The sequence below is a fragment of the Catellatospora coxensis genome, assembly GCF_016862635.1.
Classification (GTDB): domain Bacteria; phylum Actinomycetota; class Actinomycetes; order Mycobacteriales; family Micromonosporaceae; genus Catellatospora; species Catellatospora coxensis.
The window spans coordinates 56,448-113,214 of sequence record NZ_BONI01000008.1; the positions used below are offsets into that span (position 1 = coordinate 56,448).

Consider the following 56,767-nt stretch of genomic DNA (forward strand, 5'->3'; position numbering starts at 1 on the left):
TTCACCCCAGCGGAGCCTGCCGCCCGCCTGCGGTGATCGTATGACGCCGGGCGGCCTCCTCCGCGGTCCTCGATCCCGTGTGTCAGGAGAAGCGCGACATCATGTCTGCAACCGAGTCTGTGAACGTACCGGTGACCGGCACCGCCCGCGTGAAGCGCGGCATGGCCGAGATGCTCAAGGGCGGCGTGATCATGGACGTCGTCAACGCGGAGCAGGCGAAGATCGCCGAGGACGCCGGCGCCGTCGCGGTCATGGCGCTGGAGCGTGTGCCCGCCGACATCCGGGCCCAGGGCGGCGTGTCCCGCATGAGCGACCCGGACATGATCGACGGCATCATCAGCGCCGTCTCCATCCCGGTCATGGCCAAGGCCCGCATCGGCCACTTCGTCGAGGCCCAGGTGCTGCAGTCGCTCGGCGTCGACTACGTCGACGAGTCCGAGGTGCTGACCCCGGCCGACTTCGCCAACCACATCGACAAGTGGCAGTTCACCGTGCCCTTCGTCTGCGGCGCGACCAACCTGGGCGAGGCGCTGCGCCGGATCACCGAGGGCGCGGCCATGATCCGCTCCAAGGGTGAGGCCGGCACCGGTGACGTGTCCAACGCCACCACCCACATGCGCAAGATCCGCGCCGAGATCAAGAAGCTGACCTCGCTGCCCGCCGACGAGCTGTACGTCGCGGCCAAGGAGCTGCAGGCGCCGTACGAGCTGGTCAAGGAGATCGCCGAGACCGGCAAGCTGCCGGTCGTGCTGTTCACCGCGGGCGGCATCGCCACCCCGGCCGACGCCGCGATGATGATGCAGCTCGGCGCCGAGGGCGTCTTCGTCGGCTCGGGCATCTTCAAGTCGGGCAACCCCGCGCAGCGCGCCGAGGCGATCGTGAAGGCCACCACCTTCTACGACGACCCGGACGTGATCGCGAAGGTCTCCCGCGGCCTGGGCGAGGCCATGGTCGGCATCAACGTCGACGAGATCCCGCAGCCGCACCGCCTGGCCGAGCGCGGCTGGTGAACCCGCCGGTCCCGGCGACGGGACCAGCCCGGTGAACGCATCACCTCGCGACCCGTCCGCTGCTCAGCGGGCGGGTCGCTCGCTTTTCTCGCAGGCCTCGCCGTCGTGGTCGGTGTCCAGGCGGTGCCGGTCCGTGCCGCGTACGAGCAGGCGCGGGGCCGTGCCGTCCGAGGCCGGGTCGAAGTAGGCGTGCCCGCGCAGCCAGTCGCAGCGCGCGCGCACCCCGGGCGGGAACCGCCACGGCACGCACAGGCCCGGCCGCTGCGGCATGTGGTAGCCGTGGTCGCAGCCGTCGATCCCCACGGGCACCTCGGGCGGCCGCTTCGGCTTCGGCAGCGCGCGCTGCGGCCTGGCCTGCGGCTTGCGGGCGAACGACTGCACGAACGGCCGCACCTCGGCCGGCCGCGACGGGTGGAACGCGACCCAGGCCGCCGGCCCGGCGGTGGCGGTGGACGGCCCGAGGCCGGTGGCGACGGTCAGCAGGACGGCGGCGGCCGCGAGCAGGCGCAGCGCGGTACGCGTGGACGTGTTCACGAGACGTGCACCCACTTGGCGACGGACGGCACCCCGTTGGCGCCGACGACGAAGAGCATGTACCAGCCGGGCGGCGCGATGTTCGGGTTGCTGGTGAGGTTCAGGCCGATGGAGGCGCCGTCCACCGTCATCGGCAGGTCGACGTAGCGCTGGTTGGGATCGGACGAGTGGGTCACCGCGGCCGGGCGGATCAGGGCCGCCTTGAGCACCGGCCCGTCCACGGTGATCTGCTGCGTCGAGCCGTACGCCCACTGCGTGCTCGCCACCGACCGGATCTGCGGCCGCGCTCCGCGGAACAGGTACGGCGGGGAGTAGATCGAGAGGTGGGTGGCGAACGAGCCGTCGCCCGGGTTGTCGCCGAACGCCATCACCCGCCCGTCGGGCAGCAGGAACGCCGACGAGTGGTACGTGCGCGGCATCGGGTCGGTCGCCATGCCCGCCGTGAACGTGTTCGTGGCCGGGTCGAACATCGACGCCTCGTAGACCGGGTCGGCCCGGTTGTGCAGGCCACCGCCGGTCTCGAAGACCAGACCGTCGGGCAGCAGCACCGCCGAGACGTACATCTTGCCCTGGGTCGCGGTCTGCGGCACGCCGCCGGTGAGCGTCCCGGTCGGGATCGGCGGGCCGGGGGTGTAGCGCGGATCGGCGGCCTTCAGGTCGATCACGTCGGTGAGGCGGTTGGCGTCGGGGTTGGCGACGTTGTTGCCGCCGCCGAGGGTGAGCACCCGCTGGTCCTGCGCGGGCGGCAGCAGCACGCTCATCGACTGGTCACGTTCGTCCTTGCGCTGCAGGCCGGGCACGTCGACGACGGTGCCCGCGGCGTAGTCGTAGATGGACGCGCCGGTGCCGGGCAGGTTGTCCCCGAAGACGTGGCTGCCGGTGTAGAACAGCCGGCCGTCCTGCATCAGGATCATCGACGGGTACAGGCCCCAGAAGCGCCAGGTCTGGTTCGTCTCGTTCATCCCCAGCCAGCGGCCCTGCGCCGCGGACCAGTACTCGGTGACCACCGTGCCCCCGGAGTCCTCGCCGAGGCCGCCCAGCGAGATCACGTCACCGTTGCCCAGCAACGTCGCCGACGGATACCAGTGCCCGGCGCTGAGGTCGTTGAGCCGGGTGTACGCGCTGGTCGCGGGATCGAAGACGTAGGACTCCTTCAATCCCCGGTAGCCCGTCGCGCCGTCCGCGCTCGGGTAGTCCTTGTTGCCGCCCATGATCAGGACCCGGCCGTCGGAGAGCTGCACGTGCCCGGAGCAGAACAGGTCCGCCGGGGTCGGCACGCTCGTGAACGTCCCGGAGTACGGCTGATACAGCGCGGTCGCGAAGCTGCCCGCCGCGAACGCGTCCGCGTCGTTGCCGGAGCCGGCCACCAGCAGCACGTTCCCGTTGTGCAGCACCACCGCGTGCATGGCGCGGGCCGGGGCGGTGAACGGCATGACCTGCCACGCGCCCTTCGTGCAGGCCTCGCCCGCGCTGCACGCCTGCCCCGGCGCCGGCTGGGTGGCGTCGACCATCCGGTAGTCGTCGGTGACCAGCGTGCCGGTGTCGTAGACGGTCACGCCCCAGGTGATCTGGTCGGTGTGCGGCGGGATCGGCGGGGTGCGCACCGTCTTCTCGGTGAACTCCGCCGTCACCGGCAGCGACGCCAGGTCCGTCCAGTACTGCCAGCCCGCGGCCGTGTCGTGCCGGAACATCGTCATCACCGTGCTGGTGGTGGTCGTCTTGTACCAGACCGACAGGTCGTACTGGTGGCCCGGCGTGACGTTCGGGGCGCACGACGCGTCCTCCACCATCATCGCCTTGCGGTCGCCTGAGCCCCGGTCGGCGAGCGTGATCGCCATCGCGGACGCGCCGCTGTGCGCGTCCCCGGTGACCGCGAACGTGTACGAGTTGTCACCCCAGCCCGCGGCGTTCCAGCAGAGCGGGAAGCCGCCCCCGTCCAGCGCCTCCAGACCCGGATTGGCGACCAGGTTCGCATCGGCGTACGCGGCCTGCGCCGTGAGCCCCGCCGCGGCCAGCAGTGCGGTGAGCAGCAGCGCCGGCCGCCGCCGGCGTGCCCGTAGCCACGGGATCATCTTCACGTCGCTCCCCGGGATCGGTGTGTCATGCGGTCAGCGCCGGTCGCCGGCGGAGTCGGGCACCCGGCGGATCTCGATCCGATCAGGCCCCGCGCCGAAGGTCGCCACCACGCGGGTGTGCTCCAGCAGCGCGTCAACGGTCGGCAGCGGGGCCCGGTCGCCGCGCATCGCCGGGGTGGAGACCACGTAGTCGACGTCGCGCCAGCCCCGGGGCAGCCCGGCGGCGACCTTGGCGTCCAGGTCGACCTTGTAGAACCACAGCACGTTGTCGCGCGGGAAGCCGTCGCGGACCAGGTCGAGCCAGAGCACGTCGTCGACCACCACCCGGGTCCCGGCCCGGTCGGGCAGCTCGTCGCGCAGCCACGCCGCGGCCGCCTCGTACGGCGTGTTGTCCTGGGCGGTCAGCGCCCGCTGGGTGCCCCCGGCCCAGCGGATCCCGACCACGGCGACCGCGAGCACGGCCAGCCCGAGCAGCACCGTCCGCCGCCAGCCCGGCGCCGGCTCGCCCGGCGGGCCGGTGAGGGCGTGCCGGACCGCCAGCGCCAGCACCCCGGCCAGGCACAGCGCGAGGAAGGGCAGCGCCTGGATCACGTACATCGTCGGCAGGTAACCGCCCGGACGCAGCGCCACCACCGCCAGCAGCGCCACCGCGACCGCGGGCACCCGCAGGCGCCGGACCGCCAGCCCCACCGCCGCGGCCAGCACGCCGCCGGCCAGCAGCACCGCGTCGTAGTACAGCCACGAGCCCACCACCGTGTTGGCCGCGCTGCCCGCGCTGAACACGCTGCCCGAGCCGGTGCGGTGGTGCAGCTGGAACTGCCACGCCCCGAGCAGCGACACGTGGCCCGGCCCCGGCAGCAGCTCGCCGTTGAGCATCGCGAACAGCGGGTAGAAGCCGCCTACCAGCAGCAGCCCGCTGCCGAACCCGGCGAAGGAGAAGGCCCGCACCCCGTTGCGGGCGGTGCCCTGCCACAGCGCCAGCACCACCGCGGGCAGCGCCACGATCATGGTCTCCTTGCACAGCGCGGCCACCGCCGCCGCCGCGCCCGCCGCGACGTGGTGCCACAGGTGCCGCCGGGGCGACAGCGCCAGCACGAGCGCGCCGAGCAGCCACGCCACCGCGAAGCTGTCCAGGTAGATCTGCCGCTGGGTGGTCACCGCCAGCGGCGAGAGCCCGTAGCAGAGCACGGCGACCGCCGCCGCCCAGCGGGGCAGCCCGAGGCGGCGGCCGAGCAGGTAGGTGAGCAGCAGGATGGCGGCGGTGACGGCGAGCATCGCGTACCGCCCGGTGGGCACCGCGAGCCCGTCGGACAGCGCCGCGGGCAGCCAGGACAGGGCGGCGAGCTGGATCCAGGCCAGCGGCGGATGGTCGTACCAGTAGGTGTAGTGGCCCAGCCCCAGCCCCTGCTGCACCGCCCAGGCCTGGGCGAGGTAGGTCCCCTCGTCGTCACTGGCGGCCGGGAACCCGGTGATGTTCCAGGCGTGCACGAACAGCACGATCGCGGTCACGCCGGTGACGAGCAGGCTGCCGGGCGACCGCAGCCGCCGCAGCAGCCGGCCGAGCACCGGCTCAGGCCGCACTGCCTGCTCGACCTCGACCTCGACCGCCTCCACCGCGACCTCGACCTGCTCGTCGGTCTCGGCGTCGACTTCGTTCCCGGCCTCGGTCTCAGCCTCGGCCTCGGTTTCAGCGTCGGCCTCGACCGCGTCCGCCTGCTCGACCGGCGCCTCGGCCGCAGCGGCGTCGGGCTCGGCGGCCGGTGCCGTCTCGTCGGCCGCGGTCGCGTCGGGGATCGGCTCGTCCGTGGAGGTGGTGGGCTCGGGCGGGGCGGCCGTGCGGAAGTCGATGGTGATGTCCCGGGGCGGGTCGGCCGGTTTCGGGACGGAGCGGGAGCGGGAGCGGCGGCGTGACGAGGTGGTCATGAGGCGCCCCCGTCCGTGGCCGGGGTGTCGGTCAGGTGCGCGCCGACGTGCCGGGTCAGCTCCCAGTTGGTGCGCCCGGTCCACTCCCGCCAGATGGCGCGGACCGCGGCCACCGACAGGATCAGCATGTACGGGAAGGTGCCCAGCACCAGCTGCGCGTAGTGCACCGGGCGCACCCGCAACCCGAACTGCAGGCCGAAGTCGCGCAGCCCGGCCACCTGGAAGGCCAGGGTCGCCACCGTCGGCAGCGCGGGCAGGAAGGTGAGCATCGCGACCGCGACCGGCACCTGCGCGAACAGCGCCACGTAGAGGCCGATCGGCACCGCGATCGCCGAGAACGCCTGCACGAACGGGCCGGTCAGGGTGTACCGGGCGAGCATGCGCGACCAGAACGTCGGCAGCCCGCGCCAGTCGCCCTTGCGCAGCACCTGCAGGAAGCCCTGGTTCCACCGGGTGCGCTGCTTGAGCAGACCGGACACGGAATCCGGGGTCTCCTCGCGGGTGACGATCGCCGAGTCGTACGCGACCACGACCCGCTCGCCGCTGCTGGACAGCCGTACGCCCAGGTCGCAGTCCTCGGCGAGGCAGGCGCCGTCCCAGCCGCCGGCGCGGCGCAGCACGTCGGTCCGGACGAAGACGGTGTTGCCGCCGAGCGGGATGAATCCCCGGCGGGCGTGCAGGTGCAGGCGGCTGCGGAACCAGAAGAAGTACTCCAGGCAGTTGTGCAGGCTGTACCAGCTGGAATGGAAGTTGATCAGCTGGACGCCGCCCTGCACCACGGTCGCGCCGCTGCGCCGGAAGGCGTGGTCGACGTGGGTGAGCAGGGCCGGGTGGACCTGGTCCTCGGCGTCGAACACCCCGACGACGTCGCCGCGGCAGTGCGGGAGCGCGCTGTTGAGCGCCTTGGGCTTGCTCTTCACCTCGTTGGTGTCGACGACCACGCGCACGCGGTCCGGGGTCTGGTCGGCGAGCTGCCGGGCGACCGCGGTGGTGCCCTCGTCGTCGTGGCCGGTCACGAGGATCACCTCGTAGTGCGGGTGGCTCGATTCGAGCAGCCGGCGCACGGTGTGCGCGAGCACCTCCTCCTCGTGGCGGGCCGGGACGAGCAGCGAGAAGGAGAGGGTGTGCGCGCCGTCGGGCGCGGCGAACCTGGTGGCGGCGAGGGTCTCCGGGGTGCGCCAGGCGTGCATGGTCCACCAGAGCGTGACCACGGCGAAGGCGAACAGGGCGAGGGAGACGGCGGTCATCGTGACGGCAGCCATGACCCGCCCGTCCGGCTGTTGAGCAACAGGGGCATACGTTCCCTTATCTGTATAAAACGGACATGAGAGGCACGTGGATGCCACGTGAGGATTCCGTGTCCGCCGGTCGTATGCCTTGGGTAACCGGTGCCGCGAGCGAATGGCTACGCGGAAAAAACCTGGTGAGAGCACGCTGTCGGACGTGCCGTGTCAACGGCCGTCGCGGCGTGACACGGCTGTACTCCTCCGGTTGTCGGCCGCCCCGTGGAGCACCTCGTCACAAGGGGCTGATGTCCCACTTCCGGATGTGGCTGAAGATCAGTTGGGTCTCCAGGTGGGCCACCTCGCGGCGGGAGGTGAAGCCGTCCAGCAGCAGCCGCTGCAGGTGGGCGGCGTCGCGTACGGCGACGTGCACCAGGAAGTCGTCCGCGCCCGCGATGTGGCTCAGTGCCAGCGTCTCGGGCAGGTCCAGCACGAAGCGGATGAACGGCTCGACCACGTCACGGTTGTGCGGGCGGACCCGTACCGCGATGTAGGCCTGCAGCGGGCGGCCCAGCGCGGCCGGATCGGCGTCGGCGTGGAAGCCGGCCAGCACCCCGCGGCGTTGCAGCGCGCGTACCCGCTCCAGGCAGGTCGAGGCGGCGACATTGACGCGCGCCGCCAGATCCTTGTTCGAGATCCGCGCATCGTTCTGCAACTCGCGCAGGATCGCCGCGTCGATCGCATCAAGCACGGTGTTTCCGGTCATACCCCGAAGAGTATTCGGACCCTGTTTACCAGGGCCGAAGAAGGCCCGAAGATCACGCCCATGACCTACTCCGTCGACACCCGTGCCGTGCACGCGGGCCGTGCCGACCTGGCCGAGCTCGGTGTGCACGCGCTCCCGCTGGACTTCTCCACCACGTACCCGATGCACGACCAGGTCGCCGCCGGCGCGGCCCTGGGCGCGTTCGCCGACGGCGCGGCCACCGCCGCGACCCCGGTCTACCAGCGGCTCTACAACCCGACCACGGCCCGCTTCGAGCAGGCGCTCGCCGAGCTGGAGGGCACCGAGGCCGCCGTCTCGTTCGCCTCCGGCATGGCCGCGATCACCGCCGTGCTGCAGGCCGCCTGCCTGATGACCGAGCGCCGGCACGTGGTCGCCGTACGCCCGCTCTACGGCGGCACCGACCACCTGCTCTCCATCGGGCTGCTCGGCCTGTCCGTGACCTGGGTCGAGCAGGACGAGGTCGCCCGTGCGATCCGCCCCGACACCGGCCTCGTCGTGGTCGAGACCCCGGGCAACCCGACACTGAACCTGGTCGACATCGCCACCGTCGTCATCCAGGCCGGGGACGTGCCGGTGCTGGTCGACAACACGTTCGCCACCCCGGTGCTGCAGAACCCGGCCCGGCTGGGCGCGGCGTACGTGGTGCACTCCGGCACGAAGTACCTCGGCGGGCACGGCGACGTGCTCGGCGGCGTCGTCGCCTGCGCCGAGCAGCGAGCCGGCGCGCTGCGCCAGGTGCGCATCCTCACCGGCGCGGTGCTGCACCCGCTCGCCGGCTACCTGCTGCACCGCGGCCTGGCCACCCTGCCGCTGCGGGTACGCGCCGCGCAGGCCACCGCCGCGACGCTGGCCGTCCGGCTGGCCGTGCACAAGGGCATCAGCAAGGTCCACTACCCGGGACTGCCCGGCAACGACCCGCGCGGCCTGATCGGCCGGCAGATGCGCGGCCCCGGCGCGATGATCGCGTTCGAGACCACGGGTGACGCGGCCGCGGTGGTCGCCGCGCTGCGCCTGATCACCCCGGCGGTCAGCCTCGGCTCCGTCGACTCGCTGATCGAGCACCCCGCCCTGCTCACCCACCGCCTGGTCGACGCCGAGGGCAAGGAGACCGGCGGCATCACCCCGAACCTGCTGCGCATGTCCGTCGGCCTGGAGGACCCCGAGGACCTGTGGGCCGACCTGGACCAGGCCCTGCGTGCCGCCGGGACCCGGGCCACGGTCGCGGTCGACGCCCACGCCGCCACCGCGGCCGTCCCGGCGGAGCCGACCGTCCCGGCGGAGCCTGCAGCCGTCGCGGTGGCTGCGGACCCGCACGCGGCCGTGCTCGCCGCGCCGGTCATCGCGGTGCCGGAGCCGGAGGCGTTCGCCGAGGCGGTGTCCGCCACATCGGCGCAGGCCGTGAACGGGAGCGCGCCCGTACCGGCATAGACTCGACCTACAGTGGATGATCTTCTTGGGAGGACCCGTGCCAGACCTCGTCATCGGTGTGCTCGCCCTGCAGGGTGACGTGCGCGAGCACCTGGCCGCGCTGGCCGAGTGCGACGTGATCGGCCGGCCGGTGCGCCGCCCCGAGGAGGTCGCCGAGATCGACGCCCTGGTCATCCCGGGCGGCGAGTCCACCACCATGAGCAAGCTGGCGCTCGCGTTCGAGGTGTACGAGCCCGTGCGCAAGCGACTCGCCGAAGGCATGCCGGCGTACGGCTCGTGCGCCGGCATGATCATGCTCGCCGACGAGGTGCTCGACGGGCGGCCGGACCAGAAGACGTTCGGCGGCATCGGCATGACGGTGCGCCGCAACGCGTTCGGCCGCCAGGTCGACTCGTTCGAGGCCCCGGTCGACATCGCGGGCGTCGAGGGCGAGCCGGTGCACGCGATCTTCATCCGCGCGCCGTGGGTCGAGTCGGTCACCGCGGATGTCGAGGTGCTGGGCCGGGTCACCGCAGGCCCCGCCACCGGTAGGATGGTCGCGGTCCGGCAGGGCAACCTGCTGGCCACCTCGTTCCACCCGGAGCTCACCGGGGATCTGCGGGTGCACCAGCTCTTCGTCGACATGGTGCGTGACCAGGCCTCCTGAACCCGGGCCAGGAAGCTTCACCAGCGCGCTGACGGAGGATCTGATGTCCGGCCACTCAAAGTGGGCGACGACCAAGCACAAGAAGGCGGCGATCGACGCCAAGCGGGGCAAGCTGTTCGCCCGCCTCATCAAGAACATCGAGGTGGCGGCGCGCACCGGCGGCGCGGATCCGGCGGGTAACCCGACCCTGTTCGACGCGGTCCAGAAGGCCAAGAAGAACTCGGTCCCCAACGACAACATCGACCGGGCGCTCAAGCGGGGCTCCGGCCTGGAGGCCGGCGGCGCCGACTGGCAGACCATCATGTACGAGGGCTACGGCCCCAACGGCGTGGCGATCCTGATCGAGTGCCTGACCGACAACCGCAACCGCGCCGCGACCGAGGTGCGCACCGCGCTCACCCGCAACGGCGGCAACCTGGCCGACGCCGGCTCGGTGTCGTACATGTTCTCCCGCAAGGGCCAGGTCATCGTGCCCAAGAACGGCCTGACCGAGGACGACGTGCTCGGCGCGGTGCTCGACGCCGGCGCCGAGGAGTGCAACGACCTGGGCGAGTCGTTCGAGGTCATCAGCGAGGCGGGAGACCTGCTCTCGGTCCGCAACGCCCTGCAGGCCGCGGGCATCGAGTACGAGTCGGCCGAGTCGACCTTCGTGCCCAGCGTGCAGGTGGCGCTGGACGAGGAGGGCGCCCGCAAGGTGCTCAAGCTGATCGACGTGCTCGACGACTGCGACGACGTCCAGGACGTCTTCGCGAACTTCGACATCTCCGACGACATCATCGAGAAGATCGAAGCCTGATACACCACGCCGCAGGGCCCCGTCCGCTCCCGGACGGGGCCCTGCGGCGTCCCCACCCTGACCGGCCCGGCCCGGGGCCCGTCAAGATCGTCCGACTTGCCTGGCACCCGTGCGTATCTTGAAGCCCGATTCCCCGAGGTGCCTGGCAAGTCGGGCGACCTTGGCCGAGGAAGTCGGTCTTCTTTCCGCTATTCGGGTGACGGAGGGCGAATTCTGGGCATCATGGTCTCTATGGTCGAAGTCCTCAACCCCGGGGAGCTGGAGCAGGGCCTGTCCGCCCTGCGCGGCTGGACCGGCGACGTGCACGGCATCACCCGCACCGTGAAGCTGCCCAGCTTCCCCGCCGCGCTGGCCGTGGTGGCCCAGGTGGGGGAGGCGGCGGAGAGCATGGATCACCATCCGGACATGGACATCCGCTACCGCCATCTCACCTTCACGTGCTGCACCCACGCGGCCGGCGGCCTCACCGACCTGGACCTGCGCCTGGCCCGCATGATCGACGACATCGTCGCCCGCGCCACCGCCGACCAGCCCGCCAACCACTGACGAGTCCGGCGGCCCGCAGCCCTGCGGCCACCGTGCCCGGCTCGGCCCGGCTCGCGGTCCGGGCTCGGTGGGCGGCGCGCGTCTGCGCAGGTCGCGGGCTTGCGATGTTAGGAAGGGCACCTTCTTTAACGCGGAGCGTTAAGAAGGTGCCCTTCCTTTGTTCGCGCGGGTTCAGTCGGTCAGGCGGTCGGGGGTGACGGTGATGATGGAGAAGAAGGCGCCCTGGGGGTCGGACAGGACGGCGAAGCGGCCGGGTGGGATGTCGGTCGGCGGGATGGAGACGGTGCCGCCGAGTTCCTGGGCGCGGGCGGCGGCGGCGTCGCAGTCGGCGACGTGGAAGTACACCATCCAGTGCGGGGGCAGGTCCTCCGGCCACTCGTCGCCCTCCATCGGCATCATGCCGGCGATGCGGGCCCCGTCGAGCTGGAACTCGGTGTAGATGACCGGGCCCAGGGGCATGTCCTGGGGCTTCCAGCCGAACACGCTGCCGTAGAAGATCTTCGAACCCTCGGGGTCGCGGGTGGTCAGCTCGTTCCAGGCCAGCGTGCCGGGCCTGCGGAAGATCTCGCCACCGCCGTGGGTGCCGGGCTGCCAGACCGCGAACATCGCCCCGGCCTGGTCCAGGAAGACCGCCATCTGGCCGTATCCGAGCACGTCGAACGGCTCCAGCAGGACGCTGCCGCCGAATTCGACGACCTTGGCGGCGGTGGCCGCCGCGTCGGTGGTCTCGATGTACGTCGTCCACATCGGTGGCTGGCTCTCGCCCTGGATGGGGCCCGCGCCGGCGACCTGCCTGCCGTCGATCAGGTATGTCGTGTAGCCGCCTGCCTCGGGTTCCGGGGTGACCTCGGCGTCCCAGCCGAACAGTTGGGTGTAGAACTCGGTCGCGCTCTTCAGATCTGTGGTGCTCAGGTCGACCCAGGTGGGAACGCCGGGTGCGTTGGCCATGCCGATACCCCTCTGTTTCGTGACACGGACCGGTTTGTCCGCTTCATCCGATGGTGGCAGACGAGGGGAGCGGAACCGCGCGAATCGCACATCGTCGACGTGTCGATTGTGTGGGCGGGTTACATGGCTGTTGCCGCCTCGTGAGTCATACGTTTCCCGGGCATTCGCAGTGACGCTGGTCACGTGGCACGAAGCATCCCAAGGAGCAGCAGATGAGCCCAGATCCCCCGGCGTTGCGCGCCATCGGGCTGACCAAGGAGTTCCGCGGCTTCCGCGCTGTCGACGGCGTCGACCTCGCCGTGGCGGCGGGCAGCGTGCATGCGCTGGTGGGGCCCAACGGGGCCGGCAAGACCACACTGTTCAACCTGCTCACCGGCTTCCTGCCGCAGACGGCGGGGCGTATCGAGGTGGCGGGCGTGGACGTCACCGGCCTGGCGCCGGAGGGTTTCGCCGGCCGCGGCGTGGCCCGCTCGTTCCAGATCACCAGCCTGTTCGGGCAGCTCACGGCGTTGGAGCACGTCGAACTGGCGCTGCAGAGCGGATCTTCGCTGGGCTGGAAGTTCTGGCGGTCGGCGAAGCTGATGCGCCGCTACACCCCGCGGGCCATGGAGCTGCTGGACATGGTCGGGCTGGCCGACCTGGCCGGCACCACGGCCGACGCGCTCGCGTACGGCCGCAAGCGGGCCCTGGAACTGGCGCTGGCCCTGGCCCTGGACCCGTCGGTGCTGCTGCTGGACGAGCCGACCGCCGGCATGGGCCTGGAGGACGTCGACCGCACCGTCGCCCTGATCGCCGCGATCCGCACCGGACGGACCGTGGTCATGGTGGAGCACAACATGTCCGTGGTCGGCGCGCTGGCCGACCGGGTGACCGTGCTGCAGGCCGGAAAAGTGCTGGTGGAGGGCCCGTACGACGAGGTGCGCGCGGACGACCGCGTGATCACCGCCTATCTCGGTGAGGGAGCGGTCCGTGCTGCGCATTGACGATCTGTCGGCCTGGTACGGCGAGGCGCAGGTGCTGCGCGGGGTGAGCCTGGAGATCGCCGCGGGCGAGGTGGTCACCCTGTGCGGGCGCAACGGCGCGGGCAAGACCACGCTGCTGCGCTGCGTGATGGGCCTGCACCCCGGCCAGCGCGGCACCGTCGAGCTGGCCGGTCGCACGCTGTCCGGGCAGCCCGCGCACCGGCGGGCGCGGGCCGGGCTGGGCTGGGTGCCCGACGACCGTGGCTGCTACGCGACGCTGACCGTCGCCGAGACGCTGTCGCTGCCGCCCGTGGTCGGGCCGTCGCCCTGGTCGCTGGAGCAGGTGTACGACGCCTTCCCGCACCTGCACGCCCGCCGCAACGCCCCGTCGACCACGCTGTCCGGCGGTGAGCAGCAGATGCTCGCGCTGGCCCGGGTGCTGCGCATGGGCGCGCGGCTGCTGCTGTGCGACGAGCCCACCGAGGGCCTGAGCCCGCTGCTGGTCGCGCAGGTCGGCGACATCCTGCGGCAGGCCAAGCAGCACGGGGTGGCCGTGCTGCTGGTGGAGCAGAACCTGCACTTCGCCACGACCGTCGCCGACCGCCATCACCTGCTGGCCGAGGGGCGCGTCGTGGAGTCGCTGGAGAACTCCGAGGTCGCCGCGCGCGAGAAGGACCTGCTGGCTTACCTCGGCATCTGAAAGGCACCACCCACACCCCAGGGAGATGTCATGCGTACCAAAGCGTTTGTGATGTTGTGTTCCACCGCGCTGCTGGCCTCGGCCTGCGGCGGGGGCGGCCCGAAGTCGGATGCCGCCGGCGGCGGGCTGTCCGACGGCAAGGTCGTGTTCGGCGTGCTCAACGACCAGTCGGGCGCGTACTCGCAGCTGTCCGGCAAGAACTCGATCAAGGCCGTCGAGCTGGCCATCGCCGACTACAAGGAGAAGTACGGCGACAAGGCCGTGGTCAAGGAGTTCGGCGTGGAGACCGCCGACCACCAGAACAAGCCGGACGTCGCCAACGCCAAGGCGGCTGAGCTCTACGACCGCAAGGCCGTCGACGTGATCCTGGACGTGCCGACCTCCTCGGCCGCGCTGAAGGTCGCCGACGTGGCCAAGGAGAAGAAGAAGCTCTACTTCAACATCTCCGCCGCGACCACCGACCTGACCGGCAAGTCCTGCAACAAGTACACGTTCCACTACGCGTACGACACGTACATGCTGGCCAACGGCACCGGCCGCAACACCACCGAGGAAGGCAAGAAGAACTGGTACATCGTGTACCCGGACTACGCGTTCGGCCAGGACATGGAGAAGAGCTTCTCCGCGGCCGTGGAAGCGGCGGGCGGGAAGATCGTGGGCCGGGACGCCGCCCCGTTCCCGAACACCAGCGGTGACTTCTCGACATACCTGCTCAAGGCCCCGACGCTGAACCCGAAGCCGGACGTGCTCGGCACCATGCAGGCCGGCGCGGAGCTGGTCGCGCTGGTCAAGCAGTACAACGAGTTCAAGCTGCGGGACAAGGGCGTGGGCCTGGCCGTCGGCCTGATGTTCCTCACCGACATCCACTCGCTGACCCCGGCCGCGCTCGCCGGCACCACCTACACCGACGCCTGGTACTGGAACCACGACCTGACCAACCGGGCTTTCGCCGACCGCTTCAAGACCGCCGCCGGGGTTCGCCCGACCTTCGCCCACGCCGCCAACTACTCGGCCGCGCTGCAGTACCTGGAGGCCGTGCAGGCCGCCGGCACCGACGGCTCCGACGCAGTGGTGAAGCAGCTGGAGGGCAAGACCGTCGAGGACGTCTTCCTGCGCAACGGCAAGATCCGCGCCGAGGACCACCGCGTCGTGCACGACGCCTACCTCGCCCAGGTCAAGACCCCCGCCGAGGTCACCGAGGAATGGGACTACGTCAAGATCCTGCGCACCGTCCCCGCCGCCGACGCCTTCCGCACCCCCAGCCCCGACTGCAAACTCTGACGAAGGAAGGGCATCGTCGGCACGCGTCAGCGAGACGAGCAGCAGCTCGGCACATCGCTTTGCGTTGTAGAAGGTGCCCTTTTACCCGGAAGGCCCGCGCCTCATGGTGAATTTCCTGCAACACACCTTCAACGGACTGGTCGGCGGTGCATTCCTCGCGCTGCTGGCGCTCGGTCTCGCGGTCATCTTCGGCATGCTCCGCGTCGTCAACTTCGCCCACGGCGCGATCTACATGCTCGGCGCGTTCGGGGCGTACGTCCTGCTCACCGAGGTCGGCCTGTCGTTCTGGTGGGCCCTGCTGGTGATGCCGATCGCGCTGGCCCTGTTCGGCATGGCGCTGGAACGGCTGCTGGTCGCCCGGCTGGCCCGGCTCGACCCGCTCTACAACTTCCTGCTCACGTTCGGCCTGACGCTGATCCTGCAGGACGCGGTGAAGTCCCGGTACGGCGTGCAGTCCAGCCCGTACGACGCGCCCGCGATCCTGTCCGGCACGCTCGACCTCGGCGCGTTCGACTTCCCGGCGTACCGCGTGTTCGTGCTGGTCATGGCGGTGGCGGTGTGTGTCGGCGTGTGGTGGCTGCTCAGCCGGACCCGGGTCGGCATGGTGGTGCGCGCCGCCACCGAGCGCCCCGAGCTGAGCACCGCGCTCGGCATCGACGTCGGCCGGTGGGTGACGCCGGTGTTCGGGTTCGGCATCGGCCTGGCCGGGCTGGCCGGGGTGCTCGCCGCGCCGATCCGCGCGGTGAACCCGCTGATGGGCGCGGATCTGATCATCGTGGTCTTCGCGGTGGTGGTGATCGGCGGCCTGGGCTCGATCTTCGGTTCGGTCGCCGCCGGGTTCGCGATCGGCCTGGTGCAGGCCTGGGTGCAGGCCCTCGGCGAGGACTGGGCGCTGCTGTCGCAGGTCCTGGTCTTCCTGGTGATGGCCGGCGTGCTGCTGTGGCGCCCGGCCGGCCTGTTCGGACGAGAGGAGGCCCCGGCATGAGCGAGCGGAGCGAGCGAATCAGCGGGCTTGGTACTCATGCCGCCGACGAGCGGAGCGAGGAGAAGGCATGAGCGAGCTGGAGCAGGACAAGGCCGCCGCCGGGTCCGTCGCGGTCGCCGACCACACCGCGGGGGTACGGGCGGAAGCCCGCGCCACAGCCCCGGCCGCCCCGACCGGTGGAACGATCGTGCCGCCATGGCTGCGCTGGACGCTGACCGGGGCGGCCGTGCTCGTCGCGCTGGTGCTGCCGGTCAACCTCTACCCGACCGTGGCCGTGGACATCGCCTGCTGGGCGCTGTTCGCGGTGGCGGTGGACCTGCTGCTCGGGTACACCGGCCTGATGTCCTTCGGGCACGCGGCCTTCTGGGGCACCGCGGCCTACGCCACCGGCCTGGCCGCGATCCACTGGGGCCTGCCGTTCCCGCTGGCGGTGCTGCTCGGCGCGCTGGCCTCGACGGTGCTGGCGGTGCCGGTCGGCTACCTCGCGGTCAAGCGGGTCGGCATCTACTTCGCGATGGTCACCCTCGCGTTCGCGCAGATGGTGTACTACATCGCCAACCAGTGGCGCTCGGTCACCCAGGGCGAGAACGGCCTGCAGCGGGTGCCGCGCGAGCTGTTCGGGCTGGACCTGAGCGACGAGTTCTACTTCTACTACGCGGCCCTGCCGATCGTGGCGGGCGGGTTGTGGCTGGTCTGGCGTACGGTGCACTCGCCGTTCGGCCGGGTGCTGGTGGCGATCCGGGACAACCCGGCCCGCGCCCGCGCGCTCGGTTACCCGGTGCACCGGTACAAGCTGGCCGCGTTCCTGCTGTCGGCGTTCACCGCCGGGCTCGGCGGCGGCCTGTTCGCGATCGGCCACCGCTTCGTCTCGCTGGACGTGCTGCACTGGACCACCTCGGGCAAGGCCGTGATCATCGTCGTCCTCGGCGGCATCGGCACCCTGTGGGGCCCGGTGGTCGGCTCGGCCGCGGTGACCCGCCTGGAGGACTGGCTCTCCTTCGCCGGCTTCGAGCAGATCGGCCTCGTCACCGGCGCCATCTTCGCCCTCACCGTCCTCATCTTCCGCCGCGGCCTCTGGGGCACCCTCGCCCACTGGCTCCGCCGCCGCCCCTGACCCGCCCTCCACTCATCGAGTTGCGGCAGGGGGTGGCCGGGGGTCGGGGGTATTCCCGGGAGTGGGGTGGGTCACTTTCGATACGGGACGGTTTCGTATTTGTGGGGGCGGGCGTAGCGTCACTTCCGATACGGAACGGAACCGTATCGGAATCCTGGGGGATGGAAACACGTGGACTCTGCGAACACCGGGCACCCGAGGCGCTGGGCGATTCTCGGCGTGCTGGTGATCAGCCTGCTCGTGGTCGTGCTCGACAACACCGTGCTCAACGTGGCGATGCGTACGCTCGCCGACCCCGTCCACGGCCTGGGCGCGACCCAGAGCCAGCTGGAGTGGGCCATCAACTCGTACACCCTGGTCTTCGCCGGCCTGCTGTTCAGCTTCGGCGTGCTCGGCGACCGCTGGGGGCGCAAGCGCTTCCTGCTGATCGGCCTGGTGCTGTTCGGCATCGCCTCGGTGCTCTCGGCGTACGCGCAGGACCCGGGCCAGCTCATCGCGGCCCGTGCCTTCATGGGCGTCGGCGGCGCGGCGATCATGCCGGTGACGCTCTCGATCATCTCGAACGTCTTCGACCCGCGCGAGCGCGGCAAGGCCATCGGCATCTGGGCCGGCTCGGTCGGTCTCGCGGTGGCGATCGGCCCGCTGCTGGGCGGCTTTCTGCTGGAGCACTTCTGGTGGGGCTCCGTCTTCATGATCAATGTGCCGATCATCCTGTTCGGCCTGGTCGCGGTCGCGCTGCTGGTGCCCGAGTCGCGTGACCCGCAGCCGGGCCGCATCGACCTGGTCGGCGTGGTGCTGTCCGTGGTCGGCCTGGTCGCGCTGGTGTACGGCATCGTCGACGGCGGCGAGCACGGCTTCGGCCGGCCCGAGGTGTGGGCCTCGCTGGTCGGCGGCGCGCTGGTGCTGGCGGCGTTCGTCTGGTGGGAGTCGCGCACCACGCATCCCTCGCTGGACGTGAAGCTGTTCCGCGACGCCCGCTTCTCGGCCTCGGTGGCCAGCATCGGCCTGCTGTTCTTCGCCTCGATGGGCTCGTTCTTCTTCGTCGGCTTCTACCTGCAGCTGGTGCGGGACTACTCGCCGATGCAGAGCGGCGCGCTGCTGGTGCCGTTCGCGGTCGGGCAGATGGTGTTCGCGCCGCTGAGCACGAACCTGGTCAAGCGCTTCGGCGTGCGCACCGTGTCGGCCGCGGGCATCCTGCTCGCCGGGATCACCTTCGCGGTGCTGGCCACGCTGCAGGTGGACACCCCGATCTGGATCGTCGTGGTGAACTTCTTCTTCATGGGCGCCGGCATGGCCAACGTGATGCCGCCCGCCACCAACACGATCATGTCGGTGCTGCCGCGGGAGAAGGCCGGCGTCGGTTCCGCGGTGTCGAACACGGTCCGGCAGGTCGCCGTGGCCATGGGCGTGGCCGTGCTCGGCTCGGTCGTGGCCGGGGTCTACCGGGGCGAGATCGAGACCGCGACGGCGGCGCTGCCGGGCCCGATCCGCGACGTCGCGAACGAGTCGATCGCCGGGGCGTACGGCGTGGCCGCCAACCTCGGCCCGGCCAGCGGCCCGCTGGTGAGCGCCGCCAACGACGCCTTCGTGCACGCCATGCACTGGGCGGCGCTCGGCTCCACGCTGGTGGCGCTGATCGCGGTCGGGGTGGTGCTGCGGTGGATGCCGAAGCAGCTGGCCGGCCCGGCCGGTCCCGGCGGGGCGCAGGCCCCGGGCGGCGCGCCGACCCGGGCCGACATCCCGGTGAACCGCGCGGTTCCCGCCGCCGGCGGTGACGAGGGCGACGTCCAGCGGCCGTCCCGGTTGTCCGCGGTCGGGTAAGGTTCCGTTCACCATGACTGAGCTCGCTGAACTGCCGGCGGTGCCGGGAGCTGCGCGGACGCAGGGGCGTCCGCGCAGCTCCCGCGCGCATGAGGCGATCCTGGAGGCCGTCCTCGACCTGATCGAGGAGGGCACCACCGTCGAGGCGCTGAGCATGGAGGCGATCGCGGCCCGTGCCGGGGTGGGCAAGGCCACCATCTACCGGCGCTGGGCGGGCAAGGACGAGTTGCTGCTGGAGACGCTGGTCAAGCTCAAGGGCCCGCCGACCCAGCCGGTGGGCGACTCGGTGCGCGCCGACCTGATCCGCCTGCTCAGCGTGGTGGGGCAGAAAGATCAGCGGGCTGTGCGCGTGATGCCCTGCCTGATGCCGGAGGTCTCGCGCAGCCCGGAGGCGTACCGGATCTGGCAGGAGGCGATCACCGAGCCGCGCCGTGAGGTGATGCGCGACGTCCTGCGCCGCGGTGTCGCCACCGGCGAGCTGCGCGCCGACCTGGACGTCGAGGTCACCGTGTCGATGCTGATCAGCCCGCTGCTGCTGCACCGCATGGTGCGCTGGAACCCCCGCCTCGACGACGTCGACGACCTGACCGAACAGATCGTCGACGTCGTCCTGCGAGGCGTCGCCGCCTGAGGCCCCCGCCCGGCGGAACCCCAGACGACGACACGTCTTTCGCGAAGGAACGGCACCTTCTACAACACATGGCGATGTGAAGGTGCCGTTCCTAACCGCGAGGTGGTCGCGCCTGACCGCGAGGTGGTCGCGGCGCGGCCCAGGCGTCCCCTCGGCGGCGTTGCGGCACCCTGATCCGCAACGACGCCGAACCCCCGTTCGCCGGGCCGCGCCGCCGTCAGGCCGGCGCGTGCGCCTTGAGGAACGCGGCGAGCTTCGCCCGCACGGTCTCCGTCGCGGCCGGGCCGCCCGGGGTCACCAGGTAGACCCCGTGCCAGTCGGTCGGCACGATCAGCAGCTCCTTGGTGGTCGTCGCCGGGGTCAGGCCGTGCAGCTCGCGGGCGCTGTCGGCGAAGCTGCTCTCGAACTCGCCCGCGGCGTAGAACACCGGCATGGTCAGCTTCGGCGCGGCTTCCAGGGCGTTCGCGCCGAACACCGACGGGGCCGACAGCGCCGCCACGGCCAGTGGCGCGGGGGAGACCGCGGGCGCGGCGGCCAGCACGGCGGTGCCGCCCATCGAGGCCCCGATCAGCACGATCCCGGTCGCGCCGTCGGCACGCAGGGCGGCTGCGGCCGCCGTGACCTGCTGCGGGTTGTCGGCGTCGCCGGCCGTGGACACCCCGAACCCGCCGAAGTCGAACGCCAGCACCCGGTATCCCTGCGCGGCCAGCTCGCTCGCGTACGGCGCCCACTGGCAGACGTCCCCGCCGTTCTGGTGGGCCAGCACGATGCCCGTCCTGCCGCTGCCGAGGAGGACCCCGCCGAGATCCGCGCCGTGCTCGCCGAACCGGGTCTGCCGTGCCCCGGGCGGCAGCTCGCAGGCCGCCCCGGCGTTCAGGCCGGTCGGGCTCGGCGCGGGCGCCGGATCACCGCCCGAGCATCCGGCCAGGGCGACGGCAGCGGCGGCGGCGAGCAGGGCCAGTCTTCGCATCGGTACTCCTCGGTGGACGGACGAGGTGCTGTCGTCTGTCACTACCGCCGAGGATCGGGCGTGGGTGGGGCTCAGCCGGAAAGTTGTTCGCCGCCGGTGCCGAGCCGGTGCAGGCGCAGCGCCAGCTGCACCTCCAGCGCCCGGTCCGGGCGCTGCCAGTCGGCGCCGAGCAGCTGGGCCACCCGGTCCAGCCGCTGGGTGACCGTGTTGACGTGCACGTGCAGCTGCTCGGCGGCGCGGGCCAGGCTGCCGCCGGTGCCGAAGTAGCACTCCATCGTCTTGACCAGCGCGGTGCCGCGGCGCATGTCGTAGTCGACGACCGAGCCGATGGTGTCGCGCAGGAAGCGGGCCACGTCCGGGTCGCCGCCCTCGCGTACCGCGCCCAGCAGCAGCCCGACGAAGCCGAGCTCGGCCGTCGACGCGCCGTCGCCGGTGCGGCCCAGCGCGGTCAGCGCGGTGGCGCAGTGGTCGGCCTCCTTGAAGGCCGCGGCCAGTCCCGCCGGATCGGTCGCGGGTCCGGCCGCGCCCGCGGTGACCGGGCGGCCCACCACCCGGCCCAGTTCCCGGGCGATCGAGCGGGCCAGCGCGCCCGCGTCGGTGCCGGGCACCATCAGCACCACCCGGCCGTCGCGGGTGGCGGCGAGCCCGGCGTGGGTGCCGGCGAAGGTGTGCGCCCACGACACGGCCCGCTGCCGGGCCGGGCCGGAGGTCGCTGCGGCGTCGTCGACGCAGACCAGCACGTGCGGGCGGTCGAGGTCCACGTTCAGCCGGCGGGCGCGGGCGCGCAGCGACTCCGGGTCGCGTACGGGGCGGGCGATGAGGTCGTCGAGCAGCTCGCCGCGTACCCGGCCCTCGGCCTCGGCGACGGTGCGCCGGAACAGCAGCAGCAGCGCGGTGACCAGCGCGGCGCGTTCCAGGATCTGCTGGTCGGCGTGGCCGGTGTCATTCGGGGGACGCCAGACCAGCGCGCCGAGGTTCTCCGCCCCGGCGACCACCGCGGCGAACCACAGCCCGCCCCGGCGTACAGCCCGGCCGTCCGCGCGGGAGGTCGCCAGCGCCTCGGCGAGGATCGAGGCGTCGGGCAGCAGCACCGCGGTGGCGTCCGTGCCGACCACGGCCAGGGTGCGGCCGTCGGCGTCGAGTACCATGAGCCGCCCGCCGAGCACATCGGTGACGGCGGCGGCGACCTCCTCGACCCCGCCGCCGCGCAGCACCAGCGCCGTCATGCGGTCGTGCGCGGCCGCGGCGCGCTCCACGGACGCGCTGTGCGCGGAGATCTTGGTATGCGCCGCGGACAGCTCGCTCAGCGCGGCCTGGGTCTCGCCGAGCAGCCGGGCGGTGTCGATGGCGACGGCGGCGTGCGCGGCCAGCGACACCAGCAGCGACACCTCCTCGCGGGCGAACGGGCGCTCGGAGCGGTTCGCGGCGTACAGCACGCCGATGACGCGCGAGCCCAGCCGCAGCGGCACGCCCAGGATGGCGACGAGGCCCTCCTCGCCCACGCCCGCGTCGATCTCGCCGGTGTGGTGGAAGCGGCGGTCCTCGGGGTAGTTCGCGGTGGCGTAGGGGGTGCCGGTCTGCGCGACCAGGCCGCCCAGGCCCGCGCCCAGCGGCAGCCGCAGCCGCTGGAACTTCGCCGAGACCGAGCCGTCGGTGACCCGCATGTACACGTCGCCCGCGGCGTCGTCGCTCATGGTCAGGTAGGCGATGTCGGTGCCGAGCAGGTTGCGGGCCCGGTGCACGATCGCGTGCAGCACCGCGTCGAGGTCGCGCAGGCCGGCCAGGTCGCCGGCGGTGTCGTACAGGCCGGACAGCTCCGCCTCGCGGCGGCGGCGGCGCTCCAGCAGCGCCCGCACCCGCAGCGCGGCGAGCTTGGCCTCCTCCAGCTCGGCGATCTCGTCCGGCCCGGCGCCCCGCGAGCGCGCCTGGACCAGCGGCCCCTCGAACTCGACCGGGGCCGCCTCGCGCTCGAGCAGTTCGAGGAACCGGACGGTCGAGGAGCCTGCACCGCCAGCTTCGCCCATGGCTCGCATTCCTACCCCGCCGATCACTGGGCTGTCCAGCCGCCGTCCATGGCGATGGACGTGCCGGTGATGAACGAGGCGGCGTCGGTGCACAGGTACGCGGCCAGCTCGGCGACCTCGGCGGGCTCGATCAGGCGCTTGATCGCCGCCTTGGCGAGCATGATCCGCTCGATGACCTCGGTCTCGTCGATGCCGTGCGAGCGGGCCTGGTCGGCGATCTGCCCCTCGACCAGCGGGGTGCGCACGTACGCGGGGTTGATGCAGTTCGCGGTGACGCCGAACGGGGCGGCCTCGACGGCGATGACCTTCGACAGGCCCTCCAGGCCGTGCTTGGCCGACACGTACGCCGACTTGAACGCCGACGCGCGCAGCCCGTGCACCGAGGAGATGTTCACGATCCGGCCCCAGCCCTGCGCGTACATGTGCGGCAGCGCCCGGCGGACCAGCCGGAACGGGGCGACCAGCATGACCTGGTGCAGGTATGTGAAGCGGTCGGGGGCGAAGTCCTGCAGCGGCGCGACGTGCTGCAGGCCGGCGTTGTTGACGATGACGTCGACGGCCGGGTCGAGGTCGTCGAGCGCGTCCGGCGCGGCCAGGTCGGCGACCACCGCGGTGCCGCCGATCTCGTCGGCCACCAGCCGGGCGGAGGTGGCGTCCCGGTCGACCACGAGCACCTTGGCCCCGGCCTGCGCCATCCGGGCCGCGCAGGCCCGGCCGATGCCGCTGCCGGCGCCGGTCACCAGTGCGGTGCGGCCGGTGAGGTCGAGTCGTACCAGTGGCGGCGTCGCGGTCGTCATGGCTCGTCAAACTACGAGCACCGTGGGAGCGGGCACATGGGTCCGGGCCACACAGTGTGCCGGGAACGGATGTGGCGGGACGTGGCTCGGTCGCGTTGACGGTGGTGTCCGCTAGGGTGTCGTACACACGTACGGCGAAGTGGACGGAGCGGCGGGTGCAGCAACGGCAGCGGCGGGTGCTCGGCGTCGATCCGGGGCTCACCCGGTGCGGCGTCGGTGTGGTGGAGGGCGTGCCCGGCCGGCCCTGCGTGATGGTGGACTACACCGTCATCGGCTCCGATCCCGACGCCGACCTGGCCGACCGGCTGCTGCACCTGGACCGCAACCTGGCCGACCTGATCGCCAAGCACCAGCCGGAGAGCGTCGCCGTGGAGCGGGTGTTCAGCCAGCACAACGTGCGCACGGTGATGGGCACCGCGCAGGCGGCCGCGGTCGCGGTGCTGGCGGCCGCGCGCGCCGGGCTGCCGGTGCGCACCTACACTCCGTCCGAGGTGAAGGCCGCCGTGACCGGCTCCGGTCAGGCCGACAAGAAGCAGGTCACCACGATGGTCACCCGGCTGCTGCGGCTGGACGCGCCGCCCCGGCCGGCGGACGCGGCCGACGCGCTGGCGCTGGCCATCTGCCACATCTGGCGCGGTGGCACGCGCGACCGGCTGGGCGAGGCCATCCGTGCGGCGAAAGGCAGGCAGTGATGATCGCGAGTGTGGCGGGGACCATCGCCTCGATCGGCGCGGACGCGGCCGTGGTCGAGGTCGGCGGGGTCGGCCTGCGGCTGCTCTGCGCGCCGGGCACGCTGGCGGCGCTGCGGGTCGGGCAGCAGGCCCGGCTGTCGGCGACGCTGATCGTGCGCGAGGACTCGCTGACCCTGTTCGGCTTCGCCGACGACGACGAGAAGCAGCTGTTCGAGCTGCTGCTGACGGCCAGCGGGGTGGGCCCGAAGCTGGCCCAGGCCGCGCTGTCCGTGCACACCCCGGACGTGCTGCGCGCGGCGCTGTCGCACGGGGACGTCTCGACGCTGACCCAGGTGCCGGGCATCGGCAAGAAGGGCGCCGAGCGCATGGTCCTGGAGCTGCGCGACAAGGTCGGCCCGGTGGCCGCGGTGCCGGCCCAGGGCGGCCGCCCGCAGGCGTGGACCGAGCAGGTGCGCCAGGGCCTGGTCGGGCTCGGCTGGAGCCAGGCCCAGGCCGACCAGGCGGTCACCGCCGTGGCCGAGACCATCGACGGCCCGACCCCGCCCGTGCCCGTGCTGCTCAAGCAGGCGATCCGGCTGCTGGGCAAGACGCGATGAGCGAGCACCTAGAGCGAACCCGGCAGCTTTCCACTCATCGTGACGACGAGCGCAGCGAGGAGAAGCGATGAGCGAGCACCGCGAGCGGATCCGGCAGCTTGCCATTCATCGTGACGACGAGCGCAGCGAGGAGAAGCGATGACCGACTCGCTGGTCAGCGCGCTGGCCTCGCCGGAGGAGCGCGACGCCGAGGCGTCGGTGCGCCCGAAGCGCCTGGCGGAGTTCGTCGCCCAGGAGCGGGTGCGCGAGCAGCTGGAGGTGCTGCTGCACAGCGCGCTGCGGCGCGGCTCGCCGCCCGACCACATCCTGTTCTCGGGCTCGCCGGGGCTGGGCAAGACCACCCTGGCGATGATCGTCGCCGCGGAGCTGGGCGGGGCGCTGCGGATGACCTCGGGTCCGGCCATCGAGCGCTCGGGCGACCTGGCCGCGGTGCTGACCAGCCTGCAGCAGGGCGACGTGCTGTTCATCGACGAGATCCACCGCATCGCGAAGCCGGCCGAGGAGCTGCTGTACAGCGCGATGGAGGACTTCCGGGTCGACGTGATGGTCGGCAAGGGTCCCGGCGCGACCGCGATCCCGCTGGACGTGGAGCCGTTCACCCTGGTCGGCGCGACGACGCGGGCGGGCCTGCTGACCGGCCCGATGCGCGACCGGTTCGGGTTCGTCGGGCATCTGGAGTTCTACAGCGCCCCGGAGCTGGCGGCGCTGCTGCAGCGTTCGGCGCGCATCCTCGGGGTGGCGGCGACGAAGGAGGGCATCGCGGAGATCGCCGGCCGGTCCCGGGGCACTCCGCGTATCGCCAACCGCCTGCTGCGCCGCGTCCGCGACTACGCCGAGCTGCGCTCGGACGGGGTGGTCAACGTGTCCTCGGCGCGCGCCGCGCTGAAGGTGTACGACGTCGACGATCTCGGGCTGGACCGGCTCGACAAGGCGGTGCTGGTGTCGCTGGTCGAGCTGTTCGGCGGGGGACCGGTGGGCCTGTCCACGCTGGCTGTGGCGGTGGGGGAGCAGCCGGACACCGTCGAGGAGGTCGTGGAGCCGTTCCTGGTGCGGGCGGGCCTGCTGGCGCGTACGCCCCGGGGCCGGGTGGCGACGGCTGCCGCGTGGCGGCATCTCGGCAAAAAACCACCAAATGGTACTTTTGGTGCTGGTGCCACCACGGCACCCGACCTGTTCACCGTCGACGGCCAGCCGGACACGTAAGCGGACCTCGCGTTCGTGATCTTAACGTGACCTACACCGCAAGTGTGCGATCGCTCGCGTACCGACTAGACTTCGCGCGGTCCGAACGGACGACAGATGCCACCGCCAGCGTGCTCAGCCGCGCGGCGGGGCCGTGTGGAAAGGTCACAAAGTGGGCGGTAATTCCGGCAGCGCGTTGCCGACGATCATCATGTTCGCCCTGCTCTTCGGCTTGATGTACTTCATGTTCATCCGGCCGCAGGCCAAGCGCCGCAAGGAGGCCGAGTCGATGCAGAAGTCGCTCGGTGCGGGCGACAAGGTGATCACCATCGGCGGCCTGTACGGCACGGTCGTCTCCACCGACGACGAGAGCATCACCCTTGAGATCTCGCCCGGCGTGACCGCCCGCTACGCGCGTCAGGCCGTGGGCCGGGTGACCGAGCAGGTCACCGCGCCGACCGAGCACGTGGTGGAAAACCCCGTCAAGGAAGAAAAGTAAATCGCTGACCCCACGCCACGGCCGACCGCTCCCCAGTGTCCGGCCGTGGCGTATCCCCATCCGTCATTCATCCCAGGGAGACTCGACAGCCGTGGCACCACCTCAGGGACAGATGCGCCCCGGGAGGCAACTTGCCCTTCTCGGCGCCATCTTCGTCATCCTCGCCAGCGCGGTCTGGTTCGGCGGCAAGGGCGGCTGGCAGGATCGCCTCGCCCCCAACCTCGGCCTTGACCTCGTCGGCGGCTCGCGGGTCACCCTCCTGGCGCAGACCGGCGCCGATGGCAAGCCGCCGACCGCGCAGGATCTCGAGCAGGCCCGCCGCATCATCGCCGAGCGCGTCGACGCTCGCGGTGTGTCCGAGGCGCAGGTCGTCATCGAGGGCACCCAGAACATCGTGATCTCGGTGGCCAAGAAGGGCGACGACGCGATCGACGACGTCGGCCAGGCCTCCCAGCTGTTCTTCCGCAAGGTGCTGAGCCGCACGGACGGCAGCGGCCTGGCCGCGGCCCCGCAGCCGTCGGCGAGCGCCAGCCCGAGCGCGGCCGCGAGCCCGAAGCCGAGCACCGCGGCCAGCCCGAAGGCCACGCCGAAGCCGTCGGTGAGCCCGTCGGCCGGTGGCACCGGTGGCGGTGCCGCGATGGCGCCGACCCCGACGCCGACCCCGGCGGCCAGCAAGAGCGCCGCCGCGTCCCCCTCGGCCAGCCCGAAGGCCGCGGCCGCTCCGAAGCCCTCCGCCTCCGCCGCGGGCAACAAGAAGGTGACCGTCGAGCAGGTGCAGGCGAAGGTCGGCAAGGCCGCCTGGGACGCGGCCGCCAAGCTGACCGCGGTGCCGACCGACCCGGCCCAGATCGAGGCGCTCGCGCCGTTCGCCACGCTCGACCACTACGAGGTCGCGCTGCTGGCCCCGAAGGTGCAGTTCTACGTGCCGCAGGTGACCTGCGAGCAGCTCGACAAGCGCCCCCCGGGCTCGATCAACAACCCGGACGCCGAGGCCGTCGCGTGCGAGAACGGCGCCAAGTACCTGCTCGACGTGTCGAAGGTCAAGGGCACCGACGTCGACAAGGCGTCGCCGCAGATCGAGCAGAACACCAACCGCCGGGTGGTCTCGCTGGACTTCTCCAGTGACGGTCTGGACAAGTGGACGCAGCTGACCAAGGAGTCCTTCAACAACGAGGGCCAGAAGTGCGACCAGTCCGCGATCGGCCCGGAGAACCACTGCCTCGTCGCGGTGGTGCTGGACAACAAGATCATCTCTGCGCCGGAGATCCAGGGCGTGCTCGGTGACGACTCCGTCATCAGCGGCGACTTCGACCAGAAGTCGGCCACCGACCTGGCCAACAACCTGAACTACGGCTCGCTGTCGATGACCTTCGAGCAGCAGGAGGCCCAGTCCATCACCCCGACGCTGGGCGGTGAGCACCTGAAGGCGGGTCTGCTCGCGGCCGGCATCGGCATGCTGCTGGTGGTCATCTACTCGTTCTTCTACTACCGCCTGCTGGGCACGGTCATCGTGCTGTCGCTGATCCTGTCGGCGGCGCTGACCTTCCTGGCGCTGGTGTTCCTGGGCCGGGAGATGGGCTTCACCCTGACGCTGGCCGGTATCGCCGGATTCATCGTCTCGCTCGGTGTCGCCGCGGACTCCTTCGTCATCTACTTCGAACGTCTGAAGGACGAGATCCGCGAGGGCCGCAGCCCGCGCAGCGCGGTGCCCCGCGCCTGGGTGCGTGCCCGCCGGACGATCCTGACCGCCAACGCGATCTCGCTGATGGCCGCGCTGGTGCTCTACCTCGTCTCCTCCGGTGCGGTGGCGGGCTTCGCCTTCGCGCTGGGTCTGGCGACCCTGCTGGACCTGATCGTGGTGTTCCTCTTCCGCCACCCGATCATGGCGATGTTCGCGCGTACCGACGCGTTCCTCTCCCCGCGCGTCAGCGGCCTGGGCCGCGTGCTGCACGAAGCCAAGGAGGCTAAGTGATGAGTGGTCTCGCATCCCGTCTTTACAGCGGTGAGGCCGGGTTCCAGATCGTCGCCAAGCGCAAGCTGTGGTTCGGCGTCGCCGGCGGCGTGCTGCTCGTCGCGATCCTGGCCATGTCGCTGTTCGGCTTCAAGCCGGGCATCGAGTTCGAGGGCGGCAACGAGTTCACCGTGCCGGCCTCGGCCGGGCAGCTCGCCGACGTCGAGAAGGTGATCGACGACGCGATCCTGTCGGTCCAGGCCGACGCCACGCTGGTCCCCGCGCAGCAGGTCGGCAACGCCGCGATCACGGTGCGCAGCTCGTCGCTGTCCGACGAGCAGACCGACACGGTCCGGGCGAAGATCGCCGAGGACCTGAAGCTGGCGGCCGACGACGTCACCGGCAACCGGGTCAGCCAGGCCTGGGGCGCGCAGGTCACCGAGCAGGCGCTGATCGGCCTGGCGCTGTTCGTCCTGGTCGTCAGCATCTACCTGGTGATCCGCTTCGAGTGGCAGATGGCCGCGGCCGCGGTCGCCTCGCTCGTGTTCGACCTGGTCGCCACGGCGGCCGTGTACTCGCTGGTCGGCTTCGAGGTCACCCCGTCGACGGTGATCGGCTTCCTGACGATCCTGGGCTTCGCGCTCTACGACGTCGTGGTCGTGTTCGACAAGGTGCAGGAGAACACCCGCGGCATCACGGGCAGCAGCACCACGACGTACGCCGAGGCGGCCAACCTGGCCCTGAACCAGACCTTCATGCGGTCCATCAACACCGCGCTGGTGGCGCTGCTGCCGGTCGGCGGCCTGCTGTTCATCGGCGCGGGCCTGCTCGGCGCGGGCACGCTGAAGGACCTGGGTCTGGTGCTGTTCATCGGTATGGGCACCGCGGTCTACTCGTCCCTGTTCTTCGCCACGCCGGTGCTGGTGTGGCTGAAGGAGAAGGACCCGAAGATCGCCAACCACACCGCGCGGGTGCTGGCCCGCCGCGCCGCTCCGGCCAAGCCCTCGTCGGGCGACCTGCCGGCGCAGGTCGGCGCGGGTGCGGGCAGCGCGGCTCCGAAGGCGGGCGCCAAGCCCACCGTCGGCGCCAAGGCCGGCCGTCCCGCGGGCGGCCGCCCCGCCGGCAAGCGCCGCTGACCCGCCGTACCACGAACCGAGGCCCGGTCTCCCCACCAGGGAGGCTGGGCCTCGGCCTTTCCCCCGGTCGATCATGAACTTATGGCACGGTTCGGCGGCGTGTCGCAGGAACAACCTCATGATCAACGCGGAGGGACGGTGGGCGGCGACACAGTTCTCGGGTGGGAGCGGCGGTGACGGTGTGGCCAGAGGGTCGGGCGTACTAGGGTGTGCCCGTGACCAACGATCTGATCCAGGGTGACAGCGGGCACGCCACCGCGGCGCTCGTCGCCGACATGGTCGTCGACGTGGCGGACTTCCCGAAGACGGGTGTCCTGTTCAAGGACCTGACCCCGCTGTTCGCCGACGGCAAGGCGTTCCGCGGCGTCATCGACGCGATCGTGGCGCAGTACGCCGGGCAGTTCGACGTGGTCGTGGGCGTGGAGGCGCGCGGCTTCGTGCTGGCCGCCGCGGTCGCGTACGCCGCCGGCACCGGTGTGGTCGCCGTACGCAAGGCCGGCAAGCTGCCCCGGGTGGCCCACGCCGCCACCTACGCCCTGGAGTACGGCACCGCCACGCTGGAGATCAGCGAGGCCGCGTTCACGCCCGGCCAGCGGGTGCTGGTCGTCGACGACGTGCTCGCCACCGGCGGCACCGCCGACGCCACGCTGGACCTGGTGCAGCGGGCCGGCGGCGAGCTGGCCGGCTTCGTGGTGCTGATCGAGCTGGGCTTCCTGGGCGGCCGGGAGCGGCTCGGCGAGCGCCCGGTGCACGCCCTCCTGCGCATCTAGCGCCCCACCCACACCACCGTCCGGGGCGCGCACCGACCGCCCTGGCCCGCCGCGCCCACCACCCGCCCGGGTGACGGACGCCACGAGTGCCCTCCCCGGTCGCAGCCGGCGGGGGTACGCTCCTCCGGCAAATCGGCCGGCAAGCCCGAACACAGGTAGCATGGGCTATCCGAACCTCACTCGAAGGAGCGGCCGTTGTCTCAGGAAGTCGCCCCCAGCGTGGCCGTGGCGGAGACGTCGCCGGCCGGGAACGGGCCCGACAAGGCCCAGGCGGCGAAGGGCGCGAAGGCGGCCCAGCCCGCCAAGCGCGAGGCAGCAGCCGTGCTGCCCTTCCCTGGCACGAACGAGCAGGCCCCGGCCGAAACCGACCGGGGCGCTGAGGACCGTGCCGCCGCACCCGAGGTGCGCGCCGCGCCCGGCACCAACCAGCTCGGCATGTTCGCCGGTGTGCCCTCGGGCCGCCGGGTGCGCGCCCGGCTGTCCCGCTTCAACGCGCCCTGGCAGTCGGCCAGTGTCAGCGAGGAGCTGGAGCCGCTGATCGCCGCGCACCGTGCCGCGCACCCCAAGGCCGACATCCGCGTCCTGCAGAAGGCGTACGAGACGGCCCGGCAGTGGCACGAGGGCCAGTTCCGCAAGTCCGGCGACCCGTACATCACGCACCCGCTGGCCGTCGCGAGCATCCTGGCCGACCTCGGCATGGACACCACCACGCTGGTCGCCGCGCTGCTGCACGACACCATCGAGGACACGCCCTACACCCTGGAGCAGGCCCGCGCCGACTTCGGCGACGAGGTCGCGCTGCTCGTGGACGGCGTGACCAAGCTCGACAAGGTGAAGCTGGGCGACTCGGCCAAGGCCGAGACGATCCGCAAGATGGTCGTGTCCACCGCCAAGGACCCGCGCGTGCTGGTCGTGAAGCTCGCCGACCGGCTGCACAACATGCGTACGCTGACGTTCCTGCCGGTGGCCAAGCGGGAGCAGAAGGCGCGCGAGACGCTGGAGATCCTGGCTCCGCTGGCGCACCGGCTCGGTATGAACACGGTGAAGTGGGAGCTGGAGGACCTGTCCTTCGCGACGCTGTTCCCCAAGCGCTTCAAGGAGATCCAGCGCCTGGTCAGCGACCACACCCCACAGCGGGACAACCTGCTCAAGCAGGTCACCGACCGGGTGCAGGCCGACCTGCGCGGCTCGAAGATCAACGCGAAGGTCACCGGCCGGCCCAAGCACCTGTACTCGATCTACCAGAAGATGATCGTGCGCGGGCGGGACTTCAACGAGATCTACGACCTCGTCGGCGTGCGCATCCTGGTGGACACCGTGCGCGACTGCTACGCGGCGCTCGGCGTGATCCACGCGGCCTGGCAACCGGTCCCCGGCCGGTTCAAGGACTACATCGCCATGCCGAAGATGAACTTCTACCAGTCGCTGCACACGACCGTGATCGGCCCCAACGGCAAGCCGGTCGAGATGCAGATCCGCACCCACGCGATGCACGGCACCGCGGAGTACGGCATCGCCGCGCACTGGAAGTACAAGGAGGGCCCGAAGGCGAACTCGACGGTCGTCGGCCCGTCCAGCCACATCGACGGCATGACCTGGCTGCGCCAGCTGCTGGACTGGCAGCGCGAGACGTCCGACCCGGGCGAGTTCCTCGACGCGCTGCGCCACGACCTGTCCAGCCAGGAAGTGTTCGTGTTCACGCCCAAGGGCGAGGTCATCGCGCTGCCCAACGGCTCCACTCCGGTCGACTTCGCGTACGCGGTGCACACCGAGGTGGGCCACCGCTGCATCGGCGCACGGGTCAACAGCAAGCTGGTGCCGCTGGAGTCGGTGCTGTCCAACGGCGACGTGATCGAGATCTTCACGTCCAAGTCGGAGAGCGCGGGCCCCACCCAGGACTGGCTGGGCTTCGTCAAGTCCTCGCGGGCGCGTACGAAGATCCGGCAGTACTTCAACAAGGAGCGCCGCGACGAGGCCATCGACGCGGGCAAGGACTCCCTCGCGCGGGCCATGCGCCGGCAGGGGCTGCCGCTGCAGCGGCTGCTGACCGCGGGCGGGCTGCTGGCCATCGCCCGGGAGCTGCACCTGAGCGACATCACGTCGCTCTACGCGGCCGTCGGCGAGGGCCAGGTCTCGGCGCAGTCGGTGGTGCAGCGCCTGGTCGCCGGATACGGCGGCGAGGAGGGCGCGGTCGAGGACATCGCCGAGTCCACCATCCCGACCCGGCCCAGCCGCACCCGCGCGCCCGGCCACGACCCCGGCGTCGCGGTCAAGGGCGTGTCCAACGTCTGGATCAAGCTGGCCCGCTGCTGCACCCCGGTGCCCGGCGACCAGGTGTACGGCTTCATGACCCGCTCCGGCGGCATCAGCGTGCACCGGGAGGACTGCGTCAACACCGGCGACCTCAAGGCGCAGCCGGAGCGGCTGGTGGAGGTCACCTGGAAGCCGACCGCGGGCTCGATGTTCCTGGTCGCCATCCAGGTGGAGGCGCTCGACCGGCACAAGCTGCTGGCCGACATCACCCGGGCGCTGTCCGAGGAGCGGGTGAACATCCTGTCCGCGACGGTCACCACGACCCGCGACCGGATCGCCGTGAGCCGGTTCAGCTTCGAGATGGCCGACCCGAAGCACCTGGGCCACCTGCTCAACGCCGTACGCGGCGTGGAGGGCGTCATGGACGCCTACCGCGTCACCTCCGGCGCCTGACCCACCGGCTCGGCCCATCGGCCCCGCGGCCGGGCCACCACCGGCCGCAACTCTTGAAGACTCGCGCCCTCGTCGACACGACGAGGGCGCGAATCTTTAAAAGTTGAGCCAGGAGGCCCCGGGCGGTGCCGGTGGGCCGGGGGGAAGGTCAGGCGGCCGGGGTGATGGTGAGGGTGGCGATGGTGACGGGGGACTTGGGGGTGCCGTCGGGCGCGGTGTTGCCGGCGGGGTCGACCGCGCCGCCCTTGCCGATCGTGTGGATCACGTCCATGCCCGCGGTGACCGTGCCGAGCACGGTGTACTCGGGGGCGATCGGGGTCGGGCCGTACACGATGAAGAACTGGCTGCCCGTGGTGTGCGGTGCCTGGGTCTTGGCCATGGCGAGCGTGCCCACGGGATAGGGGTCCGCGTCCGCCGTCGTCGGCAGGTTCTCCTCGGAGAACTGGTACGCGGGACCGCCCATGCCGGTGCCCGACGGGTCGCCGCACTGCAGCACCTTGATGCCTTCGGTGACCAGGCGGTGGCAGCTCGTGCCGTCGAAGAACCGCCGGCCGGCCAGGTGCGTGATGCTGGCCGCCGCGCACGGGGCCTTGCCGGTGTCCACCTGGATGGTGACCACGCCGCGGTTCGTGGTCATCGTGAGCTGCTGGACGCCGTTCGTCGGGACCGTCCGCGGCGGGGTGCCGACGTCCTTGACGTTCACGTTCGACGCCGCCTCGACCGGCAGCCAGCGGCACGTGCCGTCCGCGGCGCTCGCGGTGGTGTCCCCGGGCGCGGCGCCGGTGGCGTCGTCGCGCAGCCGCAGCACGAACACGGCGGCGGCCACGACGGCGCAGACCAGCACCACCACGATGGCGGTGACCACGGCCGCGATCAGCCAACCGCTGGTGCCGCGGCGTTGCGTCGCGGGCGCTTGGTGCGGGCTGCTGTCGGGTGTCCAGGGGGGAGTGGTCACGGTTCTCCTGTCACAGGTGGAACCGCAGCGTAACGCCATTCGGCGCGCGACGCATGCGACGGCGTCCACAAGCGACGGACGACCGGCGCGAAAAAGGGGCGGGACCCGCAGGCCCCGCCCCTCTGTGCTGCACTGCCGTGCCGTTGCTCAGCTCTCGGCCGGCGTCATGGTCAGCGACTTGATGGTGACCGGCGTCTTCGGCGCGACGCCGTCGGCGGCGTTGCCGTCCTTGGCGACCTTCTGCACGATGTCCAGGCCCTTGGTGACGGTGCCGAGCACCGTGTAGTCCGGGCCGAGCTGGCTCTCGCCGTACACGATGAAGAACTGGCTGCCGGTGCTGCTGGGAGCCTGGGTCTTGGCCATCGCCAGGGTGCCCGTGGGGTACGCCTTCAGTGGCTCGGTGACGTTGGGCAGGTTCTCCTCGGCCATCTTGTACGCCGGGCCGCCGTTGCCGGTGCCGCTGGGGTCACCGCACTGCAGCACCTGGATGCCCTGAGTGACCAGGCGGTGGCACTTGGTGTTGTCGAAGAACTTCTTGCTCGCCAGGTAGGTCATGCTCGCCGCGGTGCACGGCGCCTTGGCGGTGTTGACCTTGACCTCGATCGGGCCCTTGTCGGTGGTGATCGTCATGGTCTGGGTGCCCTTGGTGCTGACCTCGGTCGGCGGCGTGCCGACGTCCTTCAGGTTCTTGTTCGCGTTCGGGTCGTCCGGCGTCCAGGTGCACACCTGGCCCTCCGGCAGCGGCGCGGCGGCCGGCGTCTGGGTGTCGTCGCCGCCGACGGTGCGCATCAGCCAGATCGTGCCGCCGATGACGAGCAGCAGGGCCACCGCCGCACCGAGCACGGCGTTGCGCTTCTTGCGCTGGCGGGCCTCTTCCAGCCGCTCGCCCATCTGGCGCTCGAGCCGCGCGCGGGCCGCCGCGCGCTGGCGCTGGATCGTGGAACTCACGGGTCTGTCCTCCTGCTAACTACTGATCAACTGGCGGTCGAGGCCGACGGCTTGGGAGAGGTGGCCGCACCGGACGGAGCCGGGCTGGCCGGAGCGGGCGGGCTGGCCGGAGCGGACGGCGAAGCCGGGGCGGTGTTGTCGACCACCGTCAGCGTCTTGATGACGACGTCCTGCTTGGGCTTGACGTCTTCGCCCGCCTCGTTCGCGGTGGTGCCGGCCTGCGCGATCTTCTTGATGACGTCGAGACCGGAACCGGTCACCTTGCCGACGATCGAGTACGCGGTCTCGGTCGTCGAGTCCTGGTAGAAGATCACGAACTGGCTGCCGTTGAGGTTCGGCGTCATGGCCACGGTGCCGGCCGGGTAGCGGACCGCGGTCGCGGCGGCGGGGCTCGGCGACGCGTCGGCGGCAGCGCTGGTGGTGGTCGACGGGGCCGCGCTCGGCGCCTCGACGGCCGGCGGGTTCTCCATCCACCAGGAGTACGCCGCGCCGCCGTTGCCGGTGCCGGACGGGTCACCGCAGGCCAGCGCGTAGTCGCCCTCGGCGTGGGTCAGCGCGTGGCACTTGGTGTCGTTGTAGAACCCGCTGTCGGCGAGGTACTTCAGGCTGGCCGCGCCGCACGGGGAGGCGGTGCGGTCGAGTTCGGCCACGACGTTGCCGCCGGCGAACGCGACGGTCATCGCGGACGTGCCCGAGGTCGGCATGCCGTTCGTGGCCGGCTTGCCCGCGTCCTTCAGGGACGGGTTGCCCGCCAGGTCGAGCGGGCTCCAGGCGCAGGTCTCGGCGACCGTCTCGGTCGGCTTCGCGTCGAAGGCGCCGAGGCTCCACGCCCCGAGCACGCCGACGAGGACGAGCGCGAACAAACCGCCGAAGACCGCCTTGAGCTGGCGCGAGCGGCGCTCCTGGTCGGCCCGGCGAACCATCTGCCGGTCGACCTTGGCGCGGGCCAGCTTGCGCTGTCGGGTATTGCTGGAAGCCACCCGAGCTCCTCCTGTCACCATTGACCGCAGCGAAGCATGTCCGCTGTGTCACCTTTATCACGTTAGGGGGTTGGTGTCGCATCACGCGCCGCGCCGGCCCTTCGGCCGGGCGTGGGCCGCGCCACACGTCCGAGCGAGTGTACGGGTAAACGCTGAGAAACACGTATGCCCGTCCTGGTTCTGTGATGGATGATCGCGTTCTGCGCCGTCCGTGCCGTGGGCGGTCGATGCCCGCGCAAGCACTAGGCTGGGCGCTGAAGTCTGCGGAGAGGGGTTTTGTCGTGCTTGTGGTGGGCTTTCCGGCGCAGGCGTTCGGGACCAACTGTTACGTGGTCGCCGGCGCTCCCGGCGAGCAGTGCGTGGTGATCGACCCGGGCATCGGGATCCTGGACCACCTCGACGCGGTGCTGGCCGAGCACCGGCTGCGGCCGGCCGCCGTCGTGCTCACCCACGGGCATCTGGACCACACCTTCTCCGTCACACCCGTGTGCGGGGCCCGGGGCATCACCGCCTGGATCCACCCGGCCGACCGCGAGCTGCTGGCCGACCCGGCCAAGGCGCTCTCGGTGGACCTGAGCGCCATGTTCGGCGGGCGGCTGCCGTACGCCGAGCCCGACGACGTCGCCGAGCTGACCGACGGGGCCGTGCTGAGCCTGGCCGGGCTGGAGATCACCGTGGACCATGCGCCGGGCCATACCGGCGGGTCGGTGATGTTCCGGATGCCGGGTCAGGAGGGCGAGCCGCTCTGCTTCACCGGCGACGTGCTCTTCCGCGACGGCATCGGCCGCACCGACCTGCCGGGCGGCAGCATGGCGCGCATGACCGAGAGCCTGCGCGACAAGGTGCTGACCCTGGCCGACGAGACCGTGGTGCTCCCCGGCCACGGGCCGTCGACGACCATCGGCCGCGAGCGCGCGCGCAACCCGTTCCTGCGCGACCTGCTGAGCGTCGGCGACGCGCCCCGCCGGGGCTTCTGATCCAGACTTCTTCCTTTCCTGGAGTGATCTACCCATGAGCAAGCCCACGCCGCTGTCCGGCTTCCCGGAATGGCTGCCCGCGCAGCGCATCATCGAGCAGCGTTTCCTCGACCACATCCGCCGCACCTTCGAGCTTTACGGGTTCGCGTCGCTGGAGACGCGCGCCGTCGAGCCGCTCGACCAGCTGCTGCGCAAGGGCGAGACCTCCAAGGAGGTATACGTGCTGCGCCGGCTGCAGGCCGCGCCGGACGACACCTCCGACGCGAGCCTCGGCCTGCACTTCGACCTGACCGTGCCGTTCGCGCGCTTCGTGCTGGAGAACGCGGGCAAGCTGCACTTCCCGTTCCGCCGGTACCAGATCCAGAAGGTGTGGCGGGGCGAGCGGCCCGCGGCCGGGCGTTACCGCGAGTTCCTGCAGGCCGACATCGACATCGTCGACCGCGACACGCTGCCCGCGCACTACGAGGCCGAGCTGCCGCTGGTCATCGGGGACGCGCTGGCGGGCCTGCCGATCCCCAAGCCGACCATCATGGTCAACAACCGCAAGGTGCTGCAGGGCTTCTACCAGGGCCTGGACCTGGTGGACCCGGAGGCGGTGATGCGGGTCGTGGACAAGCTCGAGCGGATCGGGCCGGCCGGGGTGACCGCGGAACTGGCCCTGCTCGGGGTGACCGAGTCGCAGGCCCGGCTGGTGCTGGGGCTGGCGGAGGTCTCGGCGGGCGACGCGTCGTTCGTCGACGACGTGCGCAAGCTCGGCGTCAGCGACCCGCTGCTGGACGAGGGCCTGGCCGAGCTGGCCGCCGTGGTGGAGGCCGCCGCGGCGCACTCGCCGGGGCTGTGCCGGGCCGAGCTGAAGATCGCGCGCGGGCTGGACTACTACACCGGCACCGTGTACGAGACGACGCTGGCCGGGCTGGAGCGCTACGGCTCGGTGTGCTCCGGCGGGCGCTACGACAACCTGGCCAGCTCGGGCAACGACCGGTTCCCGGGCGTCGGCCTGTCCATCGGGGTCAGCCGGCTGCTGGGGGTGCTGTTCGGCGAGAACGCGCTGTCGGCCAGCCGCTCGGTGCCGACCGCGGTGCTGGTCGCGGTGGGGGCCGAGGAGGACCGCCGGTCCTGCGACCGGATCGCGGCGCAGCTGCGGGCGCGGGGCATCGCGACCGAGGTGTCGCCGAGCGCGGCCAAGTTCGGCAAGCAGATCAAGTTCGCCGACCGGCGGGGTATCCCGTACGTCTGGTTCCCCGGGGCCGGGGGTGCGGCCGACACCGTGAAGGACATCCGTTCGGGCGATCAGGTCGAGGCGTCGGCCGGAAACTGGACACCTCCGGCGGAGGATCTCATCCCGGTGGTGGAGGGGACTTTTAATTAGGAAACTTAAGTAATAGTGTGTGGTCCTCGACTCTGAAACGGGGGCCGTACGCGCATGACCACGACAGACCACCGCACGTCCCCGGCGCTGGGCACCGCCACAGCGCCGGGACAGCGGCCCCACCTGCACGATCGTGGTCTGCTTAGGCTGGCCGACGCGGTGCTGCAACCCGGCTTCGTCGGCACCTCGCCACCCGACTGGCTGCGCCGCCGCCTCAACGACGGGCTGGGCGGCGTCGTGCTGTTCGCCCGCAACATCGTCGACCTCGACCAGGTCGCGGCGCTGAACGCGGCCCTGGTCGCGGAGAACCCCGACGTGATCATCGCCGTCGACGAGGAGTCCGGCGACGTCACCCGCCTCGACGTGGAGCACGGCAGCCGCCGCCCCGGCAACCACGCCCTCGGCGCGGTGGACGATCCGGCGCTGACCGAGGCCGTCGCCGCCGACATCGGCGCGCAGCTCGCCGCGGCCGGGATCACCCTGGACTACGCGCCCGCCGCGGACGTGAACAACAACCCGGCCAACCCGGTCATCGGCGTACGCTCCTTCGGCGGCGACCCGGACCTGGTGGCCCGGCACACCGCCGCCTGGATCCGCGGCCTGCAGTCCACCGGCGTGGCCGCCTGCGCCAAGCACTTCCCCGGCCACGGCGACACCGGCGTCGACTCCCACCACGGCCTGCCGATCATCGAGGTCGACGCCGCCCGGCTCGGCCAGGTCGAGCTGCCGCCGTTCACCGCCGCGATCGACGCCGGGGTCCGCTCGATCATGACCGCGCACCTGCTGGTGCCCGCGCTGGACCCGGAGCGCCCGGCGACCATGAGCCGCTCGGTGCTCATCGACCTGCTGCGCGAGCAGCTCGGCTTCAAGGGCCTGGTGGTCACCGACGGCATCGAGATGGCGTCGGTGTCCCAGCGCTACGGGCTGGGCGGGGCGGCCGCGCTGGCCATCGCCGGCGGCGCGGACGCCATCTGCGTCGGCGGCGAGAGCGCCGACGAGGCCGTGGTGGAACTGCTGCGCACCAGCATCGTCGACGCCGTGATGAGCGGGGAGCTGCCGGAGAGCCGGCTGGCCGAGGCGGCCTCCCGGGTCGCGACGTTCGCCGCGGAGAGCGCCGCCCAGCGGGGCGCCCGGGCCGCCGCCGCGGACCGGTGGCACGCCGCGGACCGGCCCGAGGTGGGTCTGGCCGCGGCCCGGCGCGCGCTGCGCGTCACCGGGGCGGGCACGCTGCCGCTGGCGGGGCCGGCGCACGTGGTCGAGTTCGGGGTGGCCACCAACCTGGCCATCGAGGCGCGTACGCCGTGGGGCGTGGGCGCGCCGTTGACGGAGCTGCGGCCCGATACGACGGTCGTGCGGCTGGACGAGCACGCGACCGTCGCCGACGTGCTGGCCGGGGCGCAGGGGCGGATCCCCGTGCTGGTCTGCCGCGATCCGCACCGGCACCCGTGGCTGGCGCGGCTGATCGCGGCCGTCGTGGCGGCGCGGCCGGAGACGGTCGTGGTGGAGATGGGCGTGGCGGCGGGGGAGCCGATCGGGGCGGTGCACCTGGCGACGTACGGCGCTGCGGCGGTGTGCGGCCAGGCGGCGGCCGAGGCCCTCGCCGGATCGGCGCGCTGAGCCGGCGGTTTACCGGCCGGTCGCCGGGCACCGGCCGGTCGCCGGCGCCGGCGGCACCACAACTATAGACGATGGCCTATCTCATCGAATCCGAGCGCCGGTTTTTCGATGAGATAGGCCAACGTCTATTGCGAAGTGGTCCGTGATCTCGCCCGGCCGTTGCCGACGGCGTGAGCGCCGTGCGCCCAGGGGACGGTGCACCGCTGCTCAGCAGGGGTGCACCGTTAAGAAGGTGCCCTTCCTCTACCGATGCCGATAAGAAGGTGCCCTTCCTTTGGTCAGGCTTGTTGGCCGCGGCGGAAGCGGATGGCGGCGGCGTGGGCGGGGGCGGGGGAGGTGGGGGCCAGGGAGGTCAGGGTGACGGTGATGCGGGCGCCGCCCAGGTCGCCGTGGTCGACGGCCACGCTGCCGCCGGCCTGGCGGGCGAGCTGGCAGACGATGTCGAGGCCGAGGCCGGTGGAGCCGCCGCCGCTGACGCCGCGCTGCAGGGCCGCGTCGGCGTCGGCGATGCCGGGGCCCGCGTCCTCGACCACCATCGCGTCGGGGGTGACGGTGACGCGGAACGCGGTGCCGTGCGGGGTGTGCCGGAAGATGTTGCCGATCAGGGCGTCGACCGCGCCGATCGCGTCGGAGCGCGGGACCGGCAGCCAGACCGGCTCGTCCGCGCCGACGACCTCCCAGGGGCGGCCGTGGTCCTCGGCGAGCACGGCCCAGAACGCGAGGCGGTCGGCGACGACGTCGACCAGGTCGGTCTCCTCGGCGGCGCGCTCGGCGGCGGTGCGCCGGGCCCCGGCGATGATCGCGTCGATCTCGGCGTCGAGGGCTTCGACGGCCTGGCGCATGCGGTCGCTCTCCGGGCCGGGCGGCAGGGCGTCGGTGTCCAGGCGCAGCGCGGTCAGCGGGGTGCGCAGCCGGTGCGACAGGTCGGCGGCGCGTTCGCGTTCGGCGTCGATGACCGCGTTGAGCCGGTCGGCCATGGCGTTGAAGGCCTCGCCGACCTCGACCAGGTCGGGCGGGCCGGCCGGGTGCACGCGTACGGTCAGGTCGCCGGAGCCGACCGCGCGGGAGGCGCGGGCCAGCTGCCGGGTCGCGCCGACCACGCGCCAGCCGAGCCGGTCGGCCAGCGCCACCGACACCGCGACCAGCAGCGCCGCCAGCGCGCCCATGGACCACCACGCGGTGGCCACACCCCGGGACAGGTCGGCCTCGGGCACGAACACCTCGACGACGGCATTGCGGCCGCCGTCGAGCGCGGCCGGCTGCAGGTACACCAGCCCGTCCGCGACCGGCGCGGTCATCGAGCCGCCCCGGTCGGCGGCGAGCTTGACGTCGGCCATCTCGGCCCGGCTCGCGCCCAGCGACACCCCGCTGGACAGGTGCACGGCCAGGCGCTGGCGCGGGCCGTCGGCGGTGGCGGCCATGGCCCGGCTCAGCACCGCCGGGTCGCTGGACACGGCCAGCGCGGTGACCACCGCGGCGGCCTGCTGGCGGGCGTCGAGCAGCGCGCGGTCCTCGGCGATCTGCTTGGTGACCAGCGCCAGCGGTACGAGGAAGGCCAGCGCCACCATCGACGTGACGGCGAGCGCGCCGCGGGCCAGCATGGCCCTCATGACGGCGGCACCAGCATGACCCCGACGCCGCGGATGGTACGCAGCATGCGCGGCTGGGCCGCGGTCTCGCCGAGCTTGCGCCGCAGCCAGGACAGGTGCACGTCCAGGGTCTGGTCGGCGCCGACGAAGGGCTGCTGCCACACCTCCGTGAACAGCTCGCGGCGGGTCACCACCCGGCCCACCCGGGCCGCGAGGTATGCCAGCACGTCGTACTCCTTGCGGGTCAGGGTGAGCGGGGAGCCGTCCAGAGTCACCAGGCGGGTGCTCTCGTCCATGCGCAGCGGCCCGATCTCGACCACGGTGTCGGAGGACTCGGTGCGCGGCTGGGTCCGGCGCAGCACCGCGGCCACCCGGGCGGTCACGTGCGCGGCGGAGAACGGTTTGGTCATGTAGTCGTCGGCGCCGGAATTGAGCAGCCGGATCGCGTCGTGCTCGCCGCGGCGGGCGGTGGCCACGATGACCGGCACGTCACTGACCGCCCGCATCATGCGCAGGGCGTCGGCTCCGTCCAGATCGGGCAGTCCCAGGTCGAGGATGACCAGGTCGGGTCGCTCGCTGCGTTCGCTGGTGAGTGACTTCAGGCCTTGCAACGCGGTGCCTACCGTCTGCACGGCGTATCCGGCGACGGTCAGGGCGTTGCCGAGCGCGTCGCGAATGGCGGGGTCGTCCTCCACGACGAGTACGAGGGGCATGGCTGGCACCGTAGCGGAAGCTGTTAGATAGCGGGATGGGTTCGGGGTGGCCGTTTCGCGTGAGGTCGGTGGCGTACGTCGGCGGCTGGGCCGCGGTGACCGCCGCGTCGGCCGCCGTGGTGTGGGTGGGGCTGGGCCCCGTGCTGGCCACCGCGGTGCCCGAGCCGGTGCCGCTACGCCTGGAAGCGCTGCCCCCGCAGCTGCCCGAGCCGCTGGCCACGCCGTCGCGACCGGTGCCCACGGTGACGCTGCCCCCGGTGCCGTCGCCGTCCCCGCCGCCCCCGGCGACCCTGGTCTCGCCCAGCCCGGCGCGCACCTCGCCGACGGCCAAGCCGCCGGCGCTGCCGTCACCGGCCATGACGGTCGACGGCTGGCAGGTGTTCACCGAATCCGACGGCTCCCGGTCGTACCTGCGCAGCTTCCCGACCGCGGGCGGCACCGCGGTGATCCGGATGGCGAACGAGCGGGTCTACCTGGTGTCGGCCACGCCGCGCGGCGACTACCAGGTGGCCACCTCGCAGCCGGACCCGGAACGGGTGGTGGTGCAGTTCCACCGCGCCTCCGACCAGATCATCGTCGACGCGATCTGGTGGGAGGGGCGGCCCTACTCGGAGGTGTCCACCGTCGGCTGACGGCGGGCGCACGCGGCGGCCACGGCGGCGTGCCGCGTGAGAGGCGGCACGCAGGACGGGCGGCGCGGACGTCATGTGAACGAGCCTCGGATCCGGCGGGCCGGGGACAAAGCTCGCTAAGCCCTTCTTGGGCCGTGTTTGAGGCGGATTTCAGGTAGGCCGCGCTCGCGGCGGGGCGAACCCGGGCACATGCGAGAATGACCTCTGGCGCCGCCCGTACTCATGGCGGCGTGTTTCCGCAGTCCGAGGAGAGCATCGTGATCCGTACCCACACCGCTGGCAGTCTGCGTGCCGAGCACGCCGGCCAGAGCGTCACCCTCGCCGGCTGGGTGGCCCGGCGACGTGATCACGGCGGAGTGACCTTCATCGACCTGCGCGACGCCTCGGGCATCGTGCAGATCGTGTTCCGTGACGAGGCCCAGGCGCACGCGCTGCGCAACGAGTACTGCGTCAAGGTCACCGGCACCGTGGGGCAGCGGCCCGAGGGCAACGAGAACCCCGAGCTGCCGACCGGCGCGATCGAGGTCACCGTCACCGACCTGACCGTGCTGTCGGAGGCCGCGCCGCTGCCGTTCCCGATCGACGAGCACGTCACCGTCGGCGAGGAGGCGCGCCTGCGCCACCGCTACCTGGACCTGCGCCGCGCCAACCAGGCCAAGGCGATCCGGCTGCGCTCGCGGGCCAACGCCATCGCCCGCGAGGTGCTCGGCGCACGTGACTTCCTGGAGATCGAGACGCCGACCCTGACCCGGTCCACGCCCGAGGGCGCGCGTGACTTCCTGGTCCCGGTCCGGCTGCAGCCCGGCGCGTGGTACGCGCTGCCGCAGTCGCCGCAGCTGTTCAAGCAGCTGCTGATGGTGGCCGGCATGGAGCGCTACTACCAGATCGCGCGCTGCTACCGCGACGAGGACTTCCGCGCCGACCGGCAGCCCGAGTTCACCCAGCTCGACATCGAGATGTCGTTCGTGACCCAGGACGACGTCATCGAGCTCGGCGAGGAGATCGTCGGCTCGCTGTGGCGCGAGCTGGCCAACCACGAGATCCCGACGCCGATCCCGCGCATCACGTATCACGACGCGATGAACCGCTACGGCTCCGACAAGCCCGACCTGCGCTACCAGGTCGAGCTGACCGAGCTGACGAAGTACTTCGAGGGCACCGAGTTCCGGGTGTTCCAGGCCGAGTACGTCGGCGCGGTCGTCATGCCCGGCGGCGCGGCGCAGACCCGCAAGGAGCTCGACGGCTGGCAGGACTGGGCCAAGGCGCGCGGTGCCCGCGGCCTGGCCTACGTGGTGCTCGACGCGGAGACCGGCGAGGCCCGCGGCCCCGTCGCCAAGAACCTGTCCGAGGCGCACCTGGCCGGCCTGGCCGACGCCGTCGGCGCGAAGCCCGGCGACGCCGTGTTCTTCGCCGCCGGCACCCGCCGCCACGCGCAGGAGCTGCTCGGCGCGGCCCGCATCGAGATCGCCAAGCGGGCCAACCTGATCGACGAGTCGGCGTGGGCGTTCTGCTGGGTCGTCGACGCGCCGATGTTCGAGCCGGTCGACATCCCCGGCGAGGGTATCGTCGAGGGCGCGTGGACCGCGGTGCACCACCCGTTCACCTCGCCCAACGAGGACTGGATCGACAACTTCGAGTCGGCCCCCGACAAGGCGCTGGCGTACGCGTACGACATCGTCTGCAACGGCAACGAGATCGGCGGCGGCTCGATCCGTATCCACCGCGGCGACGTGCAGAAGCGCGTGTTCACCCTGCTCGGCATCACCGACGAGGAGGCCAAGGACAAGTTCGGCTTCCTGCTCGACGCGTTCGCGTACGGCCCGCCGCCGCACGGCGGCATCGCGCTGGGCTGGGACCGGGTCTGCATGCTGCTGGCCGGCGTGGACTCGATCCGCGACGTCATCGCGTTCCCGAAGTCGGGCGGCGGCTTCGACCCGCTGACCGGCGCGCCCACCCCGATCACGGCGCAGCAGCGCCTGGAGGCCGGCGTGGACGCCAAGCCGAAGGCTCCCGGTGAGGACGCAGCCAAGGCCAAGGCCGCAGCGAAGTAATGCGGATCCTGGTCACCGGAGGCTCGGGATACACCGGTGGCCGACTGGTCGCCCTCGCCCGCGCGGCGGGGCACGACGTGACCGGTACCTGCTCCGGCCGCTCTTGGCGGCCGGACCAGGTCACGGTCTCCACCCGTGTGGAGGGGCTGGTGCCGCTCGACGTCCGGGACCGGTCGGCCGTCGACCTGCTGCTCGACGAGCTGCGGCCGGACGCCGTGGTGCACACCAGCTACATCCAGTCGGACTGGGCGGTCACCGCGCTGGGCGCGGCCCATGTCGCGGCCGCGGCGGCGCGTACCGGCGCGCGGCTGGTGCAGGTGTCCTCGGACGCGATCTTCAAGGGCCGCCCGGCCCCGTATACCGAGGCCGACCTGCCGGAGCCGGTGTACCCGTACGGAGCCGCCAAGGCGGCGGCGGAGACCGCGGTGCTCGCCGTGCACCCCGACGCCGCCGTCGCGCGCACCTCGCTGATCATCGGCGACGACGGCTCGAAGCAGCACCAGCTCGCCCTCGACATGGCGGCCGGGCGGGTGGACGGGGTGCTGTTCACCGACCACATCCGCTGCCCGGTCGCGGTCGACGACCTCGCCGCGGCGCTGCTGGAGCTGGCCGAGGGCGACTTCCGCGGCATCCTCAACGTGGCCGGCCCCGAGGCGATCAGCCGCCACGAGCTGGGTGTGCGCATCGCCGCCAAGCACGGCATCCCCGCCGAGCGGGTGCCCGGGGGCTCCGCCCTCGAACGCGGCTTCGTCTCCCCGGCCGAGGTCCGCCTCGACACCACCCTGGCCCGCTCCGTCCTCCACACCCGCCTGCGCGGCGTCACCGAGATCCTGGCCTGACAGTGCGGATGTAGGCGCCGCAGGCAGCGGCGGAAGTCGCGGCTGCGGCAGGTGCGGCTTGCCGGCATCAGCCGTGTCCGGCTCAAGGCGCGGCTGCCGGCCTGACCGTCTTGGTGGACGGTCAGGCCCGGGGCATCAGCGAACATACGAGTCCGCGCGCTTACATCTTTTTTGGTGTGAGCACATCAAAAATGATGTAAGCCGCGCCCGGGACACCTTCGCCGACTGCTCGGTGGAGACGACGTCGGCCCATCGCATCGAAAGCGGGCGGGGGATCGTGTGGGTCATGGGGCGCGGGTAAGGTGCGCTGATGCCGTTCTCCCTCGGTGACATCCTCGGCGCGCAGGTGCAGCCCCCGTTCGGCGTCGTGGCCGGTGCGGCGCTCATCGCGCTGGCGCTGGTGGTCGTCAACACGACCTGGCGGGTCGTGCGCAACGCCATCACCATCGCGCACGAGGGCGGGCACGCGGCCGCCGCGGTGCTGACCGGGCGGCGGCTGCGCGGCATCCGGCTGCACTCGGACACGTCCGGGCTGACCATCATGAAGGGCAAGCCGACCGGGATCGGCATGGCCGTGACCCTGCTCGCCGGGTACGCGACCCCGTCGATTCTCGGCATCGCGGGCGCGGCCCTGCTCGACCGGGGGCACATCCGGCTGCTGCTGTGGATCACGATCGTGCTGCTGCTGCCGATCCTCGTCATGATCCGCAACTTCTACGGGCTGCTGCTGATCCTGGCCACCGGCGCGGCCGTGTTCGCCGTCTCCTGGTACGCCACCGCGCCGTGGCAGGCGCTGTTCGCGTACACGGGAGTGTGGTTCCTGCTCATCGGCGGGGTGCGGCCGGTGGTGGAGGTGCAGCTGCACCGGCGGCGGGGCAGCGGCATGCGCTCCGATCCTGACCAGCTCGCGGGGATCACCCGGCTGCCGGGCGGGTTCTGGGTGTTCGTGTTCCTGCTCTGGACCGTCGGCTCCGTGCTGGCGGGGGCCTACCTGCTCGACCTGCTGCCGGACACCGCCCTGCCCCGCTGACCCTGCGTTGCGGCGCGACGCACGCTGTTCCTGATCGACGTTGGCCTATCACATCGAGTTTGATCACGAGAAAACTCGATGTGATAGGCCAACGTCTATGCGGGGCGCGGGGTGTCAGGACAGGCGTAGCGAGGTGCGGAGGATCGACTCGGTGTAGCCGAGGCGGCGGTAGAGGGCCAGGGCGCGGGTGTTGTCGGACATGACGCCCAGCGAGCTGATGCCGAACTCGGCGATCAGGCGTCGGGTCAGCGCGGTGGTCAGGGCCGCCCCGTGGCCGCGGCCCTGCGCGGCTCCCGCCACGGCGATGCCGGCCAGGAAACCGACGCCGTTCGGGCTGCGGTCGCCCGCGACGGCCACCACCCGGCCCGCCTCGCGGATGCCGTACCACCGCCGGATGCGCGGGTCGCCGGGGCGGCTGGTGCTGTGCGGCAGCGCGTCGTCGAGCACCGCGCCGATGCCGTCGTGATCGGTTTCGTCCAGGGCGACCACCGCGGCCTCGCCCGGGTGCGGGGCGGGTGCGGCGGTGGTCCACAGGAAGTCCCAGTCGTCGTGCACGTCGGCGGGCAGCGCGGCAGCCGTCTCGGCGCGGGTGAGCCGGGGCAGGTGCAGCCAGGCCCCCGCGGCCAGCGCGCCGTCGGCCGCGAGCCGGGCGAACAGCGCGGCGACCGGGGCCGCGTCGCCGAGCGAGGCCGCCACCGGTCCCCACGGGCCGAGCGAGGTCCACGCCAGCGCGCCGTCCAGCTGGTATCCCCGCACGTCGTCGCCGCCCGCGGTCAGCCGGGCGTAGGGATGGTCGCCGACCTTCGCGAGCAGGTCGGCACGGCCGAGGAAGTCAGGGGTGAGAGCCACGGCGTCACCTTACCGGCCGGGTGGGGGAAGATCGGCCGAGGCGGCCCGGGGCGGTGCCGGGTATCGTCTGCGTGATGCAGACCGACGGCCTCTTCTCCCTGGAGCCCTCGCCGGCTGATCGACCGATCAGCTCGCCGGGGTTCGAGGCGCCGTCCGTGGACGCCCCGCTGGCCGTCCGGCTGCGCCCGTCCGGCCTCGACGAACTGGTCGGCCAGGATCACCTGCTGGCACCGGGCGCGCCGCTGCGCCGCCTGGTCGCGGGCGGCGCGCCGATGTCGGTGATCCTGTGGGGCCCGCCCGGCTGCGGCAAGACCACCATCGCGCACCTCGTCGCCGAAGCCGACGACCGGCACTTCGTCGCGATGTCCGCGCTGACCGCCGGGGTCAAGGAGGTGCGCGAGGTCATCGACGTCGCGCGCCGGCGGCGCCGGGCTGGCGGCGCGCCGACCGTGCTGTTCATCGACGAGGTGCACCGGTTCACCAAGACCCAGCAGGACTCGCTGCTGGCCGCGGTCGAGGACCGCACGGTGACGCTGCTCGCGGCGACCACGGAGAACCCGTACTTCTCGATCATCTCGCCGCTGCTGTCGCGGTGCGTGCTGCTGACCCTCAAGCCGCTGGACGACGAGGCGGTGCGCGGTCTGGTGCACCGCGCCGTGGCCGACCCGCGCGGCCTGGGCGGCACGGTCACCCTCCACCCCGAGGCGGAGGACCACCTGGTCCGGCTGGCCGGCGGCGACGTACGCAAGGCGCTCACCGCGCTGGAGGCCGCGGCCGGCTCCGCGCTGGCGATCCACGACGGGGACGGCGTGCCCGAGATCGACGTGGCCACCGCCGAGCGCGCGGTCGACGTGGCCGCGCTGCGCTACGACCGCGCCGGCGACGCCCACTACGACGTGATCAGCGCGTTCATCAAGAGCATGCGCGGTTCGGACGTGGACGCCGCGATCCACTACCTGGCCCGGATGCTGACCGCGGGGGAGGACCCGCGCTTCATCGCCCGCCGCCTGATCATCTTCGCCAGCGAGGACGTCGGCCTGGCCGACCCGACGGCGCTGACCGCGGCGGTGAACGCCTCGTACGCGGTGCAGCACGTCGGCCTGCCCGAGGCGCAGCTCAACCTGGCCCAGGCGGTGGCTCACCTGGCCACCGCGCCCAAGTCCAACGCGGTCACCACCGCCATCTCGGCGGCGCTCGCCGACGTGCGGGCGGGCAAGGCCGGCGCGGTCCCGTCGCACCTGCGCGACGCCCACTACTCGGGTGCGCGAGGGCTGGGCCACGGCATCGGCTACCGCTACCCGCACGACGATTCCCGAGGTGTGGTGGGTCAGCAGTACCCACCCGACGATCTGGTGGGAGTGGACTACTACCGTCCCACCGGACACGGTGGCGAACGGCACATCGCCGAACGCCTGCCGAAGTTGCGCGCGGTCGTTCGGGGGACGACCAAATCCGAGCGAAGCGAGGAGAACTGATGAGCAGGGCCGATGCGACCGACGGACGGGGCCGGAAGAAGGGCCGCGGCGAGGCCGAGGAGGTCCCGCAGGAGGAGACCGGCTGGCTCGACGACCTGCGTGGCGCGAAGCAGGCCAAGGACCAGTTCGACGACGCGGACTTCACCGACGGCGGCAGCAGCCGCTGGGACAAGCTGAGCGCGCTGAGCGACGACGCCCCCGCGGGCCGTGGCGCCCCCAAGGCTCCCGCTGACGCCGGTCGCCGCCCGCGCGGCGGCGACGCTCCGGCGGGCCGGCGGGGCGTCGAGGACACCGCCGGTGGCCGCCGTCCCGCCGAGGAGCCCACGGGTGGCGTCCGCCGTCCCGCCGAGGACCCCATGGGCGGTGGCCGCCGCGCTGCCGAGGAGCCGACGGGTGGTGGCCGCCGCGCGGCTGAGGAACCCGTCGGCGGTGCCCGCCGTGCGGGTGAGGACACCCAGGGCGGCCGCAGGCGCACGCCGGAGGAGCCGCCTTCGGGCCGCCGCCGCGCTGACGATGAGCCTGCCGGTCGCCGCCGTGCAGGTGAGGACCCGGCGGGCGGGTTCCGCGCCGCCGGTGAGGACACGCTGAGCGGCCGCCGCCGCGCCGAGGAGGAGCCCGCGGGCCGCCGCCGGGCCGAAGACGACACCGCCGCGGGTCGCCGCCGTGCCGGTGAGGACACGCAGACCGGTCGCCGCCGCGCTGACGAGGAGCCCACCGGCGGTCACCGCCGGGCGGCGGAGGAGCCGGTCGGCCGCCGGGCGGCGGAGGAGCCGCCGGGTCGCCGGGCCGCCGCCGACGACACCGGCAGCCGCCGCCACGTGGCGGACGAGCCCGCCGGCCGTCGTGCCGCCCGGCCGGAGCCGGAGGAGCCCCGCCGGGGCCGTCCCGAGCCCGCGCCGGTCGAGCCGCAGCCGGGCCGTGGCCGCCCGGAGCAGGCGCTGCGCAAGCCGGGCGGGGAGCCGCCGGTGGTGCGCCGCCGCGAGATGGACCCCACCCGAACCGGTGAGATGCCCCGTGCCGTCGGCAACCCGCCCCCCGCCGACGGCGGTCGCGGCCGTCCGGGCATGCCGGCCGGCCCGGCGGGCAAGCCCGCGACGCCGCCGGCCCGGCCGGAGCCGCAGCGCGCGGGCTTCCCGGCCGTCGCCCCGGTCTCCCCGGCCCGCCCGAACCGCGGCGGCGTGCCCGTTCCGCCGGTCGGCCCGCCGCCGCAGGGCGGCCCCGCCCCGCTCGGCGGCATGCCGCCGCAGGCCGGTCCCCACGCGGGCCCCGGACCTGCCGCCCCGCACGCCGGGCCCGCCGGCCCGATGCCCGGCCCGCACGCCGGACCCGCTCCCGCCGGGCCGATGCCCGGCCCGCACGCGGGTCCGGGCCCGAAGCCGGGCGGTCCCGCCGCCGGCCCCGGCCCCGTCGGCGGTGGCCGCCCGCCCGGTCGGCCCGAGCCGATCGCGGTGCGCCCGCCGGACCCGAACGCCGTGGTGCCGCCGGCCGGCGACCGCCGCGCCGGACTGGCCGCGGGCGTCGACGCCATCCGCGGCGCCCGGTCGGAGGTGCGCAAGCAGCTGCGCGAGCAGCAGCGGCTGCGTATGTGGACGCTGATCGCGCTGGTGGCCGTCGTGGTGGGCGCGCTGCCGTTCTACTTCGTGCTGCGCGCGGCGACCCGTGACCCGGTGCTGACCACGCTGGACGCGCTGGACGTGCCGTCGTGGGCGGTCACCGCCGGCAAGACCCAGGACAACATCTACGGCAGCCGCTGGTGCCTGATCGACTGCCGCTACCGCGAGCGCTCGCTGGAGTCGGCGCGGGGGATCGACGAGACGACCGAGGCGTACACCAAGGCCCTCACCGACGCGGGCTGGGCCCGCTGGAACGTGCCCAGCTGCGTGCTGGACGAGGGCACCGAGGGCAAGTTCTCCTGCTGGCGGCGCGACGAGTTCACGCTGGACCTGTGGGTCCGTCCGATCACCACCCCGGAGTGCACGGACCTGCTGCGCAACCGGCCGACCGTCGGCCCCAGCCAGGAGCCGGCGGCGCAGCCGAGCGCCGACCCGTCGGCGGCCCCGGCCGGTGACCCGGACGCCTGCAAGGGCTCCGCGGTGACGATCAAGGTGCTGAACACGGTCGCCGACGACCGCATCCGGTTCACCGCCGATCCGAACGGCGAGCAGGGCACGGGCGGGGACGAGGAGACCGGCGAGGAGACCGGCACGGAGAGTCCTGCCCCGACACCGTCGGCGAGCTGAGCCCGGCTGCTGCGAGCGCCGTCGCGGCGGGCGGTAGGGTCTGCACGTCAGGACAAAGTGCGACGTGCGGAGGATGTGGCATGTCTGGAGGCGAGATCGCGGCGCTGATCGCGGCGGGTGCGTTCGCGATGCTGGTGCTGGTGCTTGCCGTGCCGATCCTGCGGCTGCGGCACACCGTCGACGCCGCCACGGTGACGTTGCGGCAGGTCAGCCAGCGTACGGGCCCGATCCTGGACAACGTGAACCTGACCGTCGACAACGTCAACACGGCGCTCGGCCAGACCCAGGTCACGCTGGACGGGGTGAACGTGCAGCTGGCGAAGGTCGACGTGATGACCCAGCACCTGGCGGCGACCACGGCGAACGTGTCGAACCTGGTGAGCGTCGTCACGGCGACCGCGGCGAGCCCGCTGGTGAAGGCGGCCGCGTTCACGTACGGCGTACGGCGCGCGACGGCGGCCCGCAAGGAGGCCGACGAGGCGAAGTCGGTGCGCGACGAGCTCAAGGCGCGCAAGCGCACCCGGCGGGGCTGAGCCATGATCCGCAGGTTGCTGTGGCTCGGGGTGGGCATCGGCGTCGGCGTCGTGGTGGTGCGGTTGGTGACCCGCCAGGCGCGCAAGTTCACCCCGGCCGGGCTGGCCGGGACCGCCCAGGAATCCATTGGTCACGCCGCGGGCTCGGTGCGAAGCTTTATGGACGACGTCCGCGACGGCATGGCCGACCGCGAGGACCAGCTCTTCGCCGCCTTCGAGGACGGCGTGTCGATCGAGCCCGTCGACCTGCCCTGGGCGCACGGGGTCGGCAGCAAGTTCTATCAGTTCAAGCAGCAGCAGGAAGGCGAGCAGCAGCGATGAGGACCGCGGAAGTCAAGCGACGGTTTCTGGCGCACTTCGAGGCCAACGGGCACACCGTGGTTCCGAGCGCTCCACTGCCGGCCATCGACGATCCGAACCTGCTGTTCGTCAACGCCGGCATGGTGCAGTTCGTGCCCTACTTCCTGGGCCAGCAGACCCCGCCGTTCCGGCGCGCGGTCAGCGTGCAGAAGTGCATCCGGACGCCGGACATCGACGAGGTCGGCAAGACGTCCCGGCACGGCACGTTCTTCCAGATGAACGGCAATTTCTCCTTCGGTGACTATTTCAAGGAGGAGGCGATCCGCCTCTCCTGGGACCTGATCACCAAGCCGATCGAGGCCGGCGGCTTCGGGATCGACCAGGAGAAGATCTGGGCGACGGTGTATCTCGACGACGACGAGTCGATCGGGTTCTGGCGCGCGGTCGGCCTGCCCGCGGAGCGCATCGTGCGCCGCGGCAAGGCGGACAACTTCTGGTCCATGGGCATCCCGGGGCCGTGCGGCCCGTGCTCGGAGATCTACGTCGACCGCGGGCCGGCGTACGGCCGCGAGGGCGGTCCGGAGGTCGACGAGGACCGCTACATGGAGATCTGGAACAACGTCTTCATGCAGTACGAGCGGGGCCCCGGCACCGACAAGGAGAACTACCCGATCCTGGGCGAGCTGCCGGCGCAGAACATCGACACCGGCATGGGCCTGGAGCGCATGGCGTCGATCATGCAGGGCGTGGACAACCTCTACGAGATCGACGAGGTCCGCCCGCTGATCGACAAGGCGTGCGAGCTGACCGGCAAGCGCTACAACGTCAGCCACACCACCACCGCGGCCGAGTCGCACCCCGACGACGTGCGCCTGCGCGTCATCGCCGACCATGTGCGCACCTCGCTGATGCTGATCGGCGACGGCGTGACCCCGTCCAACGAGGGCCGCGGCTACGTGCTGCGCCGCATCATGCGCCGGGCGATCCGGGCGATGCGCCTGCTCGGCTACGAGGACCCGGCGCTGCCGGAGCTGCTGCCGGTGGCCCGCGACTCGATGTCGCCGTCGTACCCGGAGATCGCGACCGACTTCGGCCGCATCTCGCAGTACGCGTACGCGGAGGAGGAGGCGTTCCGTAGCACGCTGCGCGCGGGCACCACGATCCTGGACGTGGCGGTCGCGGACACCAAGAAGTCCGGCGGCAAGACGCTGACCGGTGACAAGGCGTTCCAGCTGCACGACACGTACGGCTTCCCGATCGACCTGACCCTGGAGATCGCGGCCGAGCAGGGCCTGTCGGTGGACACCGACGGGTTCAAGCGGCTGATGGCCGAGCAGCGCAAGCGCGCGAAGGCCGACGCGCAGGCGCGCAAGACGGGTCACGCCGACCTGTCGGCGTACCGGGGCGCGCTGGACGCGGGCGGCGCGGTGGAGTTCACCGGCTACGCGGAGGTCTCGCGGGAGTCGAAGGTGCGCGCGCTGATCGGCAGCGGCGGCCTGATCACCTCGGCGGGCGAGGGCGAGCTGGTCGAGGTCGTGCTCGACGTCACCCCGTTCTACGCCGAGGGCGGCGGCCAGCTGCCCGACCTGGGCCTGATCACGGTCGGCGGCGGCAAGGTCGAGGTGCTCGACGTGCAGCAGCCGCTGCCGGGCCTGATCGTGCACAAGGCGCGGGTCGTCGAGGGCGAGGTCCGCTCCGGCGAGGCCGGCTACGCCCAGATCGACGTGGAGCGCCGCCGGGCGATCTCCCGCGCGCACACCGCGACGCACCTGGTGCACCAGACGATGCGCAACTTCCTCGGCGGGTCGGCGACCCAGGCGGGTTCGCTGAACGCGCCGGGCCGGCTGCGGTTCGACTTCAACACGCCCGGCGCGGTGCCGGCCAGCGTGCTGACCGACGTCGAGCAGCAGGTCAACGAGGTGCTGATGAGCGACCTGGAGGTGCGCGCGTTCGTCACCTCGCAGGCCGAGGCCAAGCGGCTGGGCGCGATGGCGCTGTTCGGCGAGAAGTACGGCGAGTACGTGCGCGTCGTCGAGGTCGGCGAGTACGCGCGTGAGCTGTGCGGCGGCACCCACGCGGCCCGCTCGGGCCAGCTGGGCCTGGTGAAGATCCTTTCGGAGGCGTCGATCGGCTCCGGCGTGCGCCGGGTCGACGCGCTGGTCGGCATGGACGCGTTCCGGCACCTGGCCAAGGAGCACCTGCTGGTGTCGCGCCTGGCCGAGCTGTACCGGGTGCCGCGCGAGGAGGTCGGCGACCGGGTCGAGCAGACCGTGTCCCAGCTGCGCGACGCCGAGCGCGAGCTGGAGAAGATGCGCGCGCAGCTGGTGCTCGGCGGGGCCGCGGCGCTGGCCGAGGGCGCGCTGGACCTGGGCGGTGTGGCGTACGTGGGCACCGAGGCGCCGGAGGGCGCGGCAGTCAACGACGTGCGCACCCTGGCGCAGGAGGTGCGCGGCCGCTTCCCGGCGGACCGTCCCGCGGTCGTCGCGGTGGCGGCCCGCGCCAACGGCAAGGCGTCGCTGATCGTGGCGATCAACGACGCGGCCAAGTCCCGGGGCCTGTCCGCGCAGGACCTGGTCAAGGGCGCGCTGTCCGGGCGCGGCGGCGGTAACGCCGACCTGGCGCAGGGCGGCGGCGTGCCGGCCGACCAGGCCCCGCACCTGCTGGGCGCGGTCCAGGCCGCAGTACAAACCCGCTAAGGCGAAGGAAGGGCACCTTCTTATCGTTTTCCGATGTAGAAGGTGCCCTTCCTAGCCGCCGGAGGCGGCGGTGACGGAGATCCGGCGAGGGCACCTTCGCGACGCGCGCAGCGTCGGCGGAGGTGCCCTCGGTGTTTCGTTTGCTGATCGGAAGGAGTGACGGCGATGACGTGGACCCGCGGGGTGCGGCTGGGGATCGACGTGGGTTCGGTGCGGATCGGGGTGGCGGTGTGCGATCCGGACGGAATCCTGGCAACGCCGCTGGTCACAGTGGCTCGCCAGGCCAAAGCGGACGACTCTGACATTTCGGCTGATATGGTGGAGATCGCGCGCCTGGTGGCCGACCATGGCACGGTGGAGGTGGTGGTGGGACTGCCCATCAACCTCGCCGGGGTCGAGGGGCCGGCCGCCAAGCACGTGAGGGCATACGCCGACGCTCTGGCCGGTCTGATCGCGCCGGTGCCGGTGGTGCTCGCTGACGAGAGGATGTCCACCGTCACGGCCACCCGGCGGCTCGCCGACCGCGGTGTCCGGGGCAAGAAGCAGCGTGCGGTCGTCGACCAGGCGGCCGCGGTGGAGATCCTGCAGGGTTGGCTCGACGCGCAGCGAAGGCGAGCAGGATGATCGACGAACTGGACCGTGCTTTCGACGACGACCACGACGAAGATCCCCGGCAGCAACTGCCGCCGGGCGAGGCGAGTCGTCAACGCAGGCGGTTCGGTTGGATGAGGTCCGTGCTCGCCATGGGCCTGGCCCTGGTGCTGCTCGGGGCGCTGGGCATCGGCGCCGTGGTGGTGTACCAGAAGATCAGCGGGGCGCTGGGCACCTCGGACTGGGAGACCTCGGCCGACGGCGCCGAGGTGCAGATCGAGATCAAGAGCGGCGACACGCAGGCCGAGATCGCCCGCACCCTGAAGGCGGCCGGCGTGATCGCCAGCGAGAAGGCCTTCATCGAGGCGGGCGAGCGCAACCCGGACGCGCTGCGCATCCAGCCCGGCTTCTACAAGATGCGCACCCACATGAGCGCCAAGGACGCGGTGCTGCACCTGCTGGACCTGAAGAACCGCATCGTCAACGGGATCACCATCCCGGAGGGGCTCAGCTCGTTCCGGGTGTTCAAGCTGCTGTCGGCCAGGACCGGCATCCCCGAGGCGGACTTCAAGGCCGCCGCGAAGGACCCGATCGCGCTCGGGGTGCCCGACTGGTGGTTCAACCGCACCGACGACAAGAAGGTCAAGCCGTCGGTCGAGGGCTTCCTGTTCCCCGACACGTACGAGTTCGCGCCCAACGCCACCGCGGAGAGCATGCTGCGGGTCATGGTCAACCGCTTCCTCACCGTCACGGGCAGCATGAACTTCGCCGAGACGGTCCCGGCGCAGCTCGGCGGGATCGCGCCGTACGAGGCGCTGATCGTGGCCTCGCTGGCCCAGGCCGAGGCGGGCAACGCCGACGACTTCGGCAAGGTGGCCCGGGTCGCCTACAACCGGGTCTACAAGCGGATCCCCGATCTGACCTGTGCCTGCTTCCAGTTCGACGTGACCGTGAACTACTCGCGCGAGCTGGCCGGCAAGGACCCCAAGCCGTCCAGCGGGCTCACCCACGACGAGCTGACCGACGAGAAGAACCCTTACAACCGCAACGCCGAGGGGATGATCCCCACCCCGATCAACAACCCGGGCAAAGCGGCGCTGGAGGGCGCGATGTCGCCGCCGAAGGGCGACTGGTACTACTTCGTGGCGACCGACAAGGAGGGCCACTCGGCCTTCTCGGAGACGTTCGAGGAGTTCTGCGAGGACAACGAGACGGCCGTGAAGAACAAGGTGCTCGAGCAGAGCTCTTGCTGAGCCGCCCGTCTTGTCCGAATAAGCCCGTTAGATCCTGGGCGGCGGCTGAAAACCCACCGTCCGCCCGGGGGTGTGCAAAACCCTTCACGTGTAACGTAGCCGCCGATGGCGACCCGTACGTGAGAGGGCACCGATGACTGACGAGCTTTTCCTGTCGTTCGAGGAGCATCCCGAGCGCGGCCAACAGCGGCGTCGGCACGGGGTGGACAACAACCGTGGCCGGAACAACAAGAAGAAGAAAAAGAAGAAGAAGCGCGGCCGCTCCTTCCTCGCCCTCTTCCTCACGCTGTTCCTGCTCGGCGGTCTGGCCGGCGGCGCGTACCTGGGCTACGACAAGATCAAGAATCTGCTGGTCACCCCCGACTACACCAGCGCGGCCACCTCCGCCGAGGTCGAG

At 72.0% G+C, this 56,767-nt stretch carries 50 protein-coding genes (1 of these 50 running past the window's edge); 35 read left to right on the forward strand and 15 right to left on the reverse strand.

Going from position 1 to position 56,767, the window contains the following annotated elements; translation table 11 throughout:
- The first annotated feature begins 101 nt into the window (after positions 1-101).
- Complete coding sequence (gene pdxS, locus Cco03nite_RS06695) at positions 102-1,010, forward strand: pyridoxal 5'-phosphate synthase lyase subunit PdxS (protein ID WP_203689816.1); 909 nt, start codon at positions 102-104, stop codon at positions 1,008-1,010.
- A 63-nt stretch (positions 1,011-1,073) separates the two neighbouring features.
- Here pdxS and Cco03nite_RS06700 read toward each other — a convergent pair whose 3' ends face one another.
- The 5 genes from Cco03nite_RS06700 to Cco03nite_RS06720 all read right to left on the reverse strand — a co-directional run bounded on the left by Cco03nite_RS06700 (position 1,074) and on the right by Cco03nite_RS06720 (position 7,531).
- A complete protein-coding gene (locus Cco03nite_RS06700) occupies positions 1,074-1,544 on the reverse strand; it encodes a hypothetical protein (RefSeq protein ID WP_203689817.1) in 471 nt (156 codons plus the stop codon).
- Positions 1,541-3,616 (reverse strand): galactose oxidase early set domain-containing protein, encoded by a 2,076-nt coding sequence (locus Cco03nite_RS06705; protein WP_203690077.1) that lies wholly within the window; start codon positions 3,614-3,616, stop codon positions 1,541-1,543. The genes Cco03nite_RS06700 and Cco03nite_RS06705 overlap by 4 nt, the downstream gene beginning before the upstream one ends.
- A 36-nt stretch (positions 3,617-3,652) precedes the next feature.
- Positions 3,653-5,542 carry a glycosyltransferase family 39 protein gene (locus Cco03nite_RS06710; protein ID WP_203689819.1) on the reverse strand — a complete coding sequence of 630 codons (1,890 nt, stop codon included), beginning with the start codon at positions 5,540-5,542 and terminating at the stop codon, positions 3,653-3,655.
- The gene (locus Cco03nite_RS06715; RefSeq protein ID WP_239167168.1) at positions 5,539-6,804 is read right to left on the reverse strand and encodes a glycosyltransferase; all 1,266 of its coding nucleotides are present in this window, start codon (positions 6,802-6,804) and stop codon (positions 5,539-5,541) included. Before Cco03nite_RS06715 ends, Cco03nite_RS06710 begins: the two co-directional genes overlap by 4 nt.
- Positions 6,805-7,060: 256 nt before the next feature.
- The gene (locus tag Cco03nite_RS06720; protein WP_239167169.1) at positions 7,061-7,531 is read right to left on the reverse strand and encodes an Lrp/AsnC family transcriptional regulator; all 471 of its coding nucleotides are present in this window, start codon (positions 7,529-7,531) and stop codon (positions 7,061-7,063) included.
- Positions 7,532-7,591: 60 nt separating this feature from the next.
- Here Cco03nite_RS06720 and Cco03nite_RS06725 point away from each other — a divergent pair, with 60 nt between their 5' ends.
- From Cco03nite_RS06725 to Cco03nite_RS06740, 4 genes are all read left to right on the forward strand, one after another.
- The gene (locus Cco03nite_RS06725) at positions 7,592-8,980 is read left to right on the forward strand and encodes a trans-sulfuration enzyme family protein (RefSeq protein WP_203689831.1); all 1,389 of its coding nucleotides are present in this window, start codon (positions 7,592-7,594) and stop codon (positions 8,978-8,980) included.
- A 16-nt stretch (positions 8,981-8,996) separates the two neighbouring features.
- Entirely contained in the window at positions 8,997-9,626 is a 630-nt protein-coding gene (gene pdxT, locus Cco03nite_RS06730) for a pyridoxal 5'-phosphate synthase glutaminase subunit PdxT (protein WP_203689833.1), read from the forward strand.
- Positions 9,627-9,669: 43 nt separating this feature from the next.
- On the forward strand, positions 9,670-10,422 hold the full coding sequence (locus Cco03nite_RS06735; protein WP_203689835.1) for a YebC/PmpR family DNA-binding transcriptional regulator: 753 nt from the start codon (positions 9,670-9,672) through the stop codon (positions 10,420-10,422).
- A gap of 231 nt (positions 10,423-10,653) precedes the next feature.
- Positions 10,654-10,968 carry a 4a-hydroxytetrahydrobiopterin dehydratase gene (locus Cco03nite_RS06740; RefSeq protein WP_203689837.1) on the forward strand — a complete coding sequence of 105 codons (315 nt, stop codon included), beginning with the start codon at positions 10,654-10,656 and terminating at the stop codon, positions 10,966-10,968.
- A gap of 171 nt (positions 10,969-11,139) precedes the next feature.
- Here Cco03nite_RS06740 and Cco03nite_RS06745 read toward each other — a convergent pair whose 3' ends face one another.
- Entirely contained in the window at positions 11,140-11,916 is a 777-nt protein-coding gene (locus Cco03nite_RS06745; protein ID WP_203689839.1) for a VOC family protein, read from the reverse strand.
- Between the two features lie 212 nt (positions 11,917-12,128).
- Here Cco03nite_RS06745 and Cco03nite_RS06750 point away from each other — a divergent pair, with 212 nt between their 5' ends.
- The 7 genes from Cco03nite_RS06750 to Cco03nite_RS06780 all read left to right on the forward strand — a co-directional run bounded on the left by Cco03nite_RS06750 (position 12,129) and on the right by Cco03nite_RS06780 (position 19,410).
- On the forward strand, positions 12,129-12,899 hold the full coding sequence (locus Cco03nite_RS06750; protein ID WP_203689841.1) for an ABC transporter ATP-binding protein: 771 nt from the start codon (positions 12,129-12,131) through the stop codon (positions 12,897-12,899).
- A complete protein-coding gene (locus Cco03nite_RS06755) occupies positions 12,886-13,578 on the forward strand; it encodes an ABC transporter ATP-binding protein (protein ID WP_203689843.1) in 693 nt (230 codons plus the stop codon). Before Cco03nite_RS06750 ends, Cco03nite_RS06755 begins: the two co-directional genes overlap by 14 nt.
- A gap of 30 nt (positions 13,579-13,608) precedes the next feature.
- Positions 13,609-14,859 carry an ABC transporter substrate-binding protein gene (locus Cco03nite_RS06760; RefSeq protein ID WP_203689845.1) on the forward strand — a complete coding sequence of 417 codons (1,251 nt, stop codon included), beginning with the start codon at positions 13,609-13,611 and terminating at the stop codon, positions 14,857-14,859.
- Positions 14,860-14,962: 103 nt separating this feature from the next.
- Positions 14,963-15,844 carry a branched-chain amino acid ABC transporter permease gene (locus tag Cco03nite_RS06765; RefSeq protein ID WP_203689852.1) on the forward strand — a complete coding sequence of 294 codons (882 nt, stop codon included), beginning with the start codon at positions 14,963-14,965 and terminating at the stop codon, positions 15,842-15,844.
- 67 nt (positions 15,845-15,911) lie between these two features.
- Positions 15,912-16,958 carry a branched-chain amino acid ABC transporter permease gene (locus Cco03nite_RS06770; RefSeq protein ID WP_203689853.1) on the forward strand — a complete coding sequence of 349 codons (1,047 nt, stop codon included), beginning with the start codon at positions 15,912-15,914 and terminating at the stop codon, positions 16,956-16,958.
- Positions 16,959-17,129: 171 nt separating this feature from the next.
- Complete coding sequence (locus Cco03nite_RS06775) at positions 17,130-18,779, forward strand: MFS transporter (RefSeq protein ID WP_239167171.1); 1,650 nt, start codon at positions 17,130-17,132, stop codon at positions 18,777-18,779.
- Between the two features lie 13 nt (positions 18,780-18,792).
- Entirely contained in the window at positions 18,793-19,410 is a 618-nt protein-coding gene (locus Cco03nite_RS06780; RefSeq protein ID WP_203689855.1) for a TetR/AcrR family transcriptional regulator, read from the forward strand.
- Positions 19,411-19,627: 217 nt separating this feature from the next.
- Here Cco03nite_RS06780 and Cco03nite_RS06785 read toward each other — a convergent pair whose 3' ends face one another.
- From Cco03nite_RS06785 to Cco03nite_RS06795, 3 genes are all read right to left on the reverse strand, one after another.
- A complete protein-coding gene (locus tag Cco03nite_RS06785; protein WP_203689857.1) occupies positions 19,628-20,380 on the reverse strand; it encodes an alpha/beta fold hydrolase in 753 nt (250 codons plus the stop codon).
- 71 nt (positions 20,381-20,451) lie between these two features.
- On the reverse strand, positions 20,452-22,404 hold the full coding sequence (locus Cco03nite_RS06790) for a helix-turn-helix domain-containing protein (protein WP_203689859.1): 1,953 nt from the start codon (positions 22,402-22,404) through the stop codon (positions 20,452-20,454).
- Between the two features lie 23 nt (positions 22,405-22,427).
- Positions 22,428-23,201 carry a 3-hydroxybutyrate dehydrogenase gene (locus Cco03nite_RS06795; RefSeq protein ID WP_203689861.1) on the reverse strand — a complete coding sequence of 258 codons (774 nt, stop codon included), beginning with the start codon at positions 23,199-23,201 and terminating at the stop codon, positions 22,428-22,430.
- A gap of 155 nt (positions 23,202-23,356) precedes the next feature.
- Here Cco03nite_RS06795 and ruvC point away from each other — a divergent pair, with 155 nt between their 5' ends.
- The 8 genes from ruvC (at position 23,357) to Cco03nite_RS06835 (ending at position 32,733) form a co-directional block, all read left to right on the forward strand.
- Positions 23,357-23,893 (forward strand): crossover junction endodeoxyribonuclease RuvC, encoded by a 537-nt coding sequence (gene ruvC / locus Cco03nite_RS06800; protein ID WP_203689863.1) that lies wholly within the window; start codon positions 23,357-23,359, stop codon positions 23,891-23,893.
- Positions 23,893-24,489, forward strand: a complete 597-nt coding sequence (gene ruvA / locus Cco03nite_RS06805; RefSeq protein WP_203689865.1) for a Holliday junction branch migration protein RuvA — start codon at positions 23,893-23,895, stop codon at positions 24,487-24,489. The genes ruvC and ruvA overlap by 1 nt, the downstream gene beginning before the upstream one ends.
- Before the next feature lie 138 nt (positions 24,490-24,627).
- Complete coding sequence (gene ruvB, locus Cco03nite_RS06810) at positions 24,628-25,692, forward strand: Holliday junction branch migration DNA helicase RuvB (RefSeq protein WP_203689874.1); 1,065 nt, start codon at positions 24,628-24,630, stop codon at positions 25,690-25,692.
- 151 nt (positions 25,693-25,843) lie between these two features.
- Positions 25,844-26,170, forward strand: a complete 327-nt coding sequence (yajC, locus tag Cco03nite_RS06815) for a preprotein translocase subunit YajC (RefSeq protein ID WP_275412011.1) — start codon at positions 25,844-25,846, stop codon at positions 26,168-26,170.
- Positions 26,171-26,261: 91 nt separating this feature from the next.
- On the forward strand, positions 26,262-28,142 hold the full coding sequence (secD, locus tag Cco03nite_RS06820) for a protein translocase subunit SecD (protein ID WP_203689890.1): 1,881 nt from the start codon (positions 26,262-26,264) through the stop codon (positions 28,140-28,142).
- The gene (gene secF / locus Cco03nite_RS06825) at positions 28,142-29,257 is read left to right on the forward strand and encodes a protein translocase subunit SecF (protein ID WP_203689892.1); all 1,116 of its coding nucleotides are present in this window, start codon (positions 28,142-28,144) and stop codon (positions 29,255-29,257) included. Before secD ends, secF begins: the two co-directional genes overlap by 1 nt.
- Positions 29,258-29,472: 215 nt before the next feature.
- Entirely contained in the window at positions 29,473-30,027 is a 555-nt protein-coding gene (locus tag Cco03nite_RS06830) for an adenine phosphoribosyltransferase (protein WP_203689894.1), read from the forward strand.
- Between the two features lie 435 nt (positions 30,028-30,462).
- Complete coding sequence (locus Cco03nite_RS06835; protein ID WP_239086864.1) at positions 30,463-32,733, forward strand: RelA/SpoT family protein; 2,271 nt, start codon at positions 30,463-30,465, stop codon at positions 32,731-32,733.
- Positions 32,734-32,881: 148 nt separating this feature from the next.
- Here the strand turns inward: Cco03nite_RS06835 and Cco03nite_RS06840 are convergent, their stop codons facing one another.
- From Cco03nite_RS06840 to Cco03nite_RS06850, 3 genes are all read right to left on the reverse strand, one after another.
- Entirely contained in the window at positions 32,882-33,688 is an 807-nt protein-coding gene (locus Cco03nite_RS06840) for a peptidylprolyl isomerase (protein WP_203689896.1), read from the reverse strand.
- A gap of 147 nt (positions 33,689-33,835) precedes the next feature.
- Positions 33,836-34,636: a peptidylprolyl isomerase gene (locus Cco03nite_RS06845; RefSeq protein ID WP_203689898.1), complete on the reverse strand. Its 801-nt coding sequence runs from the start codon at positions 34,634-34,636 to the stop codon at positions 33,836-33,838.
- A gap of 26 nt (positions 34,637-34,662) precedes the next feature.
- Positions 34,663-35,616, reverse strand: coding sequence for a peptidylprolyl isomerase (locus tag Cco03nite_RS06850; RefSeq protein ID WP_203689900.1), 954 nt, complete (start codon positions 35,614-35,616; stop codon positions 34,663-34,665).
- A gap of 281 nt (positions 35,617-35,897) precedes the next feature.
- Here Cco03nite_RS06850 and Cco03nite_RS06855 point away from each other — a divergent pair, with 281 nt between their 5' ends.
- The 3 genes from Cco03nite_RS06855 to Cco03nite_RS06865 are packed head-to-tail and all read left to right on the forward strand — an operon-like array spanning position 35,898 to position 39,579.
- On the forward strand, positions 35,898-36,593 hold the full coding sequence (locus tag Cco03nite_RS06855; protein ID WP_203689901.1) for an MBL fold metallo-hydrolase: 696 nt from the start codon (positions 35,898-35,900) through the stop codon (positions 36,591-36,593).
- Positions 36,594-36,627: 34 nt separating this feature from the next.
- Positions 36,628-37,962 carry a histidine--tRNA ligase gene (gene hisS, locus Cco03nite_RS06860; RefSeq protein WP_203689903.1) on the forward strand — a complete coding sequence of 445 codons (1,335 nt, stop codon included), beginning with the start codon at positions 36,628-36,630 and terminating at the stop codon, positions 37,960-37,962.
- 54 nt (positions 37,963-38,016) lie between these two features.
- A complete protein-coding gene (locus Cco03nite_RS06865; protein WP_203689905.1) occupies positions 38,017-39,579 on the forward strand; it encodes a glycoside hydrolase family 3 protein in 1,563 nt (520 codons plus the stop codon).
- Positions 39,580-39,857: 278 nt separating this feature from the next.
- Here Cco03nite_RS06865 and Cco03nite_RS06870 read toward each other — a convergent pair whose 3' ends face one another.
- Both Cco03nite_RS06870 and Cco03nite_RS06875 read right to left on the reverse strand, forming a co-directional pair.
- Positions 39,858-41,189 carry an ATP-binding protein gene (locus Cco03nite_RS06870; RefSeq protein ID WP_203689907.1) on the reverse strand — a complete coding sequence of 444 codons (1,332 nt, stop codon included), beginning with the start codon at positions 41,187-41,189 and terminating at the stop codon, positions 39,858-39,860.
- Positions 41,186-41,881: a response regulator transcription factor gene (locus tag Cco03nite_RS06875; RefSeq protein ID WP_203689908.1), complete on the reverse strand. Its 696-nt coding sequence runs from the start codon at positions 41,879-41,881 to the stop codon at positions 41,186-41,188. The genes Cco03nite_RS06870 and Cco03nite_RS06875 overlap by 4 nt, the downstream gene beginning before the upstream one ends.
- A gap of 59 nt (positions 41,882-41,940) precedes the next feature.
- Here Cco03nite_RS06875 and Cco03nite_RS06880 point away from each other — a divergent pair, with 59 nt between their 5' ends.
- The 4 genes from Cco03nite_RS06880 to Cco03nite_RS06895 all read left to right on the forward strand — a co-directional run bounded on the left by Cco03nite_RS06880 (position 41,941) and on the right by Cco03nite_RS06895 (position 46,433).
- Complete coding sequence (locus Cco03nite_RS06880) at positions 41,941-42,513, forward strand: hypothetical protein (protein ID WP_203689910.1); 573 nt, start codon at positions 41,941-41,943, stop codon at positions 42,511-42,513.
- Positions 42,514-42,770: 257 nt separating this feature from the next.
- Positions 42,771-44,564, forward strand: coding sequence for an aspartate--tRNA ligase (gene aspS / locus Cco03nite_RS06885; protein WP_203689912.1), 1,794 nt, complete (start codon positions 42,771-42,773; stop codon positions 44,562-44,564).
- Positions 44,564-45,403 carry a sugar nucleotide-binding protein gene (locus Cco03nite_RS06890; RefSeq protein WP_203689919.1) on the forward strand — a complete coding sequence of 280 codons (840 nt, stop codon included), beginning with the start codon at positions 44,564-44,566 and terminating at the stop codon, positions 45,401-45,403. The genes aspS and Cco03nite_RS06890 overlap by 1 nt, the downstream gene beginning before the upstream one ends.
- Before the next feature lie 310 nt (positions 45,404-45,713).
- Positions 45,714-46,433 (forward strand): M50 family metallopeptidase, encoded by a 720-nt coding sequence (locus Cco03nite_RS06895; RefSeq protein WP_203689921.1) that lies wholly within the window; start codon positions 45,714-45,716, stop codon positions 46,431-46,433.
- A 114-nt stretch (positions 46,434-46,547) separates the two neighbouring features.
- Here the strand turns inward: Cco03nite_RS06895 and Cco03nite_RS06900 are convergent, their stop codons facing one another.
- Complete coding sequence (locus Cco03nite_RS06900; protein ID WP_203689923.1) at positions 46,548-47,282, reverse strand: GNAT family N-acetyltransferase; 735 nt, start codon at positions 47,280-47,282, stop codon at positions 46,548-46,550.
- Between the two features lie 74 nt (positions 47,283-47,356).
- Here Cco03nite_RS06900 and Cco03nite_RS06905 point away from each other — a divergent pair, with 74 nt between their 5' ends.
- The 8 genes from Cco03nite_RS06905 to mltG (Cco03nite_RS06940) all read left to right on the forward strand — a co-directional run.
- Positions 47,357-48,757 carry a replication-associated recombination protein A gene (locus Cco03nite_RS06905; protein ID WP_203689925.1) on the forward strand — a complete coding sequence of 467 codons (1,401 nt, stop codon included), beginning with the start codon at positions 47,357-47,359 and terminating at the stop codon, positions 48,755-48,757.
- Positions 48,757-50,997, forward strand: a complete 2,241-nt coding sequence (locus tag Cco03nite_RS06910) for a hypothetical protein (protein ID WP_203689928.1) — start codon at positions 48,757-48,759, stop codon at positions 50,995-50,997. Before Cco03nite_RS06905 ends, Cco03nite_RS06910 begins: the two co-directional genes overlap by 1 nt.
- Before the next feature lie 80 nt (positions 50,998-51,077).
- Positions 51,078-51,530, forward strand: a complete 453-nt coding sequence (locus Cco03nite_RS06915; RefSeq protein WP_120320084.1) for a DUF948 domain-containing protein — start codon at positions 51,078-51,080, stop codon at positions 51,528-51,530.
- A gap of 3 nt (positions 51,531-51,533) precedes the next feature.
- The gene (locus Cco03nite_RS06920) at positions 51,534-51,851 is read left to right on the forward strand and encodes a hypothetical protein (protein ID WP_239167172.1); all 318 of its coding nucleotides are present in this window, start codon (positions 51,534-51,536) and stop codon (positions 51,849-51,851) included.
- Positions 51,848-54,526, forward strand: a complete 2,679-nt coding sequence (gene alaS / locus Cco03nite_RS06925; protein WP_203689930.1) for an alanine--tRNA ligase — start codon at positions 51,848-51,850, stop codon at positions 54,524-54,526. Before Cco03nite_RS06920 ends, alaS begins: the two co-directional genes overlap by 4 nt.
- A 165-nt stretch (positions 54,527-54,691) precedes the next feature.
- Entirely contained in the window at positions 54,692-55,150 is a 459-nt protein-coding gene (gene ruvX / locus Cco03nite_RS06930; RefSeq protein ID WP_203689932.1) for a Holliday junction resolvase RuvX, read from the forward strand.
- Complete coding sequence (gene mltG, locus Cco03nite_RS06935; protein WP_203689933.1) at positions 55,147-56,370, forward strand: endolytic transglycosylase MltG; 1,224 nt, start codon at positions 55,147-55,149, stop codon at positions 56,368-56,370. Before ruvX ends, mltG (Cco03nite_RS06935) begins: the two co-directional genes overlap by 4 nt.
- A gap of 133 nt (positions 56,371-56,503) precedes the next feature.
- Positions 56,504-56,767: the 5' portion of an endolytic transglycosylase MltG gene (gene mltG, locus Cco03nite_RS06940; RefSeq protein ID WP_203689935.1), read on the forward strand. The gene runs 981 nt beyond the window's last position; only the first 264 of its 1,245 coding nucleotides appear in the window; it begins with the start codon at positions 56,504-56,506; its stop codon lies off the right edge, out of view.

Excerpts from the sequence above, each read along its gene's own strand:
- pdxS (WP_203689816.1), top strand. The coding sequence starts at position 102 with ATGTCTGCAACCGAGTCTGTGAACGTACCGGTGACCGGCACCGCCCGC.
- Cco03nite_RS06705 (WP_203690077.1), bottom strand. The coding sequence starts at position 3,616 with ATGATCCCGTGGCTACGGGCACGCCGGCGGCGGCCGGCGCTGCTGCTC.
- Cco03nite_RS06710 (WP_203689819.1), bottom strand. The coding sequence starts at position 5,542 with ATGACCACCTCGTCACGCCGCCGCTCCCGCTCCCGCTCCGTCCCGAAA.
- Cco03nite_RS06715 (WP_239167168.1), bottom strand. The coding sequence starts at position 6,804 with ATGGCTGCCGTCACGATGACCGCCGTCTCCCTCGCCCTGTTCGCCTTC.
- Cco03nite_RS06720 (WP_239167169.1), bottom strand. The coding sequence starts at position 7,531 with ATGACCGGAAACACCGTGCTTGATGCGATCGACGCGGCGATCCTGCGC.
- Cco03nite_RS06725 (WP_203689831.1), top strand. The coding sequence starts at position 7,592 with ATGACCTACTCCGTCGACACCCGTGCCGTGCACGCGGGCCGTGCCGAC.
- pdxT (WP_203689833.1), top strand. The coding sequence starts at position 8,997 with ATGATCTTCTTGGGAGGACCCGTGCCAGACCTCGTCATCGGTGTGCTC.
- Cco03nite_RS06735 (WP_203689835.1), top strand. The coding sequence starts at position 9,670 with ATGTCCGGCCACTCAAAGTGGGCGACGACCAAGCACAAGAAGGCGGCG.
- Cco03nite_RS06740 (WP_203689837.1), top strand. The coding sequence starts at position 10,654 with ATGGTCGAAGTCCTCAACCCCGGGGAGCTGGAGCAGGGCCTGTCCGCC.
- Cco03nite_RS06745 (WP_203689839.1), bottom strand. The coding sequence starts at position 11,916 with ATGGCCAACGCACCCGGCGTTCCCACCTGGGTCGACCTGAGCACCACA.
- Cco03nite_RS06750 (WP_203689841.1), top strand. The coding sequence starts at position 12,129 with ATGAGCCCAGATCCCCCGGCGTTGCGCGCCATCGGGCTGACCAAGGAG.
- Cco03nite_RS06760 (WP_203689845.1), top strand. The coding sequence starts at position 13,609 with ATGCGTACCAAAGCGTTTGTGATGTTGTGTTCCACCGCGCTGCTGGCC.
- Cco03nite_RS06765 (WP_203689852.1), top strand. The coding sequence starts at position 14,963 with ATGGTGAATTTCCTGCAACACACCTTCAACGGACTGGTCGGCGGTGCA.
- Cco03nite_RS06770 (WP_203689853.1), top strand. The coding sequence starts at position 15,912 with ATGAGCGAGCTGGAGCAGGACAAGGCCGCCGCCGGGTCCGTCGCGGTC.
- Cco03nite_RS06780 (WP_203689855.1), top strand. The coding sequence starts at position 18,793 with ATGACTGAGCTCGCTGAACTGCCGGCGGTGCCGGGAGCTGCGCGGACG.
- Cco03nite_RS06785 (WP_203689857.1), bottom strand. The coding sequence starts at position 20,380 with ATGCGAAGACTGGCCCTGCTCGCCGCCGCCGCTGCCGTCGCCCTGGCC.
- Cco03nite_RS06790 (WP_203689859.1), bottom strand. The coding sequence starts at position 22,404 with ATGGGCGAAGCTGGCGGTGCAGGCTCCTCGACCGTCCGGTTCCTCGAA.
- Cco03nite_RS06795 (WP_203689861.1), bottom strand. The coding sequence starts at position 23,201 with ATGACGACCGCGACGCCGCCACTGGTACGACTCGACCTCACCGGCCGC.
- ruvA (WP_203689865.1), top strand. The coding sequence starts at position 23,893 with ATGATCGCGAGTGTGGCGGGGACCATCGCCTCGATCGGCGCGGACGCG.
- ruvB (WP_203689874.1), top strand. The coding sequence starts at position 24,628 with ATGACCGACTCGCTGGTCAGCGCGCTGGCCTCGCCGGAGGAGCGCGAC.
- secF (WP_203689892.1), top strand. The coding sequence starts at position 28,142 with ATGAGTGGTCTCGCATCCCGTCTTTACAGCGGTGAGGCCGGGTTCCAG.
- Cco03nite_RS06835 (WP_239086864.1), top strand. The coding sequence starts at position 30,463 with ATGTTCGCCGGTGTGCCCTCGGGCCGCCGGGTGCGCGCCCGGCTGTCC.
- hisS (WP_203689903.1), top strand. The coding sequence starts at position 36,628 with ATGAGCAAGCCCACGCCGCTGTCCGGCTTCCCGGAATGGCTGCCCGCG.
- Cco03nite_RS06865 (WP_203689905.1), top strand. The coding sequence starts at position 38,017 with ATGACCACGACAGACCACCGCACGTCCCCGGCGCTGGGCACCGCCACA.
- Cco03nite_RS06870 (WP_203689907.1), bottom strand. The coding sequence starts at position 41,189 with ATGAGGGCCATGCTGGCCCGCGGCGCGCTCGCCGTCACGTCGATGGTG.
- Cco03nite_RS06875 (WP_203689908.1), bottom strand. The coding sequence starts at position 41,881 with ATGCCCCTCGTACTCGTCGTGGAGGACGACCCCGCCATTCGCGACGCG.
- Cco03nite_RS06890 (WP_203689919.1), top strand. The coding sequence starts at position 44,564 with ATGCGGATCCTGGTCACCGGAGGCTCGGGATACACCGGTGGCCGACTG.
- Cco03nite_RS06895 (WP_203689921.1), top strand. The coding sequence starts at position 45,714 with ATGCCGTTCTCCCTCGGTGACATCCTCGGCGCGCAGGTGCAGCCCCCG.
- Cco03nite_RS06905 (WP_203689925.1), top strand. The coding sequence starts at position 47,357 with ATGCAGACCGACGGCCTCTTCTCCCTGGAGCCCTCGCCGGCTGATCGA.
- Cco03nite_RS06910 (WP_203689928.1), top strand. The coding sequence starts at position 48,757 with ATGAGCAGGGCCGATGCGACCGACGGACGGGGCCGGAAGAAGGGCCGC.
- Cco03nite_RS06915 (WP_120320084.1), top strand. The coding sequence starts at position 51,078 with ATGTCTGGAGGCGAGATCGCGGCGCTGATCGCGGCGGGTGCGTTCGCG.
- Cco03nite_RS06920 (WP_239167172.1), top strand. The coding sequence starts at position 51,534 with ATGATCCGCAGGTTGCTGTGGCTCGGGGTGGGCATCGGCGTCGGCGTC.
- alaS (WP_203689930.1), top strand. The coding sequence starts at position 51,848 with ATGAGGACCGCGGAAGTCAAGCGACGGTTTCTGGCGCACTTCGAGGCC.
- ruvX (WP_203689932.1), top strand. The coding sequence starts at position 54,692 with ATGACGTGGACCCGCGGGGTGCGGCTGGGGATCGACGTGGGTTCGGTG.
- mltG (WP_203689933.1), top strand. The coding sequence starts at position 55,147 with ATGATCGACGAACTGGACCGTGCTTTCGACGACGACCACGACGAAGAT.